The organism is Streptomyces sp. DSM 42067 (assembly GCF_055792885.1).
In genome coordinates, this window is the sequence record NZ_CM147706.1 from 7703134 (window position 1) to 7760804 (window position 57671).

At 70.1% G+C, this 57671-nt stretch carries 33 protein-coding genes and 1 tRNA gene (2 of these 34 only partly in view); 13 read left to right on the forward strand and 21 right to left on the reverse strand.

Features of this window, described 5'->3' with window-relative positions; all coding sequences use genetic code 11:
- The 3 genes in view from ACSMXV_RS34625 to ACSMXV_RS34635 are tightly spaced (at most 11 nt apart) and all read right to left on the reverse strand, a layout consistent with a single transcriptional unit that may run on beyond the window.
- Window positions 1–1842: the 5' portion of an acetate--CoA ligase family protein gene (locus tag ACSMXV_RS34625; RefSeq protein WP_473175052.1), read on the reverse strand. 291 nt of this gene lie to the left of the window's left edge; 1842 of the gene's 2133 nt are visible here — the first part of the coding sequence; the start codon lies at window positions 1840–1842; its stop codon lies off the left edge, out of view.
- 3 nt (window positions 1843–1845) lie between these two features.
- On the reverse strand, window positions 1846–3108 hold the full coding sequence (gene frc / locus ACSMXV_RS34630) for a formyl-CoA transferase (protein WP_473175053.1): 1263 nt from the start codon (window positions 3106–3108) through the stop codon (window positions 1846–1848).
- A gap of 11 nt (window positions 3109–3119) precedes the next feature.
- On the reverse strand, window positions 3120–4805 hold the full coding sequence (locus ACSMXV_RS34635; RefSeq protein WP_473175054.1) for a thiamine pyrophosphate-binding protein: 1686 nt from the start codon (window positions 4803–4805) through the stop codon (window positions 3120–3122).
- 223 nt (window positions 4806–5028) lie between these two features.
- On the opposite strand from ACSMXV_RS34635, the gene sucC reads away from it, so the two are divergent.
- From sucC to ACSMXV_RS34660, 5 genes are all read left to right on the forward strand, one after another.
- On the forward strand, window positions 5029–6189 hold the full coding sequence (gene sucC, locus ACSMXV_RS34640) for an ADP-forming succinate--CoA ligase subunit beta (RefSeq protein WP_473175055.1): 1161 nt from the start codon (window positions 5029–5031) through the stop codon (window positions 6187–6189).
- A 12-nt stretch (window positions 6190–6201) separates the two neighbouring features.
- Window positions 6202–7086, forward strand: a complete 885-nt coding sequence (gene sucD / locus ACSMXV_RS34645; RefSeq protein WP_473175056.1) for a succinate--CoA ligase subunit alpha — start codon at window positions 6202–6204, stop codon at window positions 7084–7086.
- Window positions 7087–7363: 277 nt separating this feature from the next.
- Window positions 7364–8905, forward strand: coding sequence for an aldehyde dehydrogenase family protein (locus ACSMXV_RS34650; protein WP_473175057.1), 1542 nt, complete (start codon window positions 7364–7366; stop codon window positions 8903–8905).
- A gap of 303 nt (window positions 8906–9208) precedes the next feature.
- Window positions 9209–9293, forward strand: a tRNA-Leu gene (locus ACSMXV_RS34655).
- Window positions 9294–10031: 738 nt separating this feature from the next.
- Window positions 10032–11597: a pectate lyase family protein gene (locus ACSMXV_RS34660; RefSeq protein WP_473175058.1), complete on the forward strand. Its 1566-nt coding sequence runs from the start codon at window positions 10032–10034 to the stop codon at window positions 11595–11597.
- 277 nt (window positions 11598–11874) lie between these two features.
- Here the strand turns inward: ACSMXV_RS34660 and ACSMXV_RS34665 are convergent, their stop codons facing one another.
- From ACSMXV_RS34665 to ACSMXV_RS34710, 10 genes are all read right to left on the reverse strand, one after another.
- Entirely contained in the window at window positions 11875–12822 is a 948-nt protein-coding gene (locus tag ACSMXV_RS34665; protein ID WP_473175059.1) for a sugar phosphate isomerase/epimerase family protein, read from the reverse strand.
- Window positions 12819–13427, reverse strand: a complete 609-nt coding sequence (locus ACSMXV_RS34670; protein WP_473175060.1) for a nucleoside deaminase — start codon at window positions 13425–13427, stop codon at window positions 12819–12821. Before ACSMXV_RS34670 ends, ACSMXV_RS34665 begins: the two co-directional genes overlap by 4 nt.
- Before the next feature lie 14 nt (window positions 13428–13441).
- A complete protein-coding gene (locus ACSMXV_RS34675) occupies window positions 13442–14968 on the reverse strand; it encodes a GMC oxidoreductase (protein ID WP_473175061.1) in 1527 nt (508 codons plus the stop codon).
- Between the two features lie 61 nt (window positions 14969–15029).
- Complete coding sequence (locus tag ACSMXV_RS34680) at window positions 15030–16160, reverse strand: ROK family transcriptional regulator (protein ID WP_473179160.1); 1131 nt, start codon at window positions 16158–16160, stop codon at window positions 15030–15032.
- Window positions 16161–16168: 8 nt separating this feature from the next.
- On the reverse strand, window positions 16169–17659 hold the full coding sequence (locus ACSMXV_RS34685) for a carboxylesterase family protein (RefSeq protein ID WP_473175062.1): 1491 nt from the start codon (window positions 17657–17659) through the stop codon (window positions 16169–16171).
- Between the two features lie 5 nt (window positions 17660–17664).
- Complete coding sequence (locus ACSMXV_RS34690; RefSeq protein WP_473175063.1) at window positions 17665–18546, reverse strand: carbohydrate ABC transporter permease; 882 nt, start codon at window positions 18544–18546, stop codon at window positions 17665–17667.
- Window positions 18543–19499, reverse strand: coding sequence for a carbohydrate ABC transporter permease (locus ACSMXV_RS34695; RefSeq protein WP_473175064.1), 957 nt, complete (start codon window positions 19497–19499; stop codon window positions 18543–18545). The genes ACSMXV_RS34690 and ACSMXV_RS34695 overlap by 4 nt, the downstream gene beginning before the upstream one ends.
- Before the next feature lie 7 nt (window positions 19500–19506).
- Window positions 19507–20805, reverse strand: a complete 1299-nt coding sequence (locus tag ACSMXV_RS34700; protein WP_473175065.1) for an extracellular solute-binding protein — start codon at window positions 20803–20805, stop codon at window positions 19507–19509.
- A 375-nt stretch (window positions 20806–21180) separates the two neighbouring features.
- Complete coding sequence (locus ACSMXV_RS34705; protein ID WP_473175066.1) at window positions 21181–22023, reverse strand: glycoside hydrolase family 16 protein; 843 nt, start codon at window positions 22021–22023, stop codon at window positions 21181–21183.
- On the reverse strand, window positions 22020–25181 hold the full coding sequence (locus ACSMXV_RS34710) for a chondroitinase family polysaccharide lyase (RefSeq protein ID WP_473175067.1): 3162 nt from the start codon (window positions 25179–25181) through the stop codon (window positions 22020–22022). Before ACSMXV_RS34710 ends, ACSMXV_RS34705 begins: the two co-directional genes overlap by 4 nt.
- A 164-nt stretch (window positions 25182–25345) precedes the next feature.
- Here ACSMXV_RS34710 and ACSMXV_RS34715 point away from each other — a divergent pair, with 164 nt between their 5' ends.
- A complete protein-coding gene (locus ACSMXV_RS34715; protein WP_473175068.1) occupies window positions 25346–26431 on the forward strand; it encodes a LacI family DNA-binding transcriptional regulator in 1086 nt (361 codons plus the stop codon).
- Window positions 26432–26562: 131 nt separating this feature from the next.
- Here the strand turns inward: ACSMXV_RS34715 and ACSMXV_RS34720 are convergent, their stop codons facing one another.
- From ACSMXV_RS34720 to ACSMXV_RS34735, 4 genes are all read right to left on the reverse strand, one after another.
- A complete protein-coding gene (locus tag ACSMXV_RS34720) occupies window positions 26563–27534 on the reverse strand; it encodes a hydroxyacid dehydrogenase (RefSeq protein ID WP_473175069.1) in 972 nt (323 codons plus the stop codon).
- Window positions 27535–27769: 235 nt separating this feature from the next.
- The gene (locus ACSMXV_RS34725) at window positions 27770–28627 is read right to left on the reverse strand and encodes a carbohydrate ABC transporter permease (RefSeq protein WP_473175070.1); all 858 of its coding nucleotides are present in this window, start codon (window positions 28625–28627) and stop codon (window positions 27770–27772) included.
- A 16-nt stretch (window positions 28628–28643) separates the two neighbouring features.
- On the reverse strand, window positions 28644–29609 hold the full coding sequence (locus tag ACSMXV_RS34730; RefSeq protein ID WP_473175071.1) for a carbohydrate ABC transporter permease: 966 nt from the start codon (window positions 29607–29609) through the stop codon (window positions 28644–28646).
- Window positions 29609–30922 carry an ABC transporter substrate-binding protein gene (locus ACSMXV_RS34735; RefSeq protein ID WP_473175072.1) on the reverse strand — a complete coding sequence of 438 codons (1314 nt, stop codon included), beginning with the start codon at window positions 30920–30922 and terminating at the stop codon, window positions 29609–29611. Before ACSMXV_RS34735 ends, ACSMXV_RS34730 begins: the two co-directional genes overlap by 1 nt.
- Before the next feature lie 191 nt (window positions 30923–31113).
- Between ACSMXV_RS34735 and ACSMXV_RS34740 the strand changes: the two genes are divergently transcribed.
- Together ACSMXV_RS34740 and ACSMXV_RS34745 are read left to right on the forward strand one after the other, a co-directional pair.
- Window positions 31114–32013 carry an SIS domain-containing protein gene (locus ACSMXV_RS34740; protein WP_473175073.1) on the forward strand — a complete coding sequence of 300 codons (900 nt, stop codon included), beginning with the start codon at window positions 31114–31116 and terminating at the stop codon, window positions 32011–32013.
- Window positions 32010–32846, forward strand: a complete 837-nt coding sequence (locus ACSMXV_RS34745; RefSeq protein WP_473175074.1) for a class II fructose-bisphosphate aldolase — start codon at window positions 32010–32012, stop codon at window positions 32844–32846. Before ACSMXV_RS34740 ends, ACSMXV_RS34745 begins: the two co-directional genes overlap by 4 nt.
- Window positions 32847–33288: 442 nt before the next feature.
- On the opposite strand, the gene ACSMXV_RS34750 is transcribed toward ACSMXV_RS34745, so the two are convergent.
- The 4 genes from ACSMXV_RS34750 to ACSMXV_RS34765 all read right to left on the reverse strand — a co-directional run bounded on the left by ACSMXV_RS34750 (window position 33289) and on the right by ACSMXV_RS34765 (window position 47771).
- On the reverse strand, window positions 33289–33450 hold the full coding sequence (locus ACSMXV_RS34750; protein WP_473175075.1) for a hypothetical protein: 162 nt from the start codon (window positions 33448–33450) through the stop codon (window positions 33289–33291).
- Window positions 33451–33665: 215 nt separating this feature from the next.
- A complete protein-coding gene (locus ACSMXV_RS34755) occupies window positions 33666–34526 on the reverse strand; it encodes a hypothetical protein (protein WP_473175076.1) in 861 nt (286 codons plus the stop codon).
- Between the two features lie 106 nt (window positions 34527–34632).
- Window positions 34633–37311 carry a right-handed parallel beta-helix repeat-containing protein gene (locus tag ACSMXV_RS34760; protein WP_473175077.1) on the reverse strand — a complete coding sequence of 893 codons (2679 nt, stop codon included), beginning with the start codon at window positions 37309–37311 and terminating at the stop codon, window positions 34633–34635.
- Window positions 37308–47771, reverse strand: coding sequence for a scabin-related ADP-ribosyltransferase (locus ACSMXV_RS34765; RefSeq protein WP_473175078.1), 10464 nt, complete (start codon window positions 47769–47771; stop codon window positions 37308–37310). Before ACSMXV_RS34765 ends, ACSMXV_RS34760 begins: the two co-directional genes overlap by 4 nt.
- Before the next feature lie 144 nt (window positions 47772–47915).
- On the opposite strand from ACSMXV_RS34765, the gene ACSMXV_RS34770 reads away from it, so the two are divergent.
- From ACSMXV_RS34770 to ACSMXV_RS34790, 5 genes are all read left to right on the forward strand, one after another.
- Window positions 47916–50168: a hypothetical protein gene (locus ACSMXV_RS34770; protein WP_473175079.1), complete on the forward strand. Its 2253-nt coding sequence runs from the start codon at window positions 47916–47918 to the stop codon at window positions 50166–50168.
- Window positions 50169–50289: 121 nt separating this feature from the next.
- Window positions 50290–50589: a hypothetical protein gene (locus ACSMXV_RS34775; RefSeq protein WP_473175080.1), complete on the forward strand. Its 300-nt coding sequence runs from the start codon at window positions 50290–50292 to the stop codon at window positions 50587–50589.
- A gap of 401 nt (window positions 50590–50990) precedes the next feature.
- Window positions 50991–51590 carry a sigma-70 family RNA polymerase sigma factor gene (locus ACSMXV_RS34780; protein ID WP_473175081.1) on the forward strand — a complete coding sequence of 200 codons (600 nt, stop codon included), beginning with the start codon at window positions 50991–50993 and terminating at the stop codon, window positions 51588–51590.
- On the forward strand, window positions 51587–52978 hold the full coding sequence (locus tag ACSMXV_RS34785) for a hypothetical protein (protein WP_473175082.1): 1392 nt from the start codon (window positions 51587–51589) through the stop codon (window positions 52976–52978). Before ACSMXV_RS34780 ends, ACSMXV_RS34785 begins: the two co-directional genes overlap by 4 nt.
- A 92-nt stretch (window positions 52979–53070) precedes the next feature.
- Window positions 53071–57671: the 5' portion of an FtsK/SpoIIIE domain-containing protein gene (locus tag ACSMXV_RS34790; protein WP_473175083.1), read on the forward strand. 31 nt of this gene lie beyond the right edge of the window; 4601 of the gene's 4632 nt are visible here — the first part of the coding sequence; it begins with the start codon at window positions 53071–53073; its stop codon lies beyond the right edge, outside the window.

Consider the following 57671-nt stretch of genomic DNA (forward strand, 5'->3'; position numbering starts at 1 on the left):
GATCGTCGCCTCGTACGTCGACGGGGGCTCGCCGCCCGTGATGTCCACCGGGTTGCCGGCGGCGCCGAAGGGCGGGATGAACTTCCGGAAGGCCGCGTCCAGGTCGGACGGGATCTCCATCAGCTTCAGCCCGTTGTCGGTCACCGCGTCGGACAGCAGTACGCCCGAGCCGCCCGCACCCGTGATGATCACGACGTTGTCGCCCTTGGGCGTCGGCAGCACCGGCAGCGCACGCGCGTACTCGAGCATCTCGTTGAGGCCCGGGGCCCTGATCACACCGGCCTGCCTGAGGATGTCGTCGTACACGGCGTCGTCGCCCGCCAGCGCGCCCGTGTGGGAGCCTGCGGCCTTGGCCCCCGCCGCGGTGCGGCCCGCCTTGAGTACCACGACGGGCTTCTTCGGCACGGTCGCGCGTGCGGCCTCGACGAAGGCGCGGCCGTCCTTGAGGTCCTCCAGGTGCATCGCGATGCACTTGGTATTGGGGTCCTCGCCGAACCAGGTGAGCAGGTCGTCCTCGTCGAGGTCGGACTTGTTGCCGAGCCCCACGATCGCCGACACGCCCGTCTTGGTGGCCCGTGCGAAGCCGAGGATGGCCATCCCGATGCCGCCCGACTGCGAGGTCAGCGCAACCCCGCCCTTGACGTCGTACGGCGTGCAGAACGTGGCGCACAGGTCCTGCCACGTCGAGTAGTAGCCGTAGATGTTCGGTCCAAGGAGGCGCACGCCGTAGCGCTCGCCGACCGCCACGATCTCCGCCTGCAGTTCGTGTTCGCCGGTCTCCGCGAAACCGGAGGGGATCAGCACCGCGTTGGGAATCCCCTTGCGCCCCACCTCCTCCAAGGCCGCGGCCACGAACTTGGCGGGGATCGCGAAGACCGCCACATCCACCTCACCCGGGACGTCAGTGACACTCTTGTACGCCTTGCGGCCCAAGATGTCATCGGCCTTGGGGTTCACAGGATGGATCTCTCCGGAGAAACCGCCGTCGATGAGATTGCGCATCACCGAATTGCCGATTTTCCCCTGCTCGTTGGAAGCGCCGATCACGGCGACCGAACGCGGTTGCATCAGCCGGCGCATCGAAGTGAGCATCTCCGCGCGCGTGTAGGTGCGCCGCTGCTTCACCTCTCCCTCGGAGAGGATGACGCGGATGTCCGCGGCGACCGCGCCCTCCGGCGTGGCGATCACCGGGTTGAGGTCCACCTCGGCGATCTCCGGGAAGTCGGTGACCAGCTGGGATACGCGGCGGATCTGCTCGGCGATCGCCCACCGGTCGACCGGCTGCGCGCCGCGCACACCGCGCAGGATCTCCGCGGCCCGGATCGAGTCGAGCATGGACACGGCCTCGTCGGCGTCGACCGGCGCCAGCCGGAACGTCACGTCCTTCAGGACCTCGACGAGTACGCCGCCGAGTCCGAAGGCGACGACCTTCCCGAACGTCGGATCGGTCACCGCACCGACGATGACCTCCTGGCCCTTCGGCAGCAGCTCCTGCACCTGCACGCCCTCGATACGGGCCTCTGGCGCGTACGCGCGCGCGTTCTCGATGATTTTGCAGAACGCGGCCCGTACGTCGGCCGCGCCCTGCACACCGACGATCACGCCGCCGGCGTCGGTCTTGTGCAGGATGTCCGGCGAGACGATCTTCAGGACGACCGGGCCTTCGAAGCGTGCGGCGAACGCCACGGCCTCGTCGACGTCCGTCGCCAGTTCCTCACCCGGAACGGCGATCCCGTACGCGTCCGCGATCACCTTGCCCTCGGGCGCGGTCAGCGCGGTACGGCCCTCGGCCCGCACGGCGTCGAGGAGCGTTCGCACCCTCAGCACGCGGTCTTCGGCCATCAATCAGATCACTCCGTTCGACTTGAGCAGGCGCAGCTCCTCGTCGCCGAGGCCGAGCTCGCCGACGTAGACCTCTTCGTTGTGCTCGCCGAGCAGCGGCGAACTGACGACCTCGACGGGCGAGTCGGAGAGCTTGAGTGGGGAGCCGACGGTGGTGAAGCTGCCGCGCTCCGGGTGGCTGACCTCGACGACCATCTCGTTCGCGGCCAGCGACGCGTCCTCGATGATCTCCTTGGTGGACAGGATCGGGCCGCACGGGATGTTGTGGGCGTTGAGCTTCTCCAGCACCTCCCACTTGGGGAGCGTCGAGGACCACTCCTCGATGAGCTGGAACATCTTGTTGAGCTTGGGCAGCCGGGACTCCGGCGTCGCCCACTCGGGGTCGTCGGCAAGTTCGGGACGCCCGATCAGCTCGGTGATCGGCTGCCAGCCGACGGGCTGCACGATGACGTACACGTAGTCGTTCGGCCCGCCCGGTGCGCACTTGACCGCCCAGCCCGGCTGACCGCCGCCAGAAGCGTTGCCCGAGCGGGGAACTTCGTCGCCGAAGTCCTCGTTGGGATATTCAGCCAGCGGCCCATGCGCCAGGCGCTGCTGGTCCCGCAGCTTCACCCGGCACAGATTCAGCACCGCATGCTGCATGGCCACGTTCACGCGCTGCCCGCGCCCCGTGCTCACCCGCTGGTACAGGGCGGCGAGGATCGCGGCCACCGCGTGGATGCCGGTGCCCGAGTCGCCGATCTGCGCGCCCGTCGCGAGCGGCGGCCCGTCCTCGAAGCCCGTGGTCGACATGGAGCCGCCCATGGCCTGAGCGACGACCTCGTACGCCTTGAAGTTGGTGTACGGGCCCTCACCGAAACCCTTGATGGAGGCATAGACGATACGCGGATTGATCTCCTGGATGCGGTCCCAGGTGAACCCCATGCGGTCCACGGCACCCGGGCCGAAGTTCTCGACCATGACGTCCGAGCGCCGGATCAGCTCGGTGAGGATCTCCTTGCCGCGCTCGGTCTTGGTGTTGAGGGTGATGCTCCGCTTGTTGCAGTTGAGCATCGTGAAGTAGAGCGAGTCGACGTCCGGCAGGTCGCGCAGTTGCTTGCGCGTGATGTCGCCGGTCGGCGCCTCCAGCTTGATGACGTCCGCGCCGAGCCAGGCAAGCAGCTGCGTGGCCGAGGGCCCGGACTGGACGTGCGTCATGTCGAGCACGCGAATGCCCGCGAGCGCCTTGGTCGCCGTGTTCGCCTTCTCTGTCATGGCTTGTGTCATGGCAGGGCCCCTCACTTGTACATGGTCTGGTTCATGGTTCCGGGGGCGTACGCGTCCGGGTCGACCCACACGTTGATCAGCGAGGGCTTGCCGGACTCGCGGGCCCGCTGCAGCGCAGGACCGATGTCGGCGGGGTCGCGGACCTCCTCGCCGTAACCGCCGAGCATCTGGGCGAACTTGTCGTAGTGGACGTCGCCGAGGGTGTTGCCGACGCGCTCGCGCTCCTCGCCGTACTTGGCCTTCTGGCCGTAACGGATCTGGTTCATCGAGGAGTTGTTGCCGACGATCCCGACGAAGGGGAGGTTGTAGCGGACGAGGGTCTCGAAATCCCAGCCGGTGAGCGAGAAGGCGCCGTCGCCGAAGAGGGCCACGACCTCCTTGTCGGGCCGTGCCTGCTTGGCGGCGAGGACGAACGGGACGCCGACGCCGAGGGTGCCGAGCGGACCCGGGTCCATCCAGTGGCCCGGCGACTTGGGCTGCACGACCTGCCCGGAGAAGGTGACGATGTCGCCGCCGTCGCCGATGTAGATCGAGTCCTCGGTGAGGAAGTCGTTGATCTCGCTGACCAGGCGGTACGGGTGGATGGGGGATGCGTCCGACTTCAGGCTCGGCAGGCGCTTCTCGATCGCGGTCTGCTCGGCGGCCCGCAGCTCGTCCATCCACTCCTTGCGCTTGGACGCGCCCCCGTTGAGGCGCCCGGACGCGGCCTCGGTCACGGACTTGAGGATCAGCCCGGCGTCTCCCACGATCCCCAGGTCGATGTCCCGGTTCTTGCCGACGGTGCGGTAGTCGAGGTCGATCTGGACGACGGTCGCGCTCGGTGAGAGGCGCTTGCCGTATCCCATCCGGAAGTCGAACGGAGTGCCGACGATGACGATGACATCGGCGTTGGTGAAGGCGTACCGGCGCGAGAGCTGGAAGTGGTGCGGGTCGCCGGGCGGCAGGGTGCCGCGGCCCGCGCCGTTCATGTACGCGGGGATGTTGAGGGTCCGTACGAGCTCGATGGCCGCCTCGGTGCCTCGCGTCGTCCACACCTGGCTGCCGAGCAGGATCGCCGGCTTCTCGGCGTGCACCAGCAGATCGGCGAGCTTCTCGACGGCCTCGGGGTCGCCGGCCGAGCGGGTCGAGGCCCGGTAGCGCCCGGCCTGGGGGATCCGGGCCTTCTCCCGCGGCACCTTCGCGTCGAGCACATCGCGCGGGATCTCCAGGAAGGACGGGCCCGGAGCGCCGTGGTAGCACTCGCGGAAGGCCATGGACACCATGTCGGCCGCCCGCGCGGTGTCCGGCACGGTCGCGGAGAACTTGGTGATGGGCGTCATCATGTCGACGTGCGGGAGGTCCTGCAGCGACCCCATCTTGTGCTGGGTGTGGGCCCCCTGGCCGCCGATGAGCAGCATGGGGGACTCCGCGCGGAAGGCGTTGGCGACACCGGTGACGGCGTCCGTCGTGCCGGGCCCGGCGGTGACGACGGCGCAGCCGGGCTTTCCGGTGATGCGCGCGTAACCGTCGGCGGCGTGGGCGGCCACCTGTTCGTGACGTACGTCGACGACCTCTATGCCTTCGTCGACGCAGCCGTCGTAGATGTCGATGATGTGGCCGCCGCAGAGCGTGTAGATGACCTCCACTCCCTCTGCCTTGAGTGCCTTGGCGACCAGATGCCCACCGGAGATGAGGTCCTGGCTGTTGTCGTCGGGCATGGCGAAGTCCTGTCCCTTCGTAGGGGAGTTGGGAGCACGGATGTGCTGCTCCCGGCTGCCGTCGCGGTAGATTGCATACAGTCGACGAATACTGTATGAAGCTTGTTATCCCGCATCCGGTGGGTGGTGTCCAGGGGGCGTGCGGCACTTTTCGAGGACCAGTCGAGGGCCATACGGGCAGCAGGCGTTGCTCCCCGAATAGCCACGGCAGTCAGGAGCCGAGATGGACCTGTACGAGCACCAGGCAAGGGAACTCTTCGAGGAATACGGCATCTTGGTGCCGAAAGCCGAGGTCACGAACTCGCCCAAAGGGGCACGCGAGAGCGCACGCCGCCTCGGCGGCCGCGTCGTCGTCAAGGCCCAGGTGAAGACGGGCGGTCGCGGCAAGGCGGGCGGCGTGAAGCTCGCGGCCGACCCGGCCGCCGCCGAACTGACGGCGCGCCAGATACTCGGCATGGACATCAAGGGCCACACCGTGCACAAGGTGATGCTGGCCCAACCAGTCGACATCGACAGCGAGTTCTACGTCTCGTACGTACTCGACCGCGCGGCTGGAGGCTTCCTCGCGATCGCCTCCGCCGAGGGCGGCATGGACATTGAGGAGGTCGCCGCAACCCGGCCCGAGGCCGTGGCGCGCATCCCGGTCGATCCGGCCGAGGGCGTCACCACGGCGAAGGCCGCACAGATCGCCGAGGCCGCAGGTCTGCCCCCGCAGACGGTGGACGTCCTGGTCAGGCTGTGGCAGGTGCTGACCCGCGAGGACGCACTCCTCGTCGAGGTCAATCCCCTAGTCCGGACCGCGCAAGGGCAGATCCTGGCCCTGGACGGCAAGGTCACCCTCGACGACAACGCCCGCTTCCGCCAGTCGCGATGGGGCTCCCAGGAAGTGGAGCACGACGACGCCCTGGAGGCAGCAGCCGCCGCCAAGGGCCTCAACTACGTCAAACTCGACGGGGAGGTCGGCATCATCGGCAACGGCGCGGGCCTGGTCATGTCGACCCTCGACGTCGTGGCCGGCTGCGGTGCGCGCCCCGCGAACTTCCTCGACATCGGCGGCGGAGCATCGGCGCAGGTCATGGCCGACGGGCTCTCCGTGATCCTGTCCGACCCGGCCGTGAAGTCGGTGTTCGTCAACGTCTTCGGCGGCATCACCGCCTGCGACGCGGTCGCCGACGGCATCGTCCAGGCCCTGGACAGCGTGCACCTGACGAAGCCTCTGGTCGTACGCCTCGACGGCAACAACGCCGTCCGCGGGCGCGCCATCCTCGACGGCCGCGCCCACCCCCTCGTCCAGCAGGCCACCACGATGGACGGCGCCGCGCGTCGCGCCGCCGCCCTCGCCCATGCCGACACCACGGCAACCGCAACCATCTCGGGCAGCTGAAGGAGACGAGACATGGCCATCTACCTGACCAAGGAGAGCAAGGTCCTCGTCCAGGGCATGACGGGCGCCGAGGGCATGAAGCACACCCGCCGGATGCTCGCGGCCGGCACGGACGTCGTCGGCGGCGTCAACCCGCGCAAGGCAGGCCGCAGCATCGACTTCGACGACCGGGCCGTCCCCGTCTTCGGATCGGTACGCGAAGGGATCGAGGCGACCGGCGCCGACGTCTCCGTCGTCTTCGTCCCGCCCGCGTTCGCCAAGGCGGCCGTCATCGAGGCCGCCGACGCGGGGATCGGGCTCGCCGTCGTCATCACTGAGGGCATCCCCGTCCACGACGCCGTGGCGTTCCACGCATACGCACGCGCGCGTGGGACCCGCATCATCGGTCCCAACTGCCCGGGCCTCATCACTCCCGGGCAGTCCAACGCCGGCATCATCCCCGCCGACATCACCAAGCCCGGCCGGATCGGACTGGTGTCCAAGTCCGGCACGCTCACCTACCAGCTGATGTACGAACTCCGCGACATCGGGTTCTCGACATGCGTCGGTATCGGCGGAGACCCCGTCATCGGCACCACGCACATCGACTGCCTGGCCGCGTTCCAGGACGACCCCGACACGGACCTCATCGTGCTGATCGGCGAGATCGGCGGCGACGCGGAAGAGCGGGCGGCCGCCTATGTACGCGACCACGTCACCAAGCCCGTCGTCGCGTACATCGCGGGCTTCACCGCACCCGAAGGCAAGACGATGGGACACGCGGGAGCGATCGTCTCGGGTTCCTCAGGCACCGCGCAGGCGAAGAAGGAGGCACTGGAGGCGGCCGGAGTCGGGGTCGGCAGCACGCCGACCGAGACGGCACAGCTGGTGCTTGCGCGGCTCGAACAGGGAAGGTAAGCCGGAGAGGAACGTGACGCGTGAGGACGTCACACGCGAACGTGACACGCCCAGCTGCCCAGCCTGATGTCACCCACAGTGCAACGTGACGTCACTCATAGTTGAGGACGGGGCGCTGTCACCCACAACGGCGCCTCACTACCTTCCGCTTCTGTACGCACGTACGTAAGCGAGAACAAACGCGGAGACGAGCGCGAACACCCACGCGGATCCGCGACGGAACCCGTACGAGCCATGCCCCCGCCCCCGACTGTGCACCGTGAGCGGAGAAAACCGAATGGCATCCACCCTCACCCTCAAGTCCGGAACGTCCTGGGACGACGCCTGGCACCGCTGCCTCGCCGTCGCCCCCGAGGCCTTCCGGGACGACCGTGTCCTCAACCTCTGGGGCTCCGCCTGGCAGGCGGACGGCCGGGCGCTGCCCGCCACCAGCCCCGTCGACGGGAGCCCTATTGCGGGCCCACCGCGCCTCGACGCGGTGACGGCCGGGCAGGCCGTGCGGGCCTCGCTCGACCAGCACCGCGCCTGGCGGCACATCGCCCCCGACGAACGGCGCGCCCGTGTCGCCGCCACCCTCGACGCCCTCACCGAGCATCGCGAACTGCTCGCGCTGCTCCTCGTCTGGGAGATCGGCAAGCCGTGGCGGCTCGCGCAGGCCGACGTCGACCGTGCGATCGACGGGGTCCGCTGGTACGTCGACGGCATCGAACCGATGCTCGAAGGCCGGGCTCCGCTGGACGGCCCGGTTTCCAACATCGCGAGCTGGAACTACCCGATGTCCGTGCTCGTTCACGCAATGCTGGTACAGGCACTGGCGGGCAACGCGGTCATCGCCAAGGCCCCGACCGACGGCGGCGTCTCCTGCCTCACCCTGGCCAGCGCGCTCGCCGCCCGCGAAGGGATTCCCGTCACCCTCGTGAGCGGCAGCGGAGGCGAGCTCTCCGAGGCGCTGGTGCGCGCCCCGGAGATCGGCTGCGTCTCCTTCGTCGGCGGCCGCGACACCGGCGCCGCGGTGGCCACCGCCGTCGCCGACCTCGGCAAACGTCACATCCTCGAACAGGAGGGACTCAACACCTGGGGCATCTGGAACTACAGCGACTGGGACAAGCTGTCGGCGGTCATCCGGAAGCTCTTCGACTACGGCAAGCAGCGCTGTACGGCGTATCCGCGTTTCGTCGTGCAGCGGAGCCTGTTCGACGAGTTCCTCGCCGCGTACCTGCCGGCCGTCCGCACCATCCGCATCGGGCACCCGCTCGCGGTGGAGCAGCCTGACGACCCGTTCCCCGAGCTGGACTTCGGGCCGCTGATCAACGCCGCGAAGGCGAAGGAGCTGACCGACCAGGTCACGGAAGCCATCGACCGGGGAGCCGTGCCACTCCACCGCGGCTCGCTCGCCGACGGGCGCTTCCTCCCCGGCCAGGACACCTCCGCGTACGTCCCGCCGGTGACCCTGCTGGGCCCGCCCCCGTCCTCGCCGCTGCACCACGCGGAGCCGTTCGGCCCGGTCGACACCATCGTCCTGGTCGACACCGAGGCCGAGCTGCTGGCGGCGATGAACGCGTCGAACGGCGCGCTGGTCGCCACCCTGTCGACCGACGACCCGGCGACGTACGAGCGACTGGCTCCGCAGATCCGCGCCTTCAAGGTCGGGCAGGGCAAGCCGCGATCGCGCGGTGACCGCGAGGAGCTGTTCGGCGGGTTCGGCGCGTCATGGCGGGGCGCCTTCGTCGGCGGCGAGCTGCTGGTGCGCGCCGTGACGCAGGGGCCGGGAGAGGAGCGGCTGCCGGGGAACTTCCCCGAGTACCACCTGATGCCGTAGCGGCATCCCTGCACCCGACACGGCAGAACGAGTCGGCGGCGCCCCGGGACGGGGCGCCGACTGCTTCTGCGGGCAGTATGCGGGCAGTAACGGTCGGCGCCGCCCTTTTCCGCCCCCGTCTCGTAACGAGTCGGGCACCCAGGGTGAAACCTGCCCAGTGAGGTCCCTTTAGTCGCTGAGTGAGGTGCGAGAGGGGTCGGGATGGGGGCGGGCGGCCCGGATACGCAGGTGAAAGGCACTCCGAAACCTTGGTATTGTTGTCCATGTCGCCGCGGGGAACACCACGCGAACGACAGACACCTAGTCCGGGTGGCGGAATGGCAGACGCGCTAGCTTGAGGTGCTAGTGCCCTTTATCGGGCGTGGGGGTTCAAGTCCCCCCTCGGACACAACGGATTTTCCAACGGAGTGCTGGTCGGGAGCGATCTCGACCAGCATTTTGTGTTGCCCGGGCGGTGGCGTCGGGCATTGTCTCTGCGCCCCCCTGCGCCCGACCGCCCCCGCGACGCCGCGCACGCGGAACGCGGTGCCCCGGCCGGTCACTGCCGGGCCCAGCCCGGCGGATCGGCGCGGGCCGCCCGCACTGCCTTGGCGGTCGGTCTGCCGCAGTTCCCCGGCGCCTGTTCCAGCGGCACGCCGAGCTGCTCGGCCCAGGTCCTGCGCCAGCCCGCCCGCCGGTTCGCGCGCGCCTGCCGGGCTCGTTCGGACCGTGCCGCGCAGCGCGACTTCGGCGCGGGCGGCCTCCTCGCTGCGCAGCCAGGGTGGTGGTGCGGCGAGGAGGTTGCTCACGTGCTGGGGGGCCGCGAGTTCGATCTCCCACACCGCGAGCCCGAGCGCCGCGCGTACCCGCTCCCGACCCCAGCGCGCCGCGCCGCGGCTCCCGCGGTGCGAACCGTCGTCGTCTGCCGTCCGTCCCCGCCCCTGGTTCATGACGCAAACGCTACGGGGCGCCACTGACAGTGAGCGGCGGGTCGGGGCGGGAGGGGTCCTTGGGCAGAGTCTCCGGCGCTGCTCGGAGCAGACCGGCGAAATTGCCTGCGACAGGTCTGCAACCTCGGCGTCACCCGCGGCGACTACGGCCTGAAGCATCAACACCCGGAATTCAACGATGAATTGGGGAGACAGGGATGAGACGACCAGTCGCAGTGAAGCTCTATGCGGCGCTGGCCGCGATGGGCCTGGCGGCCGTGACCGGTGCGGTTCTGACGATGCCCGAGGCTTCGGCGGCCACCGGCAGCGCCACCGGCTACGCGACCCAGAACGGCGGGACCACCGGCGGTGCCGGCGGGGAAACCGTGCGGGCCACCACGGGAACGGAGATCCACGCGGCGCTGTGCGGCCGGGCCGACAGCAGCACTCCGATCACCATCGAGGTCGAGGGGACCATCAACCACGGCAACACCAGCAAGGTCTCGGGCGACAGCTGCAACACGGCCGACGGCGTGATCGAGCTCAAGCAGATCAGCAACGTCACGCTCGTCGGGGTCGGCAGCGGCGCCGTCTTCGACCAGCTGGGCATCCACATCCGCGAGGCAAGCAACATCATCATCCAGAACGTGACCGTCCGGAACGTCAAGAAGTCGGGCTCGCCCACGTCCAACGGCGGTGACGCCATCGGCATGGAAAGCGACGTCCGCAACGTCTGGGTCGATCACACGACCCTGGAGGCGTCGGGCGGGGAGTCGGAGGGGTACGACGGCCTCTTCGACATGAAGGACAACACCCAGTACGTGACCCTGTCCTACAGCACCCTGCGCAACTCCGGCCGCGGTGGCCTCGTCGGGTCCAGCGAGAGCGACCTGACGAACAGCTTCATCACGTACCACCACAACCTGTACGAGAACATCGACTCCCGCACGCCCCTGCTGCGTGGTGGCATCGCCCACATCTACAACAACCACTACGTGAGCCTCAACGAGTCCGGCATCAACTCCCGAGCCGGAGCCCGCGCCAAGGTGGACAACAACTACTTCGAGGACTCCAAGGACGTCCTGGGCACCTTCTACACCGACGCGGCCGGCTACTGGCAGGTCAGCGGCAACATCTTCGACAACGTGACCTGGTCCAGCGCCAGTAGCGACTACAACCCGGCCGGCCCCGACCCGGAGTCCAACACCTCGGTCAGCATCCCCTACTCCTACAGCCTCGACGACGCCGGTTGCGTGCCCGACATCGTGAGCCGGACGGCAGGCGCCGGCACGGGGCTGCAAGTGTCGGACGGCAACTGCACGCCGCAGACGCCGACGCCCACCGCGACGCCGACCGCCACCTCGACACCCACCGCCACCTCGACGCCGACCGCCACCGCGACATCGACCCAGCCCAGCGGGACCAACCTCAGCATCGGAGCCGGCTCCGACGGCTCCAGCAAGGCCGACGGGACGAGCTACGGCAATGTGCGGGACGGTGACATGAACACCTACTGGTCGCCGGCCGGCTCGACCGGTTCCATCTCGGTCAAGTGGGGCTCCGCCACCACCGTGTCGAGGATCAACATCCGGGAGGCGTCGGGCTCCGCAGGCACCATCGGATCCTGGCGGGTCGTCAACGCCGACACGGGCGCCGTCCTGACCTCCGGCAGCGGGGCAGGCGTCATCACCTTCCCCCAGACCTCACTGAACAAGATCACCTTCGAGATCACCGGCTCGACCGGCACACCACGGGTCGCCGAGTTCGAGACCTACGCGCAATAGCAGCACGCCCCGCTGCCGGTCCGGGCAGCGGCAGCGGGGTGACCGGCCCCCCAACCAGCCGCACCAGCCAGATGAGAGCGGGCGAGGGCTGCGGGTTTCCGGGGGCCGGTGACCATCGAGGTCCGTCTGGAGCTGCAGTCGGCTCGTACTCGCCGTGGTACAAGCGGTTCGGGTCGATCAACTGCGTTCCGGGGTCGTTTTCGGCGAGGTGGCGTGTCGGCGGGGATCACCGGGACCGTGCGGACCGACATCGAGAGTTCGGCGGCGGCGAAGGCGATCATGCCTGAGCCTTCTTCGCAACGGCCGTTCCCGCCCGGAGCGCGGCAACGGGATCAGCCGCCTCATCCAGCTCGATGAGCACGATGCCCGCGCCGGGAGTGAGTGACATCGCGTCGGCCCATCCCCGCCAGTCCACGATGCCCTTGCCCAGTTCGGTCATGTAGGGCTGCTGCTGGGCAAAGACCGCTTCGTCGATGGTGAGTTCGACGTCGATCGGTTTGACCGCGTCCTTCCAGTGCGCCAGAGCGATGCGCTGGGAGTGGCGACGTGCGACAGCGACGGGGTCGCCTCCCCCGAGTGCGATGTGGCACGAGTCGGGGCACAGCCACACGTAGCGCGGATCGGTCAGGGCCATGAACAGGTCGATGTCCCTCTCGTACCAGAGCGTGCTGTTGGACTCCGTGTGGAAGGCGAGCTTCACACCGTGCTGGGCGACGGCCTCGCCGACCACGTGGGCGATGTCGGCCATCCGGGTCATGTACGCGGCGTCGACGAAGAAGGGCGGGCGTGTCCCGAACGTCGTGCGCATGGGCAGTCCGGCGACGAGGAATTCCGCCCCCACGTCGGCGAGGAAGGCCGCGCGTCGTTCGGCGTCGGCGACGATCAAGGGCAGGTTCTCGCTGCGCCTCCAGTCGGGGCATTCGCTCGCGGCGATGAAGGCGCTCACGACGGACAGGCCTCGGGACTCCAGTTCGCGGCGGAACGACCGTGCGTCGCCGAAGGCTCGCAGGACCGAGTCGATGTCGCCGGGCGCGAAGGTCAGCTCGATGCCGGTGACACCGGCCTCGGCCAGCGCGTCCATCACCCGCTGCCAGAAACTCCCAGGGTTGTCGAGGGCCCAGTCGCGCACGGCGTCCGCGGATTGGAGGCCCCAGAAGTCCGGGTGGTAGAAGGTGACGACGTCGGTCGCGAAACGAGGTTCGGTGGTGTCCTCCACCCGTGTCATTCGGCACCCCCGCGGGCGTTGTAGACGACCACACCGTCGCCGTCGACGGCCTCCCGGTAGCCGCGGAACACGGCGAGCGCCTCGTCCCGGAGCACGTCCCGCACGACCTTGATGCCGCGTGCCTCGAACTGCTCGGCCCAGTCCGCGCCGAGCGGTCCCTCGTCGAACGTGGTGATCTCCTCGAGTTCCGGGCCCTCACCGGCGACCACGAGGCCGCGTACCCCGGACCACATGGCCGCGCCGTAGCACTGGATGCACGGACGCCAGTTCACGACCAGTTCGTGCGCCGGCATCCCGTCGCCGCCGAGGTCCCAGCCGCCGGTCGCCGTCTGGGCCAGTCCGAGCGCGACGACCTCGGCGTGCGCACTGGAGACGCCGGAGGCGAGCACGACGTTCACGCCGACCGAGACGATCCGGCCGGTGTCCTGCTCGGCGACGAGTGCCGCGAACGGGCCGCCGTTGCCCTCGCGCCAGTTGCGGTCGGCCAGGCGGTGCACGAGGCGCATCCGGTCGTCGCGGTCGGGGATGACGGCGGGCACGGCGGCCAGTTCGTCGTCGATCCACGCCGGCAGCGCCACGCGGTATTCCTTCGCGATGTCGATCATGATCGAGGTTCCTCTCAGTGTGCGGCGAGTGCGGCGTTGCGTGCGGCGACGGCACGGGCGGCCCGTACGGCGGTCACCGCGCCGGTCAGGGTGACATTGGCGGCCATCGCGGTGGGGATCACGCCGTTGCCGGCGAGATACAGGTTGTCCAAGCCCCACACCCGGCCGTCCGGGTCGCACACGCTGGTGCCGTCGTCGGCGACGCCGGCCCGGACGGTGCCGGTCAGGTGCAGTGACGAGCCGGGCGGGAGCAGGGCCCGTTCGGTCGCGGGATCGAACGAGCCGAATTCCTCGGCCATCGACTGGACTTCGGCCAGTGCCTGCCGGATCAGCGCGCGATCGGCGTCGGAATAACCGAACTCGACGCCGATCCGCGGCATCCCGGCGAGATCGGTCTCGGTCTCGGAGAACACGAGTCGGTTCTCGGGGCGTGACTCGACGGGGACGTACAGCGAGAGCCCCACGGAGTGTGCAAGGGGGCTGCCGTCCTCATCCACGTACGTGCGGTTCATGATCTGACCGTGGAACGGCTGCGCCGCTCCGTTCTGCGGCAGCCAGATCGAATCCGTGCTGAACTCGCCCGCACGCGGCAGGGGCAGGGCGCCGAGGCCGATGCCGAACCGGTCGAGGTCGAGCAGCACCCGGGCGGTGATGAATGCGTGTTCGTTGAGGTAGCGACCCAGCGCCTGGGGCCGGATGCCCGAAGCGAACAGCAGCTGCGGGGTGCGTAGCGCATCCGCGCACACCACCACGGCATCCGCGAGGAGTTCCGTCTCGGCGCCGTCGGTGATGCGGCGCAGCCGGGCGCCGGCGATCCGGCCGTCCGAGACGATGAGGGCCGTCGCGAGCGCTCCGGTCACCAGGGTGAAGGCCGGGTCCCCGCCCTGCGCGATCGCGGGGAAGATCGTCCCCGGAGCCGTGCGTGGCATGGGGCCCGATGCCGTCGGGGTGACGGCCATGGGCATCGGCTGCGGTCGCCTGTCGTCCGGTCCGACGCCGTGGAAGCGCCGGCGTAGTACGTCGAGCACCGTCCGGCCGACCTCGGTCGGGCCGATCGAGGACGGCGTGACCGCGAGCACCCGGTACGCGGTGTCCAGATCCGCCGCCCAGCGGGCCGGGTCGCCAAAATCGAACACCTCGTGTCCGGCGGGCCAGGGGGTCGCGGCGGTCCAGTGCACGCCCATGCCGCCCGCGTTCCAGGCGAGCGCTGTCGCGGGCATCGCCTCGGACTCCTCGCCGAAGGCGAGTGCGTGGAACATGCCGGGTGTCAGGTCGGTGAGGCTGTCCGCGACCTCGCGCACCACCTCGGCACCCGTGTACATGCCCTGGATGCCGGTGACAACCTGCTCGTTGTAGCGCGACCAGAGGACTGGGTCGTCGACGTCGTGCAGGTGCAGGCCAGGGGCCTCGCCTATCGCACTGCCGCCGTCGACCATGGTGATGTCCAGCGCCGGATCGCTGTCGCGCAGCAGTCGGGCCACGACGGATCCCATGATGCCGCTGCCCACGATGAGGACGTCGGTGCGAGGGGTGTCGGTCACAGTGAGACTCCATGTCTTGTGCCACGGATGCCGATGGGGGGTGCGGGCGCTCGGTGCGCGATCACACGCTCGGGACGAGCGGGCCGAACAGCTCGGTGTCCATGCGGTCGAGTGCCAACTTCACGGCGCCGATGAGCGCGGCGTCGCGGCCCAGGCCGGTGGCGCGCAGCTCGATCGCGGGGGTGCGGGCATTGCGCATCGCATCACGCACTCGGGGCAGCAGCACATCGGCCGCGTCTTCCAGACCACCGCCGAGCACGATGAGCGACGGCGCGACCGTCCACGACAAGGTCGTGAGGATCGACGCGATGTTCTCCACGAACTCGTCGACCTCCGCGAGCGCGGCCGCATCGCCGGCCCGGGCCGCGTCGAACCGGCCGAGCGCAACCCTGCGTTGGGCCGGTTCCGGTGAGGTGAGCCACGCCACGGGGCGGTCCTCGACCGAGCCGGTCGGGATCGACACCGCCTCGACGATCTCGCCCGCGGCGCCGTCGAGACCGCGGTGCACGACACCTCGTATGAGGATGCCGAGGCCGGTTCGGTTCCCGAGCATCGCCCACACAACGTTGTCGTGGTCACCGGCCACGCCCCGCCAACGCTCCGCGAGCGCACCGAGGTTGGTGTCGTTGTCCGCGAACCAGGGCATCCGGATGCGTTGCGTGAGTTCCTCGGGCAGGTTCACGCCTTCCCACCGCGTCGTGTGCACCAGGCGCCGCACGACTCCGTCGTCGTCGATGGCACCGCCGCCTGCGACCGCACCGGCTCGAAGGCGGTCCGCCGATCCGCCCGCGTCATCGAGTGCCTCCAGCACCAGCGCCGCCGCGTCGTCAAGCGTGACCTGCGGATCCTGGTAGGCGCGCAGCGGCCGGTGCGCCCGGCCGAGGATGCGGCCGCGCACATCGGCGACGACCGCGGACGCGTCCGAGGTGGTGATGCCCACGGCCGCCAGTAGCGCGTGTTCGGCCCGCAGCTCGTATCGGCGGGCGGGGCGCCCGGCGCAGCCGCTGGTCGGCACGCGGTCCAGTTCGGTCACCCAGCCCGCTTCGACGAGCGAGTCCAGGATGAGCTCGATGGTGCGGCGGGAGAGGCGGGCCTGCTCGGCGAGCGCGGTCAATGTCGTCGGCCCGGCCGACACCGCCAGCGCGCGGAGGATGACCGAGGTGTTGACTCGTCGGACCGCGCTCTGGTTCATCCCGGACATCAGCACGCCTCCGCCACCTCGGACACCGTCCGTACCACGGGATCGAACGCGCCCGTGGTGTCTGCCACGAGCGCCGCGCCGGGCCGACCGTATTCGCGAGCCGGATCTCCGAGCGTCCCGGTCGCCCTCGCCCAGGTCGGCTCCCGGCCGCGGACGAACCCGACCAGATCGGCGTGCATCAACATGGCGAGTTCCGCAGGTGGGTTCGGTCCGAGCGCCTCGGCGACGCCTGGGGCGTCCAGTACGTCGAAGAAGAACGGGATGTCGATGCAGTGCACGGAGCCGCCGAGCACGGGGGAAGGCCATTCGAAGGAGTACAGCCAGGTACCGGCGGTGGCGTCGCGACGGGAGACGGCTACGCGCGGGCAGGCGGCGCGGAACAGGGTGTCCGTCACGCGGGTACCTGCCGCGCGGGCCGCGGCGAGTTCGGCCGCGGCTTGTTCAGCGCCGAAGAGGCAGCTCTGGTGAGGGTTCTCCGGTGTGGCACCGCCGTCGAACTCGTCGCCTGTCGCACCGAGCAGCACAGGTACGCCGTGTCCGTGCACGGTGAGTCCGTCGCTGATGGACACCGGCAGGATGTCGTCGCCGACGAACGGGCCGAGCACGAGCGTGTCGTCGCCCCGCTCGCTCCGCAGGTCGATGAGGGCCTGCTGGATGTGCTCCACGGTGCGGCTGCCGAATCCGGCTCGCGTCGGCGGCACGCCGAGCCTGTTCCCGAGCTGTTCGAGGAAGTCGCGTGCCACGTCCGCACCCACGGCGAAGGTGCCACCGGACAGGCTGACCGCGCGGTGGACGCGGCCGCTGCCGACGGGCGACGACAGCAGCGCGAGCACCGCCGCGCCCCCAGCCGACTGGCCGGCCGCGGTGACCCGGTCCGGATCACCGCCGAAAGCGGCGATGTTCTCCTGCACCCAGTCCAGGGCGAGCAGCAGGTCACGCAGCCCGAGGTTCGTGGGTACGCCGTCCAGCGGGGCGAATCCGTCGACGCCCAGCCGGTAGCCGACGGTGACGCAGACGACACCGTCGCGGGCGAAAGCGCTGCCGTCGTACCACGGACTGGCCGGGCTCCCCGCGAGGAAAGCGCCCCCGTGGATCCACACCACGACCGGGAAGGGCCCACGGTCGTCGTCCGCGGCGGGAGCGACGATGGCGAGGTTCAGCACGTCGTCGCCCGGCACCGACGGCTCCGGCACGGTGGTCGTGGCGAACAGCGGCACGCCCTGGGAGGTGGCACCGTGCCGGGAGGCGTCGAAGGGTTCCGTGAACCGGCCGCGGGGGACCGGCGCGGCGAACCGCCGCGCACCGGTGGGTGCTTCGGCGAACGGGATGCCGAGGAAGCGCCGCACCCGGCCGCTGCGACGGCCGATGATCGTGCCCGCGGGAGCATGCACGGTGTCCGTCCCCCAGTCCTCGGCCGGGGGGACCCCCCTCTCGCTTCGCTCGCCGGGCGCGTCGAGCGGGTCCATCCGGTCGTACGTCAGGTCGTCCATCGGGGTCACCGCATTCCGGTTCCGGCGATGCCCTGCACGAAGTAGCGCTGCAGGAGCAGGAAGAGCACGAGCACCGGCAGCATCACGACGATCGCACCGGCGAGCATCAGGCCGTAGTCGGTGACGTGCGCCGCCGCCTGACTGGTGGCGGCGAGGCCCACCGGCAGCGTGTAACTGGACATGCTCTGGGCGACGATGAGCGGCCAGATGAAGTTGTTCCACGAGGTGAGGAACGACATGATCGTGATCGTCGCGACAGCCGGGCCGGCCAGTGGGAGGAAGACCCTGAAGAAGATCCGGAACTCGCTCGCGCCGTCGATCCGGGCCGACTCGAGCAGTTCGTCGGGGATCGACATCGCGTACTGCCGCATGATGAAGACCGACATCGGCATCGCCATGCCGGGCAGGGCGATACCGGCGAGGGTGTCCGCCAGACCCATGTCGACAGTGATCACGAACTGCGTGACGAACACCGTGGCGAACGGCACCATCATCGCCGCCATGACCGCGCCGAACGCGATCCGCTTGCCCGCGAAGTCGAACTTCGCGAGCGCGTAGCCCGCGGCCGATGCCGCCACGATGTTGCCGACCACCACGATGGTCGCGACCACGATGCTGTTGACCATGAACTGGCCGAAACCTTCGGTTCTGAACAGCCGTACGAAGTTGTCGAAGGTGACGTCATGCGGGAGCCAGGCACCGGGGTCGGAGCGGATCTCGTCGAGACCGCGCAGCGAGCCGCTGATCACCCAGATGAACGGAAGCATCGTGAGCAGTGCGCACAGCACGAGCGCGCCGTACAGCAGCGGCCGGGAGACGGACCGGCGCCGCAAGACGATCCGGTCGGTGGTCATGTGAGCGTCGTCCAACGCGGCGACGGCGGTCATGCGCGGGGCCTCAGCAGCCGGAACTGGACGACACTCACCAGGGCCACGAGCACGAGCATCACGAAGGACGCGGCCGAGGACACCCCGAACTCGCCGGATCCGAACTGGCGGTAGGTGTACAGCGCCACTGACTCGGTGGAGCCCAGCGGGCCGCCGTTCGTGAGCAGGTACGGCTCGTCGAACACCTGGAGGTAGAAGACGGTCAGCAGTACCGACACCATGAGCGTGGTGGGCAGCAGTAGCGGCAGCGTGATGTGTCTCAACTGCCGCCACCGGCCGGCCCCGTCGAGGGAGGCCGCCTCGTACACGTCCTCCGGAATCGCCTGCAGGCCGGCGAGAAACAGCACCATCGCGGTGCCGAAGTTGCGCCAGACGCCGAGCAGGATGACCACGGGCATCGCCAGGTTCGGGTCGTCCAGCCAGTTCGGTCCGGAGAAGCCGACGGCGCCGAGCACCTTGTTGACGGTGCCGCTCTCGTTGAAGGCGTACTGCCAGATCAGTGCGACCGCCACGACGTTGGTGACGACCGGTGCGAAGAAGACCGTGCGGAATCCGCCGCGCAGGCGCTGGATGCCGGAGTTCAGCGCGACGGCCAGCGCGAATCCGATCCCCATGGTCATCGGCACACCGACGGCCACGAAGAGGGCGGTGTTCAGGATGTCCCGCAGGAAGCTCTGATCCCGGAACAGGCGGAGATAGTTCTCGAGTCCGGTGAAGTCGACCGCGAGTGGATGACGCAGATCCGTGCCCCGCAGATCGGTGAGGCTGAATCCGAGCGCGGCGATGGTGGGGATCGCCGTGTAGAGCAGGAACACGAGGCTGAACGGTGCGAGGAACAGCCAGGCGACAGCCGTTCGACGGGTGCCCCGGGAGCGACGGGCCCGGTGCGGCGTCCCCGGAGTCCGCCGCGTCCCCTGGGCTTCCCGGGTGCCAGGGACGAGGGTGGTGGTCATCCGTGGCTCACTTCGCGCCCGTGCCGACGCTCTCGGCGTACGCCTGGACGTTCGAGGCGGCCTTTGCGGCGGTCTCCGTGCCCTTGGCCACGGCCTCCATCTCCCTGCCCAGCCGGGTCGCGACCTGCTGCCAGGTGCTCACCTGAGGGAATGCCCGGGTGTTCTTCAGCTGTGTGAGGAAGGCGTCAAGGAGCGGCTGGTCGGCGATGGCGGGGTCGTCCCAGGCGGAGATGACGGCCGGCAAGGAGCTGTACGCCTTGTATTGCGCTACCTGCGTGTTCGGCTTCGCGAGGTACCGGACGAGCTTCCACGACGCGTCGGAGTTGCCGCTGTCGGCGAGTACGCCCCAGCTGCCTCCGGCGGAGAAGGAGACGCTGCCCGACGCCCCGGCCGGCAGCGGTGCGGTGGCGACGTGGGACGCCGTCCAGCCGTCCTTCTTCGCGGCGGTGTCGAGCTGACCGACGACCCAAGGGCCCGTGATCATCGTGGCGGTCTTGCCAGCGACGAAGTACGGCTGCGCGTCGAGGAACGTGGGCGTGCTGGTGTCGGCGGCGCCCGAGGTGAAGAACGACGCGTTGTACTTGATCGCGTCGACCATCGCGGGCGTGTCGAGTGTCCATTCACCCGCGGAGGAGAGCAGCGAGCCGCCGGCCTGCCAGGCGTACATCGCTACGTCCTGGCCGTTGAAGATGTCCCAGCCGTTGTCGGCCCCGAGGCCGTGCCCGGCGCCGGCGCCCTGAAGCGCCTTGAAGAACGGCACCATCTCGTCCCACGTGGTCGGCACCTTGACGCCCGCCTTCTTGGCCAGGTCGGAGCGGTAGACGAGCGCGTAGGTGTAGGCGTACCAGGGCACCGTGTAGGCGACGTCCTTGACCACACCGGCGTCCCAGAGACTCTTGAAGAAGCTGTCCGGATCGACGAGTCCGTCCGGAACGGCCTGCAGGATCGACGGATCGAGGAACTGCGCCTGCGACTCGGGGAAGAACTGGGCGACATCGGGTCCCTTGCCCGCCGCGATCGCCGACTGGAGCTTGGTGTAGTACTCGGCGTTCGGGATCAGCGTGAACTTCACATCGAGGTCGGGGTTGGCGGCCTTGAAGGGCTTGATGACCTTGTCGAGCACATCGGCATCGCCCTGGGCAGCCCAGACGTTGAGGGTGCCGGTGGCTGGGGAGGTGTCGACGGGCTCGGCGGTGGCTGTCGCGGCAGTGTCACCACTGCGGCCACAGCCCGCCAGGGCAAAGGTACCGATGAGAGCTATGCCACCGGTCAGCCGTAGGGCGCCGCGTCTGGAGAGGTTGGACACTCGAGGCTCCTGTCTCATGAAGGCACTGAGGACAGCAAGGTGAATTCGGGGAAAGCAGCATTTTTGGTCCGATGCACTTCATGGGTGTGATGGTGTCGATGCGACCGATAGCGACGGTAGGAATGATGTGTTGCGGCGGCATGGCGGACCCATCACGAATAATTTCGGAACTTGTAGCGAAATCGATTCGTCCGCTCTGTCGGGAAAATCGCCTGCTCGCCTGTCCGGTTGTGGGGGTTACGCCCATGTGGCGTGATTGATGATGAACACCTGGGTGGTCTGCCCCAGCACCAGCGGAGTGGCGGCAAGCCGCGGCAGGCTCACGCCGTCACCGTGCTCGTCGCCACCGCGCTGGGGCTCGGGCCGCTCTCTGCCCTATTGCCAGACCCGCACGTAGTCGACGTACATCGTGGAGTTGTAGTCGAGGGGCGCGGTGGTGACATCGCCCTCCGCCCAGTCCAGGACTTCGTGGGAGAGGATCGGGTACTCCTTCACCTGGCTGATCAGTTTCGGATCGGTGACAGTGCGTACCACCGTGCCGTCGTAGGTGAACTCCATCTTTGTGGCCGTCCAGTTGAGGCCGACCGTGTGGTAGTGCGTGGTGTGCAGGGACGGGGCCGCGACGACCTGGGCCGATTGCTTGTGGTCGGCGCCGTAGCCGTCGTAGTGGATGGTGGCGGCGTACTTGTCGGCCTTGTACGCGCTCTCGATCAGGTCGATCTCCGCGCCGTCCTCCGCACTGCCGAGGACGCTCCCCCAGGCGTGGGTCTGCAGCCAGACCGCGCCCAGATGGCCCTCGGTGGGCGGAACATGGAGACGGACCTCGATCGTGCCGTGGGTGTAGTCGAAGATGCCGTCCGTGTCGACGCGGCCACCGGAGTACTGGGCGGTGCCGAGCTGCTTGAGGTCGATGGCGAGGTTGCCGCCGTTGTCCGCGATGACGCGCACGTTGGCGGGCTTGTACCACCAGCGGATGCCGTCCGTGCGGTCCGACTCCGTCCGTTCCTGGTCACGGACGTTCCATTTCGCCGTGTTCAGGGCCGTGCCGGTGAACTCGTCGCTGAAGACGAGGGTGCCGTCGGGTCCCGCGGTGGGCTGGACGGCCGCCGGGGTCGCCGAGTCCACCAGAGACGAATCGGCCGAAGCCTGCGCGGCGCCGGTGAGTAGCGGTGCCGTCAACAAGGTGGCGAACAAGGCGCGGTGGATCTTCTGCATCATGACTCCTTTGTCAGACGGGCCTGGACGGGGCGGCCGTCCACAGTGCGGAAGCCGGCGACAGTGCGGTCGCCGTCGACGACGGTCGTGCAGGGCGCGCCGGGCTGCGCGCGCCAGCGGCCCTCCAGCGTGACCCGCACCGTGTGCGGGGCGCTCGGGCTGGTGAGCCAGGGGCGGGAGTACGGGCTCCAGTGACCGGTGTATTCGCCCTTCTCGTACTGGGCCGCATCCCTGCCCTCGTACAGCCGCAGGTCCGGGTCGCAGACCGACAGCACCAGGGCGTCGCCGTCGGCCCGGGTCAGGAGCAGTACCGGGGTGTCTACGGCCCGTACGACACCGCCGGACAGGGAACCGGTCTCCTCGAAGACCGCGTAGCCGGTGATGCCGGTGGCGCGGTCGGTGACGATGTGCGCGGTGTCGTCGGCGCGCAGCACCCGGTACGGGGCCCGGCCGGGGTCGGCCATGTCCGCGGTGAACGCTGTCATCGTCTCGGGGGTGGCGCCGACGACCAGCGCGTACTCGTACGAGGCGTCGCGCGGGGCGGTGCCGTGGGACAGCCAGGCGGTCGCGAAGTCGCCGCGGGTCTCGGCATCGGTGCCGTGGTGGCGGGAGACCTGGGTGCTGCGGCGGACCGCGAGCTCGTGGCCCGCGGGGACGTAGTAGCCCAGGCCCGTGCCGTCGAGAAGCCAGCAGGCGTCGCTCCGGGAGCTCCTGCTCTCGTACGGGAAGGCGGTGACCGGGCCGGGGGAGCCGTCCCAGACGGGTGCGGAAGTGGTGGCCAGACGGGCCTGGAAGAGGGTCGTCTCGGTCTCGTTGGCGGTGTCGGCGTTGGAGATGCCGGTGCCGAGGGCGACGACGCGGTTATCGAAGAGGAAGACGGACTTGCGGGCCCGGTGCGTGCCGTCGTACTTGGGGTGTTCGCGCAGCCGCATCGCGAACATGCCGTTGCGGTCGTCGATGGTGTGCGCCCCTGCGAACGCCTCCTCGGTCAGCAGCATCTCCTCGATGGTGCCGGTGAGGTCGGCCTTCAGCTCGGTCCACGGCTTGTGGAGGGTGGTGGTCCCGGGGCGGCGGTTCCAGTCGTAGCCGTCGTGGCTGTAGCCGCTGCCGAGGTTGGTGACGGGGGTGCCGCGGTGCAGCACCTGGATCTGGCCGTAGGTGTTGTAGCGGCCGTACCAGTTGGAGCCGTCGTAGATCTCGGTGGACCACAGATAGCGGTTGTGGCCGCGGACGGTGACCTGCCAGTCGTCGCGCCGCTGCACCGCGAGGGCCGCGTAGTTGTACGCCCATGCGCCGGACGGGGCGCGCTCCGCGGTGATACCGGCGGCCGCGAGCAGTGCCGCGATCTTCTTCTGGGCGGTGGTGGGTGCGGCCGGCAGCAGGCGCAGGAAGGTCGCGCCGAGTTCGGGGTCGAGGTCCTGGCTGCCGTCGGGAGTGCCGGCGATGGCCAGCCATTGGAAGGGCGTGATGGTCAGGCCCGTCGTCCCGGCCGGGTTGCGGCCGCTGAGGGCGATCGGCCACTGGGTGGTGTTGGCCACGACGCGCAGGGTGAGCACGGCCCGCTTGAGGGTGTCGTGGGCCTCGGGGGATATGCGGAAGAGCCCGCCGCTCATCACGTAGACGACGGGCGCGAGTCCGGTGAAGCCGTCACGCGCGTAGTCGGGGAAGAAACCGACGTGGTGGAAGGTGGTGCCGTCGGTCTTCAAGCCGTCCTGGATGCCGTCGGTGGGCAGCAGGTAGGCGCTGAGCCAGTCGCGCAGCGCCTTCAGATACGCGATCTGCCGTGCCTCGCCGCCCTGGAGGAGGGCGACGGCGAGCATGCCGCGGACGGTGGTGTTGAGGATGTCCGCAGTCGACCCGTGGGCGTTGCGGTGGTCGAAGCCGCGGAAGATCCTGCCGAAGCCGGTGAGCCAAGTCAGATCAGCGCGCACCGCCTCGAGGAGCCCGGCCTCGCGCAGCACGTCCCGCATCAGGAACACGGAGTCGTAATAGCCGCGGATGTCGTACCCGACGTGGTGGATCGTGCCCTGGCAGCTGCCGTACGTCCAGCCCAGCTCGCGCAGCCGCCGAACGAACCGGACATAGAGCGCGCCGAGCGCCGGCCGGTGGGCCGCACTCGCCACGTCGTACGCCTGGGCGACCTTCTGCATCAGGTCGGTGACAGCACGCAGGGTGGCGGCGTTGACAAAGGTCTTGAGGTCGGTGCTTATCGCGGGGGGATAGATCTGGGACTGGTACGAGAAGACGGGGCGGCCGGTGAGCAGCGTGTCGGCCTGGCCGGTCAGGGAGGTGACGTACGCGTCGTCGACCTTCGGCGCGGCAGCGAGGTAGTCGTCGTGATAGCGAGTCAACAGGCCCTGGAGAGCGTTGAGTTCGGCCGTGGACGGGTCTGGCGTCTCGATCTGTGTACGGGTGAGGACGCGGTCGAAGAGGTAGAGCGCCTGCCAGTGCGACTGGTCCCAGTCGTCTCCCTCGACGCAGACCCCGGGGACTTGCGCGTCGCGGGTCGGGGTGTCCGGGCGCAACGCGACATTGAGCAGCAGCTGGTCGATCCAGAGTGTGCCGGGACGGCGCGGGGCGGTGATGCGGACGGTGTCCATGCCCGCGCGCGGGCGGCCGTGCATGTCGTACGCGTACCGCACCCAGGCGGTGCGCCAGCCCGTGAAGTCCAGCCGGAACTCGAACCAGCAGTCCGTATGCGAGCCGCGCCCGAACTCGAAGCGGACGACATCGTCCACGGCGGTCTCGTTGTGGATCCACACCGAGAACGTGTCGACCGTGCCCTGCCAGGCCTGGTCGGCGAGCGGCTTCGGATCGTACGGGTCGGGGGCCCAGGCCAGATCCGAGGCGACGGTGATCACCGAGCCCGCGCCGTGATCCCACCGCATCGCGTGCTGTCCGCAGACCGAGTGGGCGTCGCTGATGGAGAGCGAACCACCCGCATCGGAGGTGATCAGGGGCGGGACGGCGGACTCCAACAGGAACGCGGGCGGCTGGAGGGCGAGCGCACGCTCCTCCAGCTCCGTGAGAGCGGGTGACTCGGCGGCCTGGGCGGCTGGGGTGACGGCCGGGAGGAAGGGGAGTGACACGGCTCCGGTGGCGGCGGCGCCGTACGCGAGAAGTCTGCGGCGGGACAGGGGCGAGGCAGGGCGTGCGTCCATGGCGGTCCCTCGATGGCCTGGGAGGAGTGCGGCGGAATTGCGCACGGACGCTAGGGAGCTTCGAAGAGAGGATTCAATGAGCAATACGCCATCGGCTGCGTATTGCTTGTTCAATGCGTCTGTGCCGACTCGGAATGATGGCGACGCGACATAGAGGGGGGACCGTGCCGGCCCGGGAACTGAAATTCCGCAAGCTCACCGCCGATCTGCGCCGCGGCATCCAGGACGGCACCTGGCCGCCGGGGAGCAAGCTGCCCACCGAGCGGGCGCTCGCCGCCGAGTCAGGCCTGTCCGTGACAACGGTCCGCCGGGCGTACGAGGAACTGGTCGTCCAGGGCCTGGTCGAGCGCCGTCAGGGCGCGGGCACCTTCGCGCAGGGCAGGACTCCCCGGGCGCCGAACCATCGCTGGGTCGTCGGTGTTCTCGTCCCCGACACCACGCTGTACTACCCCCGTGTCCTCCAGGGCATCGAAGAGGTCCTGGCCGAGGCAGGCGCCCGACTGGTGCTCGCCTGCTCGCACTACGACCCGCAGGCCGAGGACACGGCGATCGCCGAACTGCTGGCGGCCGGGGTGCACGGCCTGCTGCTCGTACCGGGCCTGTACGCGGAAGGCGATCCCGGCCAGCGCGCGCAGGAGCTGCTGGCACTGCCGGTGCCCGCGGTGCTCGTCGAGCGGCGGCTGACGGCAGCGGGCCCCGGCGACCCGACCGAGCATGTGCGCACCGATCACGAGGGCGGTGCGTACGACGCGGTACGGCACCTGCGTGCCCTGGGCCATGAGCGGCTGGCACTGGTGCTGCGCTCGGACGGCCCGACGGCCGACCCGATCAGGACCGGATTCACCCGTGCCGTCGCGGACTTCGGGCTTCCCGACGCCGTGTACGACGATGAGCTGATGGACACCTGGGGGCCCGAGCGGGCCGACGCCACCGTGGCGCGGCTGATGTCCGGAAGCGTCACGGGTGTGCTGTGCTTCGGTGACCGTGAGGCCGCGATGGTGCAGTCCGCCGCGCGGCGGGCCGGGCTGCGGGTCCCGCAGGATCTCGCGATGGTCAGCTACGACAACGAGTTCGCGGATGTAGCGGAGATCCCGCTGACCGCAGTGTCCCCACCCAAGTTCCAGGTGGGCCGACTGGCCGCGCAGGTCCTGCTGCGGCGGCTCAAGGAGGGCGAGGCCTCCCCGCTGCATCAGGTGCAGCTGCGGCCGAACCTGGTGGTGCGCGCCTCCTGCGGCGGCCGTCGCCACTGAGCCGCCGCGGACAGCTGGAAGCCGCCGCGGACAGCTGGACGCCGCGCCTTCGTGGAGACGAGGGCGCGGCGTCGCCGTCGGGCGTGTGGGCCCGTGGTACAGGCGGGGCGCGGATCAGGCGGAGGCGTGGATCAGGCGATCCGGGGCAGGTCCTCAGCCCGGACCTCGCCGAGCAGCGGCTGTCCGGCGGCGAAGCGTTCCGCCTCGTCGACCGCGAACTCGCCGAGCAGCCGCACCTCCGACCCCATCGCGCCGGCGATGTGCGGCGTGACCAGCACATTGGGCAGCGCGAGCAGGGGGTGGCCGGGCGGCAGCGGTTCCGGGTCCGTCACATCGAGTACGGCATCGATGCGGCCTTCCGCGCAGTGGGCCAGCAGTGCGTCGGTGTCGACCAGCCCGCCGCGTGCGGTGTTGACGAGGACCGCGCCGTCCCGCAGCAGACCGAGCGCCCGTTCGTCCAGCAGATGGCGGGTCTCCGGAAGCAGCGGGGCGTGCAGCGAGACGATGTCCGAACCGGTCAGCAGCCGGTCCAGGGACACCGATTGCGCCCCGAGTTCCGTGGCCTCGTCCGGTCCCAGATAGGGGTCGTGCACCAGGAGCCGTACGCCCGTACCCGCGAGCCGTTCCAGCACCAGCCGCCCGATCTTCGAGGCGCCGACGATGCCGACGGTGCGGTCCAGCATCCCGGTGCGCGAGCTGAGCGTCAGGTCCTGGTGGTACCCCCCGCGGTAGTCGGCCGCCAGGCGGAGGGCCCGCTTGGCGGCGAGGCGGATCGCAGCGACGGTGTAGTCGGCCACCGGCCCGGCGTTGGCGAGTGCCGCCGAGGAGACGGTGATGCCTCGCTCCCACACCGCGGGGGCCAGTACGGGCTTGACCGAGCCTGCCGCATGCAGCACGGCTGACAGCCGCGGGGCATCGGCGAGCAGGCCCGCGTCGACGGCCGGACAGCCCCAGCCGGAGATCAGAACCTCTGTATGGGCCAGGGCCTTGCGCACCTCGGGGCGGGTGAAGTCGTCGGCCACCAGATCGGGCACATCACAGACCATGCGCAGTCTCGTTCGCAGGTCGTCCGGCAGGGCCAGCGCTGCCACGGTCGGAGGCATGGCGATGAGGGCCCTCGGGCGAGGTGACACAGGGAGTGTTTCCTTTCACATGAATGCGGTGGTCACGTGCCGGATTCGAGCGGCACTTGTCCGGGTCGATCGGCACCTGTCCCCTGTCCGATCGGCACGTGTCCGGTCGGGGCGTCAATTGCCGGCCGAGCATCACTCTCGTCCCGACGTCCCGACGTCCCGACGTCCCGACGTCCCGACGCCCCGACGTCCCGACGTCCCGCCGTCACTTTCCGGATCCCAGCGTCATGCCTTCGATGATGCGGCGGCCCAGCCAGACGTAGAGAGCCACCAGCGGCAGCACGACGATCGCGATTCCGGCGAACATCCCGCCCCAGTCGGCGCCGCTGTACTGCATCTGCTGCAGGAAGCCGAGCAGTGCGAGGGGCAGCGTCTGGAGCTTCTGGTCCTGGATGAAGACGAGCGCGAAGAAGGTCTCGCCCCAGTGCTGGATGACATTGAGCAGCAGCAGGGTGATCAGCCCGGAACGGGCGAGCGGCAGCATGATCCGCCAGTACGTGTAGAAGGGCGTCGCCCCGTCCAGAGCGGCAGCCTCCTCCAGTTCGGCGGGCAGCGAGCGGAAGAACCCGGTCAGGAAGAAGACCGCGAACGGCATCGAAGTGGCGGTGTAGAGCAGCCACAGCCCCCACAGGCTGTTGACCAGCCCGAGCGGGGCCATCGCCTGGTACAGCGGCAGGAAGACGGCGTGCGAGGGGATGCCGAGGCCGATCGCGAAGAGCGAGGTGCCGGCGCCTGCGGAACACGCGCCGAGCCGGCTGAGCGCGTACGCGGCCGGGGCCGCGACCAGCACGGTCGCCAGGGCAGTGGCCCCCACCAGGACAAGGGAGTTGAGGGTGGAGGCGCCGAAGTTCCCAGCATCCCAGGCGCGCGCGAAGTTTCCCCACTGCAGCGAGTCCGGGAGCGACCAGGGCGAGGCGATGATCTCCCGGGTCGGCTTGACGGCGGAGGCCAGGATCCACAGCAGGACAAGGACATTGAAGGCGACGAAGAGCCACACGGGAGGGGAGCCGAGCAACCGCTGGGCCCGCCCCGCGCGCATCGTCGAGGGGATGGAAGAAGCCATCGTGGTACCGGACCCTTCAGAACTCGAGCGCGTCACGGCGCATCACTCGGCGGATCAGTACGACCAGGACGGCGACCATGACGAGCGTGACGACCGCGGAGGCCGAGGCGATGCCGTACTGCGGCACTCCCGACGGCATGAAGGCCGAGGCGTATGCGTAGAGGGATGCCGTCCATGTGCTGGTGGCGGGCAGGGCGCTGGAGGAGCCGGCCATCGCGATGATGAACTCGAAGGTCTTCATCGCGTTGATGGTCCACAGGACCGCGCAGATGCCGATGACGTCCCAGGACAGCGGGAGCGTGACGTGGCGGAATCGCTGCCACGCGTTCGCTCCGGCCAGGGCGCAGTCCTCGTACAGATAGGGCGGGATACGGTCCACCGCGGCCATGATGATCGTGGTGTAGTAGCCGGTGCTCATCCAGATGATGCCGAGCAGGATGACCTTGAACTGGTTCTCCTCGGCCAGCCAGGCCGGCGGGTGGGCGATGCCGATGGCCCGGAGCGCCGCGTTGACGAGGCCGTCGGCCTGGAAGAGGAAGCCCCACAGGATCGAGACCACCAGGGGCGGAACGATATTGGGGAAGAAGATCACAGAGCGGGCGGCTGAGCGTCCTGTCATGTCGCGCAGCAGCATGGTGAGACCGAAGCTGAGTGCGAAGGTGACGGCGCCGCCGCCGAGGAGCAGCAGCAGCGTGTTGGAGAAGGACTGGCGGAAGACCGGGTCCTGGAGCATCCGCTCGTAGTTGCTGACTCCCGCCCACTCCATAGGCCCGGCGCCCGCCCACGTGTGGAGACTGATCCAGACGGTCGCTGCGACGGGGGCCAGCAGGAACGCCGCGTAGAGCAGCAGTGCCGGGACGACGAAGGGAACGTACAGGCGCTTGCGGTGGCGGGCGAAGGCGCCGGCCGGGGCCACCCGGCCGGCCGCGGTGGCGCGGCCGACCCTCACCCTTCGGGTGCCTTCGCCGATGGCGGTCGTCATCAGCCCGCCCGCTTCCAGAAGTCGGCGCTCTGGGAGGCGAGCTGGTCGGTGAACGCGGTGGCGGAGAGCTTGCCGGTGACCAGCTTGGTGTTGAGCGGCTGGAAGACCTTGGTCCACCACTCCGCGTAGTCCTGGTTGGCACCGTCGAACGTCTGGTACGTGCCGTTGTCCTTCATCGCCGCGGCGGCGTCCGCCATCGCGTCGGCGACCTTCACGTCCTCGCGGGCGACGATGCCCTGTGTCGCGTCGGCGTACGCCTGCATCCGCTGCTTGCCGTACAGGAAGGCGATGAGCTTCTGCGCGGCCTCGCTGTGCCGGGCCTTGGACGGGACGACCCAGCCGTACGTGCTGGCCTCGACCGGGGACGCGGACGCACCGTCGGAGGGGAAGGGCAGCGAGCGGTAGGTGAAGCCCTTCTTGGCGTACGTCTTGGTCTCGCCCGCGATCCAGGAGCCCATGAGGATGAAGTCGGCCTTGCCGGCGGCCCACTTCTGCTGGATCGCCGGGAACTTGCTGGCGTCGTAGCCGTCGGCGAAGTACCCGTCCTTGGCGAGGTGGTTCACGCGCTCGGCCGCCCTGACGTAGCCGTCCTCCTTCCAGAGCTTGCCGCTCTTGTCGCCCGCGGCCTTGTGGAAGGAGCCGGCGCCGAGGCGGCTGACGACGAAGTTCGTGTACCAGTAGCCCGCGTAGTCCGGGATGTCGGCGTCGAGGGCCAGCGGTGTCTTGCCGGCCTTCTTCCGCTCGTTGAGGAGCTGCTGGAAGTCGTCCCAGGTCTTCGGGGCGTCCGAGCCGAGCTCGGGCTGGGCACTCCCGTCGTACCAGAGGCCGTTGGTGACGACGCTGTACGGCATCACGACCTGCTTGCCGTCGGCCTGGCCCAATTGCAGATATGTGTCCGGAACGACATCGCCGACGGTCTTGCCCTGCTCACCCGGGATCTTCGCGTCCAGCACCCCGCTCAGGTCACTCGCGGTCCCCGTGGAAACCATCAGCGACTTGACCTCGGGGAGATTGCGGTCGATCAGATCGGCCGCCGGGACCGTGTTCAGGGTCGGCTGAAGCTTCTTCAGCACGTCACGGCCCTGCCACTGCACGGTGACCTTGATGCCCGTCTCAGCCGTGAATTCCTTGATCAGGGCGGCCAGGGCCTTCTGGTTGGGTTCGCCCTCCTTCCACATCGACCAGTACGTCAGCTCCTTGCCAGCGCCGCTGTTCACGGAGCTGCCGTCTGTCCCGCCGCAGCCGGACATCCCCAGCGCCAGTGCGCCGACCGCGGCCGTGACCACCGTCCGGCGGGTCCACCGTCTGTTCATCGCCCTGCTCCTCCACGCCGTAGTTGTCTGTTGAGCGGCAGGTGTACAGAGCCGCGAGATACGCAATCAATGCGCAATCCGCGAAGTGATATCGAACTCGTTCTTCATTGCTCTTCTTTTGCTCATTGTGGTGCCGCCCGGATGCGTCTACACATCACGTCCACAGCCCATCGAACGTTGGAGGGACGGCGATGATCGCCCCCGCACATGTCACGGCAGAGATAGCAAGTCAGCCTCAATGCTGGTCCAGAGCAGTTGAGTTGGCGTCGTCGTCGACCTCGGCACTGCCGCATCCGGGTGAGCGGACCGCCGTGGTCGGCTGCGGTACCTCGTACTACATGGCGCGCGCCTATGCCTCTTTGCGCGAGTCCGAGGGACTGGGCGAGACCGATGCCTTCCCCGCCTCGGAGGCCGTCCTGACCCGTCCCTACGACCGGATCGTGGCCATCACCCGCTCCGGCACGACGACCGAGGTGCTGTCCCTGCTCGCCGCCGTGTCCGGGCGCGTCCCCACCGTGGCGCTCACCGCGGTCACCGAGGGCCCCGTTGCGCGGCACGCCGACACAGTCCTCGACCTCGGCTTCGCCGACGAGAAGTCCGTCGTGCAGACGCGGTTCGCCACCACCGCACTGCAGCTGCTGCGCGCCGGCCTCGGCATCGACCTGACGGACTCCGTAGCGGACGGCGAGCTGGCGGTCGTCGAACCGTTGCCGCACGGATGGTCCGCTCGGCGCCAGTTCACCTTCCTCGGCCGCGGCTGGACAGTCGGCCTCGCCGACGAGGCGGCGCTCAAGCTCCGCGAGGCCGCCCGTGCCTGGACCGAGTCGTACGCGGCCATGGAGTACCGGCACGGCCCGATCAGCATCAGCGACGAGACGAGCCTGGTGTGGTGCTTCGGCGAGGCACCCGGCGGTCTGGAGGACGAAGTCGCCGCCACCGGGGCCTGGTTCACCGCCGATGCCCTCGATCCGGTCGCCTCGCTCGTACGGGCCCAGAGGCTGGCTGTCGAAGTCGCCTGCCGGCGCGGCCTCGACCCCGACCGGCCGCGCCATCTCTCCCGCTCGGTGATTCTCCCCGGAGCCCTCGCATGACGCTCGTGACCACCGGCGAACTGGTCGCCGAGGCCCGCGCCGCCGGTCGCGGCCTGGGCGCCTTCAACGTCGTCCAACTCGAACACGCCACCGCGATCGTCGCTGGTGCCGAGCAGGCCCGGACGCCCGTCGTCCTGCAGATCAGCGAGAACACCGCCCGCTACCACGGCGGCCTGGAACCCGTAGGCCTCGCGGCGCTCGCCACTGCCCGCCGGGCCGCCGTGCCGGTCGCCGTCCACCTGGACCACGCGACGGACCCGCACATGGTCGCTGAGGCCTGCGAGCTGGGCTTCGGCTCGGTGATGTACGACGCCTCGGCGCTCCCGTACGAGGAGAACCTGCGTGCCACCGCCGAGATCACCGCCCGCTGTCATGACGACGGGGTGTGGGTCGAGGCGGAGCTCGGCGAGGTGGGCGGCAAGGACGGGGTACATGCCCCCGGGGTGCGCACCGACCCGGCCGAGGCGGCCGCGTTCACGGCCGCGACCGGGGTCGACGCGCTGGCCGTCGCGGTCGGCACCTCGCACGCCATGACTGACAAGACCGCGACCCTGGACTTCGCGCTCATCGCGCGTATCCGCGAAGCCGTGGCGGTTCCCCTGGTGTTGCACGGTTCGTCGGGCGTCGCCGGGCGGGATCTCGCCAGGGCCGTCCATTCCGGGATGACGAAGATCAACGTCTCGACACACCTGAACGCCGCCTTCACCCGTGCTGTCCGGGACCGGCTGACCACCGACCCTCGGACCGTCGATCCCCGCCGTTACCTGGGCCCCGCCCGGGACGCGGTCACGGAGGAGGTCGCGAGCTATCTGCAGGTACTGAAGCTCCAGTGACCTGAGGCCCAAGGGGTGTTGACGCCACAGGGCGAAGTCCGCAGTCAGCTGCCGGTCGGCGGCCGCCGTCCCCACGTCGCCCGCCCGCGGGACCCGCCCGGACCCGCCCTCCAGCACGGACGGTGCTCCGCGCGGCCTATCACCGACATCGGCCGTTTCAGCGAACGACGGTTGTCAACGGCCAGGTTGGCGAGGGCGGCTGCGTACGTGGTGACGTCGTCGCCGGCACCGCCTGAAGTGTGACCGGCGGGGGCGGGCAGCAGCACACGTTCGCGGTGGCCTCGCGGCCGGCACCGATACCAACGCTCTCGAAGATGCAGGCTGCAACGGAACCATCATCCCCATCCCCATCCGCATCGAGCTGAGCCATCCGCATCGAGAGCCGTCCGCTTCCGGGCAGGCCGGCGCGAATGCGCCGGCGGCAGGCAACCGAGTTCGAGACCTACGCCGAGTAGCAGCACGACCCCGCTGCCCGTACGGGCAGCAGCAACGCGCGCGGCATCGGCGACTTCACCGCCACTGCCGCCGATCGCCCGAACCGGGGGCCGTCAGCGGCGACGGCCTCCGGGTCCCGCACGGTCAGAACCCCGGGGAACGCTTCCACGCCCCCGGGGATGGGACCACGCCAGGAGTGGCGTACCGACCCCGCGACACCGAAGTCAGCAACAACGAATGGTGGCCGCTCCCGACCGGTTTCCGGGCTGGTGGGCGTCGTCCTCCAGGTCGCGGTGGTCGTACAGCGGCCCGCGGCTCCCGACGAACAGGTGGCCGCGACGTTGGACCCGTTTCCGACGGCCGGGGCTCCTGCGGGGCCGGCCGTCAGAAGCCGCCCGTGCGGGTCTCGGTGACGGAGCCGGCGGACGTGGCGGTGACGTTGTAGCGGTCGCGGCCGGCTTCGCGCCTGCCCTGGTCGTGGTTGTACTGGAACTGGAAGACATAGGTGCCAGGGTCGAGCGTGATGCCCGGCTTCAGCGTCACGACGTACGCCAGCTGCTCGCTGTCGGCGGCCTGGGACACGTTCACCTTGTCACCCAGGGAACTCCACGCGCCGGTGTGCGACACGCCGCCGGTCTGGATGATGCGTACGACGACCTTGAGCTCGGTGAGCGGTGTCGTGGACTTGACGGTGACGGAGCTCTGGTCCCAGTACTCGTTGGAGTCGGGGTCCACGTTTCCGTCGGCCCACAGATAGCCGGTCACCGACTGCGTGTCCTGGGCCGTTGACGAGGAGCGCTGCTCCTCCTGGCTGCCGGTGGTGCCGGCCGAGTCGGACTTCGGGGCGGACTCCTGCGTGGGCGGGGCCGCTCCTGCTCCGGCCCCGCCCGAAACGGGAAGATAGACGACCTCGGGGTCCCCCTTGTCTCGGTCCTCCTCCTTCGGGGACGGGTCGGCCGGCGGCTCCTCGGCGTCACCGGAAGGGGACTTCTCACGCGTGGCCTTCTCGTCGGCCGCGGTGGTCACCTTGTCGGCGCTGCCGCCCCAGTCGATGCTGGAGAGGGCTGTGGCGGACCCGGCGATCACCACGACCGCGGCGGCAGAGCCGCCGATCGCGTTCCAGACCCGGCGGCCGGGCAGGAAACCACGGAGCGGAGTGCGTGTCTTCCGGGCGAACAGGTCGGCGAACTCGCCTTCCCGGTGGTCGGCCTCCCGGTGGTCCGGGTGAGCGGGCGTGTGCGGCATGGAGTCGGTCCTTGGAGTCGTCCCTCGCGGGAGGTCTACGGGATCTGCGGGCTGGGCGTCCGCGGGGAGCCACGGGCTGCGACGCGGTCTGAGCCGCGGACGCGGTCTAAAGGGTCTGCGGGATGTCCTCGGGCTTGAGCGTCATGACATCGGACTCCGAGGCGTCCGGCAGCTCGGCGACGCGGTACGCCTGGCGTTCCGTCATGGCCTGGAACAGCTGGCGCGCCGTACGGCCGTTGCCGAACCCGCGCTCCCGGGGCATCGCGTCGAAGCGGGTGGTCAGCGCCTCGCGGGCGTCCGGGGCGAGTTCGTACTGGTGCTGTGCGGCCTGGTGCTCCACGATGCTGACGAGTTCGGCGCTGCCGTAGTCCTCGAAGAGCAGGGTGCGGTTGAAGCGTGAGGCCAGACCGGGGTTGGAGCGGACGAACACCTCCATCTCCTTGAGGTATCCGGCGACGATCACCACCACGTCGTCACGGTGGTCCTCCATCAGCTTCAGCAGGGTGGCGATCGCCTCCTGGCCGAAGTCGTTGGACCCGGCGTACTGGGTGAGGGAGTATGCCTCGTCGATGAACAGCACTCCGCCCCGGGCCTGCTGGAACACCCGCGTGGTCTTCGGGCCGGTGTGGCCGACGTACTCGCCGACCAGGGCGGAGCGGTCGGCCTCGACCAGATGGCCGCGCTCCAGCAGACCGACGGCGGCCAGGATACGCCCGTAGAGCCGGGCCACGGTGGTCTTGCCGGTGCCCGGGTTCCCGGTGAAGACGAGGTGGCGGCTGAGCGGGGGAGGGGCCAGGCCCATCTCCTCGCGGCGGCGCACCATCCGCATCAGCTTCACCAGCGACGAGACGTCCTGCTTGACGCGTTCGAGACCGGCCAGCCCGTCGAGTTCGGCGAGCAGGTCCTCGATGGTGTCCTCGGGGGGTGCCTCGGTCTCTCGCGCGGTGGTCCCGGAGCCCGCCGTGTCCGCGCCCGAGGCGGCCGCGAGTGACTGCTCGGCGCCGGTGGGCAGGGACGGGTTCTTCACGTCCCGCGACAGGCAGTCGTCGAACACCGGCCGGGCGCCCTTCTCCAGCGCCACGTCCTCCTCGGTGTCCCGGACCAGACAGCCGCGCAGTACGGGTGCGCCGCCGGCCGACACGTGCAGCGCCGGGAAGGCCGCGCTGTCGCCGCCGGCCCCGGCGAAGACGCAGTCCTCGAAGGTGCCTCGGGCCCTCTCGCCGACGAACAGGCTGTTCTTGCCGGTCCGGGCCACCGTGACGGACCTGACCCGGGGTTCGGCCTGCGGGCCCACCACCAGTCCGGAGCCGGCGGCGTCCCGTACCGTGCAGCCCTCGACGCTGGGCGTGGCGCGTTCGCCGATCACCAGGCCGGCCGTGCCGGTGCCGCTGATCCGGCAGTCCCGCAGCACCGGGGTCGTCCCGGTGCCGCAGGAGATCCCGGCCCGCTCGGCGTCCGCGACGTCGCACTCCTCCAGGACCACCGTCCCGGTCGACTCTGTGATGATCCCGGCCCGGCCGCGTACCACGGAAAGGCCGCGCATCCGCACCTCGGCCGCGCTGTCGATCTGCACACCGGACAGTCCGCAGTCCGTGATCCGGCCGCCCTCGACGGTGAGACCGGCACGGTCGGTGACCCTGATCCCGTGCTCCGCCGTCGATCCGATACGGCACGAGGTGAGCGTCACCCGGGAGTCGTCGCAGGCGTGGACCGCGCTGAACGAACACGCCGTCATGTCGCTCGTGGCCATGCGCACCTCGGAACGGTCGCCCGCCAGCAGACCGTTCGCCCGGCTGCCGGTCACCGACGTGCCCTCGGCGGCCAGCCGGGCGGTGCCCCGGGCCACCAGACCCGAACCGTGCGCCCGGTCCACCTGGCAGTCCACCAGCTCCGCCCGGCTGTCGCCCTCCACGCTCACCCCGGGCCCCGAGCCGTCCCGTAGCCGGCAGTTCAGCAGCAGTACGTCCCCGGTGCCGGAGACGGCGACCCCGTCCGTGCCGGTGCGCAGCACCTCGCAGCGGGCGAGCAGGACCCCGCCGGCCGTACTCTCCCTGTCCTCGGGGCGCGGTGAACTGCCGAGTACGCGTATGCCCTCACCGGCCGTCTCCTCCACCCGGCAGTCCAGCGCGGTGAGGGCCGCCTCGTCCTCCACCAGCAGCCCGCTGCGGCCCGGCCCGGAGATCCGGCAGTCGCGCAGCACCGCCCGGGCGCCGCCCCGTACGCGGACACCGGAGCCGGTGACCCGCCGTACCGTCAGCTCCGTGGCCTCGGCGTCCGCCCGGGAGCCGATGACCACGCCGGTTCCCTGGACGTCCTCGACCACTACCCGTGTCAGCCGTGCCGAGCCGGTGCTGTTGACGTGCACGGCGGCCAGCCCCGCCCCCGACACCCGGCAGTCCGTCAGGGAGAGCGACGAGTCGCCGCCCGCCTCGACGCGGCCACCGGATATCTCGCAGGCGCCCAGCTCCAGGTCCCCGGTGCCGACCAGCACGGCGGGCAGACGGGGGTCCTGTCCGGTCAGGGCGATGCCCTCGACCCGTACGCCCGGAGCAGCGACCTCCAGTACGGGCCGCCCGGGGGACGCGGCCAGCAGCCGCACGGCGTGTTCCGGCCCGTCCTCCGGCAGCAGGCGCACCGTGCGGTCGAGGAGCAACTGCTCGACGTACTCGCCAGGGGCGATCAGGATCTCGTCGCCGTCGCGGGCGGCGCGCACGGCGGAGGCGATGCTGCGGTGTGTGCCGCGGCCCTTGGGGGCGACCCGGTGCACGGTGGCGGTGGGGGTCACGGAAGCTCCAATCCCTCGATGGGCGAGACGGCCGGTTGCTGGGTCGCCTGCGACGGCGTCGTGGGTGTGGTGGTGGACGGCGTCGTGGGTCTGGTGGTCGACGGCGGGAACGGACGGGTCGAGTCGATGTGGGCGCCCCTGGTGTTGATCCAGTAGTTGAGGATGCCCGTGGCCAGCGACTCGGCGCTCTGCCAGATCAGCTCGCCGGGGCCGCCACGATGGAAGATCCGCGAGCCCGCGGTGGTGTGGATGGCGTACCTGCCCATCCCGCTGGTGACGCCGGTGAAGAGCGAGCCCGCCGCGCCCCAGGCGCCCGCTTCGAGGGCTTCGAGGCCGGTGTGTTTCTGGCCGCCCACTCCCCATATGGCCGAGTTGAGGGCGTTGTTGACGAAACCGGTGAGCGCGCTGACCGTCAGGCCGTCGAAGTAGGCGTAGGTGCCGGACCGCCAGCGGGAGGGGTTCTCGAACGACGACCACTCGGTGGCCCAGTCGTCGATGGAGGCCAGGGGGTGGCGGTTCCAGTCCTGGCCCTGGTCGAGGTTGGTCAGGCCGTACTTGATCTTGCCGAGTGCGGTCACGTCCTGGGCCACGTTGAAGCCGGCCCGGATCCCGCCGCCGATGGCGCCGTTGAGCAGAGCCCGCTCGAAGGCCACCATCGGGTCGAAGCGGGTGTTGGCGAACTCGGAGACGATGGCCGACACCGCGAAGCTGGTGCCGAACTCGATCAGGAAGCCCGTGGCGAACTCGGTGGTCGCCCTGCGCACCTCATGGCGCCACAGCGGCATGGCGTTCGAGGAGCCGTCCTGGACACCGGTCCAGATCTCGTGGAAGGGGTCGCGGAACTCGCGGTTCAGGCCACGGAACTCATTGGTGTAGCCGCGGAAGTCGACCTCACGGCCGATGAGCCGCCAGGCGCGATGCCCGTCCAGGCCCACCTGACCGCCGACGGACGGCAGGCTGCTGATCTCCGGCATCTTGGCGATGTCGAAGGCCGACCAGCGGCCGAAGGCGTCGGTGGCCCAGACCCGTCCGGTGATGGTGCGCTGGGCGACCAGCCGGCTGTCCTGATACTCCCGCCACTGCCCCCACAGCGACTCCGACTCCCGGTACCGGCCGGGGACGCCCTCCACCGCGTCACGGCGGTGGACCACCTTGCCCATGTCGAACTCCCGCCAGACCTCCCGGTTGACGGTGACCGTCGTGGTCGGCTCGAAGTGGCGTGCGGACCGGGACAGCAGATCCGCCAAGGTGGTCGGGCCGGTTTCCGGCGGGACGAGGGCCGACGGGGTGAGGGCCGGAGGGGCTGTCTCCTCCACCGTGTACGCGTACTCGCGGACCCGGCCGCCTGCGCGCTGCCTCACCACGTCGTCGCCGATGCGGTCGGTCCAGCGGCCCTTCCCAAAGTCCTGGTACTCGCGGACGCCCTGAGAGTGGACCGTGCCGTCGGCGTTGGTCTTCTGCCAGGTCCAGGTGTTGTCGGGCTGCCGGGTGGAGTCGATCCAGACGGTGCCGTCGTCGGTGGCGTTGCGTTCCCGGAGCGCTTGTCCCGGCCGGCCGTTCTCCAGCCGCTCGAAGTCGATGAACGAGTCGTCCCAGGTGCGGGAGTACAACGAGCCGCGGTTCTGCATGCGGATGCCCTCGGTGACCGTCCCGTCCGGGCCGGTGGCCTTCCACTCCCAGGTGCGGTGGCGGGGATCACCGTGCGACTCGATGCGGAGATCACCCCACGCGTCGCGCCGCCCCGTGATCTGCAGCTGGGTGTTCTTGTCCACCCACGACCCGGAGACGTCGTCGCGGCCGATGCCGCGCGCCGGGTTCTCGCCGAGGTACTCGCGCACGCCGACGCCCTGCGAGCGCATCGACAGGAGCTCGTCGCCGGCGGCGTTGGTGAACACGTCCTCGAAGCTGCCGTCGCCGGAGACATGGCGGGTGCCGGAGACCCCGCTCTTCGTGTCCAGCCAGGGCAGCTCGTACGAGTCGGCGGAACCGTTCCACTTCGGGGCCGGGGCCCACTGCGTGGCATCGTCGAGACTGCGGCCGACCTCGACGACGTTGCCGTTCTCCAGCTTGCGGGTCTCCCGGACGATCCGGCCGAACTGGTCGATGTCGCGCCAGCTGTGACCGGCGTGCGAGACGAGTCGGACACCTTTCAGCCGGGTGCCGTCGGCGGCGGTCTCGGTCCACTTGGACACCGTGAACATGGAGTCCCCGGTGACGAAGTTCCCGTAGAGCCCGTCGAACCGGCCGGCGCCCGTACGCGTCTGCCAGAGGGCCGCGGGCATGCGCTGGTCGGAGAGGCGTACGACGTGCAGGGTGCCGCCGTCCGCGAGGTGCTCGATGACGTCGATCGGCTTGTTGGCCGGGCCGACGGCGGAGTGCAGCTCGGGGTTCACCCGCATGCCCGCGGGGCTCTCACCGGGCAGGACGGGGTGCTCCAGGTACTGGCGGGAGCCGTGGTAGCCGTCCAGCGGCCATATGTTGCCGCGCTGGTGGGCGACGGTCCGCTGCCCGGTGACCGGGTCGATGTAGGTGTCCTTGAAACCGATGTGGTTCCAGGACCACTCGCGGGTCCCCGACAGCACCTCGGTGCCGCCGGAGTCGAAGCGCGTCCACTTCCAGTCGCCCGCCGCGCCCTTCTCCGCCCGGATCAGACCGCCGTCGATGGCCTTGGTATATGTCCGTACGTCGAGGACGTCCACCGGGGCCCAGCGGTAGGAGAGCGTGTCGTGGATGGTTCTGCGGTCGCTGTCCCAGATCCGCTCGCCGGCCCGCACCTTGGTCCCTGCCGGGTCGAACTCGGTCCAGCGGGCCCGGCCGACCCGGTCCAGGTCGATGTGGAGGACGTTGCCGTTGCCGAGTACCTCGCGTTCGAAGAGGGTCGCGTTGCCCTCGCCGGTCAGTTTGAACCGGCCGGTTCCCGACATCTCCATCTTGGCTGTGGAGAAGCGCCCGGTGAGCGGGGTGCCTGACGCGTCGACTCGTACGGCGGTGCTCGTGGCGTGGTCGATCTTCCAGTACTCGCCGTTGGCCCTTCCGCCCTTGATCCGTACGGCGATCGTCTCCTCCAGCAGCGTGCCGGTGCGGTTGAAGACGGCCCGCTCCATCGGTTGGGCCGCCTTGCCGGTGGGGACCAGGGCGATCCCGCCGTCGTCCAGGAGCTCGGGGCGCACCCCGGGGAGCGGTCGGTCGGCCGAGTCCAGCACCTGCGGTACGCCGCCGGGAGCGTCGGCGTCGAATCGGAGGACACCTCGGTCGCCGGGCAACCGTACGTCCCGCAGGGTGTGCACGCCTTCGGGGCCGTAGTGCCAGCTCGTGGTGGACGCGGCATCGGTGACGGTGAAACCGCCGCGCGGGTTCGGCGCTGTCGTGAAGAGTCCGTCGGCCGGGCGTGCGCCCACGAAGTCGAGCGAACTCGGGGTCCACGGTCCTCCGTCCGCCGAGCGGCCGGTGATCCCGAGCTTCAGCCCGTCCAGGTCGCCCGGGCCGCCCCGCAGGAACATCTCCTGGTAGACCAGCCAGCGATTCGCGTCGAAGCCCAGCGTCACGTCCAAGGGGTTGTGATGCACGAGGTAGCGGCTGCCGCCGGGCCCGCCGTGCGGTGTCGGCGTGACGGTGAAGTCGCCGAGGACGCGGCCTGCCGGGGGCACGGCCTGAAGGTCGTCGAGGCGGGTCGCGAGCGGCAGGTTCAGATAGTCGCCGAGGGTGGTGACGGCCTGCTGCCGCAGCGCCTGACGGGCCTGTGCGGTCATCTCCCGCAGTTGGCCGCCCAGCAACTCCGGGCGCAGACCGAACCGGTCGAGCGACACGGCCGCGTCGTCGGCCAGCCGCTGGATCCCGGGCAGGTCCAGCCCCTGGAAGGCGTGCGAGTCGGGCGCGGCGTGCAGGAAGTCCATGGCTCCGGCGATGTCGGCCATGTTCGCCGGGGCGCCCTCCGGCGCCGTACGCAGGGCCGAGGCCTCATCGAGCGTACGGTCGAACATGTTTGCGAGGTCGACGGTGTCCAGGGCGTCGTCCATGACGTCGTTCTCGGGGATGGAGTCGAGCGGGAAGCGTTCGCCCAGGTCGCCGCCGAAGTCGCCGAGTTCGTCGAGCCGGACGGGCGGGGTGTCGGGCCCTGCGCCCTCGGTGAAGCGGAGGAAGCCGGAGCCGTCCGGGTCGGGCAGGTCGCGGAAGGCGAGGCGGCCGGTGTGGTCGAAGTGGAAGCGTGAGCCGGTGATGGTGTCGGTGAGGGTGAAGCCGCTGGGCAGGCGTTCGGCGAGCGTGCCAGTCGTCGAGGTGAACCGGACGGAGCCGGCGGCACCGGAGGGGACCAGCAGATCGACCGCGATCCGCCCTGTGCCGTCCGCTCCGGGAACGACCTTCACATTGAGCCGTATGCCCTCGGGCAGTCCGTCGACGCTGAGAACGGTCTCCCGCCCGAGGAAGCGGCCGTCCGGCCCGAGCGTGAACCGGGTGGTGCCGGTCGGGTCGATGACGGCGAATATGCCGCTGTCGTCGAGCAGTTCGACCCTGAAGTCCGATGCGCGCACCGGTCCGGTCCCGCCGGGCGTGCGGTCGATAAGTTCGAGCCGGTACGAGCCCTGCGGTGCCTCGTCGGTCGCCGGGAGGCGTGTCACCCGCAGGTCGAGGTCCGCCAGTTCGTCCACGCCGGACAGCGGCACGTGGAACGGTTCGTCCGCACCCAGGGGCCCGCTGTCCATCCGCCTGAGGTTGTCGAGGCGCGCCTGGAGGGCAGCCTCCAGTTCGGGGTCCGACACGTCGCCGATTTCCGAGAGTGCGTCGGTGCGCGGTGATTCGGGACCCCAGACGCGGTTCAGTTCGTCGGGGGTCAAGGTTCGTACGTCCTGGACCAAGCTGTTCCAGAGGTCGTCGACGAGCTCGTGTTCCCCCGGGGCGAAATCGTCCAGTCCCGGGAGCGCGTCGGTGCGCGGTGTGTCCGGACCCGTCAGGCGGCCGAGGTCGTCAAGGGGGCCTCGCACGCCGCCCGCCTCGTCGAGCGTACGGTCGAAGATCCGTGCCACATCGCCCAGGTCGCCGGCGAAGTCGCCGAGTTCGTCGAGCCGGACCGGTGGGGTTCCGGGTGCCGCGTCCTCGGTGAAGCGGAGGAAGCCGGAGCCGTCGCGGGCGGGTACGTCCCGTATCGCGAGGCGGCCGTCGGCGTCGAAGTGGAAGCCGGCGCCGGTGACGGTGTCGGTGACCGTGAAGCCGTTCGGCAGCCGTCCGGCGAGTGAGCCGTCCAGCGGGCCCAGCCGGAAGGAACCGGTGAGGTTCGACGGCCCGGTCAGTTCGAGGACCCTGGTCGTGGTGCCGCCTGTTCCCGGGGTGATCGTCACCCTGACGCCCAGGCCCGAGGGGCCGTCGAGACCCGGGAGCGTGAGCGGTAGCTCCTGTTGCCGCAGAGCCCCGCCGGGCTCGAACCGCCACATCGCCGTGAGCCCTCCCGTGTCCGGCATGGGCACCCGCACGGTCAGCTCGCTCAGGGTGCCGGTCGCGTCCCGGACCGGCGTGAGCGTCGCACCCTGGACGGGCACCCCGTCCGGGCCGAACACCCTCGGCATCGGGTTCAGGGCGTCGTCGGTGAAGCGCAGCGCCAGGTCGGTGCCGGTCAGCGGCAGTTCTCGGTACTCCAGCTGCCCCAGCGCGTCGAGCTGCCAGCGCATACCGCCCTGCGGACCCGAGATGCTCAGCCCGCCGCCCTCGCGGAGGGTCACCGTCACGTTCTCCAGCCGCGCCGGACCGCCGGGGGCGCCGAAGTCCACCACGTCGATCCGGAAGGACGCCGGCGCGAGATCGGTCGCCGGGAACTCCGTGACCCGCAGCCGCAGATTCGTCAACTCGTCCGCTCCGGACAGGGCCATGCCGTCGAACCGGGACGGATTCACCGGCGTCGGCGCGCCGTCGGTCACGCTTGCCCCGAACCGGGCGTCGAGACCGGAGGGCTCCGGCATCAGGTTCGTACGCGGCAGATCCGGCAGCGCGAGGCGGTTCACCGTGCCCAGTTCACCGAGGTCGCCGAGTTCACTGAGTCTGGCGAGGTCACCGACTTCGCCGAGGTTGTCCAGCGTCGTCAGCGGGCCCGCGCTCGTGTCCGGCACCGTCGACCCGGACACGTCCAGCCGTATCGGCGTCGTCCCCTCCGCCGGAAGGTCCACGATCCGTCCGCCCCGGTCGAGGACGAACCGCCCCCCGGTCGCCGTCTCGGTCACCGAGTACCCGCCGGGCAGCCGCTGGGCCAGATCCCCGTCCAGTCGTACGACACTGAAGGCGCCGTCACTGAAGGCGCCGTCGCCCAGCCCCGGTACGGTCAGCCGGTACGCCGCCGACTGCGCGCCGCCCGGCAGTTGTGTGAACGTCGTGGTCAGCCGGGACCCGGTCAGTGGCCCGCCGACGGGGCCGGACAGGGTCAGCTGCTCGGACAGCCGCGTACCGTCCAGGTCGAACCGGCCGATCCAGGCGCCGTCGAGGGACTGCACCCGCACACCGGTGACCACGCCCAGCGCGCCCCTGACCGGCTCGATCGTCGCACCGCCGGGCAGCGGCACTCCGTCCTGCCCGACGATCCGGGGCAGGGACCCCGGCCCCGCGTCTGCGTCGAAGCGGACGAAGCCGTCGCCGATCGGGAGCCGCACATCAGTGAACTGGAGGACGTCGTCGGCGGTGAACACGAGCCGGATGTCCCCGGCCTGGCCGGTGAACATGAACCCGCCGTCGTCCAGCGGTGTGCGCTGCCACTCCATCCGGGAGCCGGTCACCCCGGCGAACTCCTGCGGGTCCACCAGCACGGTCTCGGTGCGGGGCGCGGGCGCGTCGAAGCGGTCGAAGTGGAAGTCGTCCGACAGATAGCCGAGATCGTCCAGCTGGCTTCCGACCTCGTCCAGGGGGTCGGCCCCGTTCAGGGAGCCGATGTCGTCGAACGGCCTGGCCTCGCCCAGATCGAGCTGGTCCAGCAGCCGCAGCTGGTCGTCGAGGGACAGCCCCTGGAAGTCCAGGGCGCTGAGACCCGAGGTGCCCTCCCCGGCGCCCTTCAGATCCACCGCCAGCTCGGGCAGGGGGTTGTTGCCCCCGAAGTTGGGGTTCGGGATCCATTCCAGGAGGTTGTGCTGGGCGTCCATCCGGTACGCGCCACGGATGAACTCCGGGGCGATACCGCCGGGGAAGGCGATCTCGTTCTCCGAAGCCCAGCCCGATGCCCGCCAGGCGTCCGTGCCCATGGAGCGTTCGAAGGTCTTGCCGACGTCGATGCCGCCGGAGGCTTCGATCTCGAACTTGAAGATGCCGTCCCAGATGAGGTTCTTGTCGGTGGTGGTGCTGACGAACGCGGACGGCTGGCCGGTCCTGACCATGACGTCCAGGCTCGTCTCCAGGGGGTCGCGGACGGTGAACCCCTCGCTGAAGATCTGGTCGAGGGGGCGTTTGCCGCCGATGCGCCACAGCGTTTCGTCGGTCTCGCGCCACGCCGGCGCCGGAGTGATGGTCTGGATGTCGACGGAGCGGTCGGCGGCGAAGGCCAGCCGGTCCGGTTGGCGCGGCGCGGGCAGGACCACCTCGTCCATGCCCGTCCCCGGCAGCCGGGGGAGCGTGACCGATCCGGGATCGCCGAGGACCGTCGGACGGCCGTCGGCCCCGAATCGGGTGACGACACCCTCGGGGGTGGTGACCGTGAACACGCCGTCGACCATCTGCACCTTGACGTCGGGGACGATCCCGGCGTCCGACTTGAGCACCCAGGTGACGGTCGGCCCGGGCTCCATAGTGATCCACTGACCGGTGGGCCGCCCGAGGTCGTCCAGCAAGGGCAGTTCACCGGTGGGCAGTGTGGCCCCCGCGCCGTCGATGCGGGTCATCATCACGGTGATGTCCCGGCGGACCGTGTCCAGGTTCATCCCCAGCCGGTCGAACGCGATCCGGGACTGGTCGAAGTCGAGTCGCGCGGCGCTCAGATCCAGCTGGGCCTTGGCGCGGCTCAGCGGCGGTACGTCGGTCAGCTCGTCGAGTTCGCCGAGTCTGCGTCCGGCGGTGTCCAGCCGGAGTTGGGTGGACTGGGTGCGCACCCAGGTCTGGAAGCGTTCCGTGGCGAGCTTGCCGGTGGCTCCGCCGGTGACGATGTCCCGCAGGGTCAGCGGGGTGAAGGCGGGGCTCTTGGTGACCGGGGTGGTGAGGTCCGTCCGGACCGGTCCCAGGCCGAGCAGATCACGTGCGGCGCGGGAGCCGTCGGTGGTGTCGGGGATCAGCCTGGTGAGGTCGTCGAGCTTGATCCCGAGCTCGTCCAGACGGTCGGCGCCGGTCGTCGAGTTCCAGGTCGGGACGCGGGGGTCGGACGGTCCGAGGACGTCGACCTTCACCCCGTCCTTCAACTGCACCCGGACGTCCACCGGATCGGTCTTGCCGATACGCAGGACGACCCCGTCCGGAGTGACGTTCACCAGGTCGATCTCGCCGTCCAGGATCTGGCGGACCTGGAACTCGGTCAGACCGCCGAGCCTGCCGTCGAGGCTCAGGTCGGCCAGATCCGACAGCTCGTCGAGGGGCTTGAGCAGCCCGGTCCCGGTGCGCTCCACGCCCGTCAGTTCGTCGAGGTCCCGCAGCTGGTCGACCGCGTTGCGCGGCGGCAGCAGGGTGGTGGGGGAGCCGGGGGTGAGAGGGCCGCCGAACTCGTCCATTTGGTCGAACATGGTGAGCGTGGTACGCGGTCGAGGGGGCATCAGCTCGTCGCCCACCCGGACGGTCACGGGGTTCAGCACGCCGAGCCGCTGTCCGCCGGGGACCGTGCCGACCGGCAGCCCCACCGTGTCGAGGGTGTTGAGCCGGCCGCCCATGTCGTCGAGGCGGCCCGGCATACGGGGGGTGCCCGAGCCGGTCAGGGAGCTGAATCCGGGGGTACGGGGAGTCGTCACCGGCGTCACCGAGATCTCGGCCAGCTCGTCGAGGGTGTCGTTGAACTCCGGGGTCCCGGGCACGGCGAGCCTGTCGGTGTTCGTGCCGGTCACCGGGCGCAGACTTCCGCCCCGGTCGAGGTTGCGGCCCGTCAGGTTCGTGAGGTCCCCGGCCAGGGAGCCCGTCCTGCCGAGCGTACCGACGGTCCGCGGGGTGAGGTGCAGGCCGCGATCGATGAACCCCATGCGGAAGGCGCCCCGGTAGCCGAACCGGGCGATCTCGGAGTACCTCATGGGCAGGAGCGCCGTCATCGTGAGCCGGCCCAGGCTCATGACCGTGAAGACGCCGAGCCGTCCGGCCGTGTTGCCTCCGACGAACGCGGTCGACTCAACGAAGTCGCGGGTCAGCGCGGACCAGCCCTGCCGGAAGGTGCTCCGGGCGAATCCGCCCATGAACCGCAGGGCCGACCCCACCATCGCGGGCGTCTTGGACAGGACTCGGGGCAGCGCCATGAACCCGCTCGCGGTCCGGCTGCCGAGCCCGCTGCCGAACCGGACGAGGCCCTGTCCGGCCAGCGACAGGAGTCGGCCGGGGGAGGAGAACAGCATCCTGCCGCCCCGGAACAGCATGCGTCCGCTCGCGGAGAGGGCACCGCTGAGGGCCTTGGCGCCCGACGAGCCCAGCCGGAGCAGCCCACCGAGGGTGGTGAGACCCTTCGTCGACGGGAACAGGATGCCGAGGAAGGCGAGGCCCAGGCTGAGGGCGTTGCCGTTGCCCGTGGCGTAGTCGACGAGGGCCTTGGCGAAGAGCACCGCGCCCAGCGCGAAGGCCACCAGGCCCAGCGGGCCGCCGATGATGGCCGCGATGAGGGTGATGACCAGCGCGACGATCTCCAGGACCTTGAAGAACGTCGACACGAACCGCTTCCAGAAGCTCTTCTTCGGCTTCTTCACGGGCCTCGACACCAGCCGGGCCGCCTCGTGCAGCGCGTCCTCCAGGATCTTCGCCTCGGCCTGGATGGCGTCGATCTCGGCGTCGACCTCGTTGCGGGCGCGGGTCATCTCCGGATCGTTCTCGGGCAGCGGCTGACCGCCGACCCGCTCCAGCGCGGCGACGGTGTCCGCGGCGTTCTCGGCCCGGTCCTGAGAGTCCCCGAGGGCGCGCGCATAGCGGGCCGTGGCATTGGCCGCCATGTCGAAGGAGCGGTTGATGTTCGCCATGAACGTCTTGAGTTCGTCCTTGACGTAGGTGCGCAGGGCGTCGGCGGTCCGCCCCTCGAAGCCCCCGTCCTCGGCCTTGGTCAGCAGGGCGTCGAGGCCGCCGCTGACCCGCCCGGCCAGATCGCCGAGGTCGCGCAGTTCCTTGGTGATGTTCTCGACGACGCCAGGATTTCCCGTCACCGGATTGCCGGTGAATCCGACTCTGCTCCACTCGTCGGAGGTGGCCAACGATTCCTCCACGGTGTCCAGGACTTGGGGTCGGGCCGAGGCCGACAGCTCGCCCCGGCCGACCCGGCGCGCGAGGGTGCGCCGCGTACGGAAGGCAGACGTTCCCGGGTGGGCCGAGAGTTCAAGAAAGTGGCGCACGCCACAGTTCTGGCCGGTCGGAGCACTGTGGATGAAATCTCTTTGAACCATCCGGACCCGTGTCCTCGTCTACAGGGCGACTCGACGCCGACCTTGACGGTCAGCTCACGAAGACACGACTGCTTCGAAGAAAGGACGGGATGCATGGTCCGCGTTTCCTACGACTACGACCTGATGACCGTCCTCGCGCGCCACCTGTGGCACCTCCGCGACGAACTGGACGTCACCTCGCAGACGGACAAGACGTTCGCCGCAGGGGACATCGGCCCCCGCCGGGAGACGGCCGAGGCGCTGGAGGACTTCTACGGCGCCTGGAAGAAGTCGTTCGGTGAGGGCTGGCAGGTCATGACCGACCTCGGGAACCTCCTCGACAAGGCGGGCAAGGCCTTCTACGACCAGGACGCCTCCCACGCCGCCGGCGCGGCCCAGCAGGTCACCGCCCAGGTCCGCGACGAGGCCACCCGGCACAACGAGATACGCAAGCAGAAGCTGGACGGCAAGCTCCGCGCGGACCAGGCCAGAAGACTGGAGGCCGGCTACAAGACCCAGCAGGCGCGCCTGAAGAAGGAACAGGACGCCCTGGTCGAGAAGCGGCGGGAGATCGACGAACAGACCGCGGCCCAGCAGAAGCGACAGGAAGAGCTCAACAAGGAGCAGGACGAGCTCGCCAGGAAGCGGGAACCCCTGCTGAAGCAGCAGGACGAACTCCAGGCCAGACAGCAGCGGCTCTGGCAGGAGGAGAAGGAACTCCTCAAGCAGCGCGACGAGAAGCTCCAGGCCAAGCGGGACGAACTGCAGAAGGAGTATGAGGCACTCCGCAAGGACCAGGAGCCTCTGCTGAAGCAGCAGGAGGAACTCCAGCGCAAGCAGCAGCAACTCTGGGCGGACGAGAAGGCCCTCCGCGCGGAGCAGGACGCGGCCATGGAGAAGAAGGCCACCGCGCTCGAGCAGGAGCAGAAGGCCTACGACGGCAAGCAGGACGCCCTCCAGGAGAAGCAGGAAGCTCTCTGGAAGGAACGGGAAACGCTGCTGGGCAAGGGCGATGTCACCCAGGCCGAGCTCGACGCCTGGCAGCGGAAGCAGGACGCTCTGGACAAGGAGCGGGACGCCCTGTGGGAGTCCGAGGGCAAGGGGCTCGCCGAGCGTTGGGACGCGCTGGAGCAGGAACAGCGCGACCAGGAGAAGGCGTTCGACCCGCTCAATGAGCGGCAGAAGGAACTCGATGACGAGCGTGACGCGCTGAGCCGCGCTCAGGAGCCCCTCTCCGAGCGGCAGGACGGACTCCAGACCAAGCAGAAGGACCTCTGGGCCCTGGAGAAGTCCACCCAGGAGGAGGTCGAGGACGCCGTGGAGGAGAAGCAGGACGGCCTGGACGCCGAACGCGCCGACCTCCAGACGCGGCTGGACCCCCTGGACCAGGAGTCGAAGGACCTGCAGGACCGCCAGAAGGAGTTGTGGGACGACCAGTCGGACACCGACAAGGCGCAGACCGCGCTGACCGAGGAGGAGAAGCCCGTCCAGCAACGGCAGCAGGACCTCCAGGACAGCTTCGCCGAGGAGCACGACAAGCTGCGCGAATGGGATCCGGATCGCGACGACGACGTCGGCCGGCTCAGGGGAATGCGCGGTCAGCTGGACGATCTGCCCGACGAGGCGTTCGTGCCCAACGGCTACACCATCGAGGACGCCAACAGCACCACCACGGTGTCGTACCAGCTCGACGAGAACGGTGAGATCAAGGTCGACAAGAACGGCGACCCCGTCGAGACGACGACCACCGTCACCAACAAGAACACGGGGCTGAGCTACTCCGAGACGTACCACCCGCTGACGCGGGACGGCGACTCCGTGACGACGATCCGCAGCTCCGACGGTTCCGTCACCAAGATCTACATGGATTCCTCGCCCGAGGGATCGCCCGACGGGTGGATGAAGCGCTACGTCACCGACGAGACCGGCCAGGACACGCTCCAGATCTGGACCAAGCGGCCGGACGGCGACTGGGAGCTGACCATGGACAAGGAGACCTACCTCAACTCCGAGGCCGGCCAGGAGGATGCCCAACAGCGGCTGGACAGGCCCCCCGCGTATCTCACGGTGGAGAACCCGCTCGTCGACGGGGATGGTCGCCCGTCCGGCTCCTCCGCCCCGGGACAGACGACCACGGTGCAGGAGGGCGTCACCCGGACCGACTACACGGGCTCCGACGGTTCCCTCACCAAGGTCGTTACCAACGAGAACACGGGAACCCGCTTCGTGGCCGACGCGAGCAACGAGATCCAGGAGATCTGGCAGCGCGCCGAGGACGGGACCTGGTACCTGAGGGAGTCCATCACACAGCACGAACGCACCAGCGCCGAACCGCCCCTCGGAACACTCGGCGAGAACTGGCGCTGACCCCCACCGTGGGGCGACGCCCCACCCCCGAAGCTCCCTGCGCGCGCTTTCCCGGCGCCGCCGGGCCCCTCGCGCACCGAACGACCGGTGCGCGCCCACGCAACAGAAAACGAGGTGCACCATGCCCAAGAACGTCATCGACGACGAGGAAATCGAAAGCACCGCCAAGAAGCTCGACTCCGCCGTCAGCGACACCCTGGTTCCCCAGCTGTCCTCGCTGCAGGCCGACGTCGAGAACCTCCTCCAGGGCGGCCTGCTGCTGACGGCGACCAGCCCGAAGATGCAGACCTCCTACGCCAACTTCAACAAGTCCTTGACCGAGGCCGTGAACAACATCACCCAGTTCTCCAAGCAGTTCCGGGACGTCTGCAACGCCGTCAACAACCTCGACACGCAGATCGCCGGCGGCATCCCCACCTGAGCCCGGTCCACCCGAGCCGGATGCCGACCCAGACCCCCCTCTGGTCGGCATCCATCCCGCAGGGGCGCCGGTTCCTCCCCCGGACCGGCGCCCCTGCCTGTGTGTTCTTCCGAATGCCGACGCGGGCGGGGATGCGGGAGCTGTCGATCAGCTGTCGGATCTGTCCGTCATCCAACGGCAAGATGTAGTTCTCATCGGTAACCTCAGGTTCTTCTCAGGAAGTCTTGAATCTTCCAGAACCACTCATAGACTCCGAGCGGAACCTCACCTTCCACCCATGAATCGTGAGGCCAACCGGGTACCCGTGCTCAGCCCTGCCCAGCCAACGCCGCAGCCGCGGCGCCCGACCGGACCGGCACAGAAGATCCATGCCGGCCCTGGGGGAATCTATGAGAACGCCCATGCCCAGTGCTGCCGCGCCCAGGAGCGCTCCTGACGCCGGCGAAGAGACGCCTTCCGGCGATGCGAGACCTTCCGGCGACGCGAGCCCCTCCGCCGACGGATCCATCCGCAGGCTCTACGAAGAACACCACGGTCCGCTGCTGCGCTACGTTTCGAGCCTGATACGCGGCGACCGACAGCGCGCCGAGGACTTCGTCCAGGAAACCCTGGTGCGCGCCTGGTTGAGCACGGCCAACCAGCCGCCGGACTGGTCGCCGTCCCGGGCCTGGCTCATGAGGGTGGCGCACAATCTGGTGATCGACTGGTCCCGGCGCGAGCGGGCACACCCCGAGTTCCAGCACGAACACACCCTGGAGAAGCACGTCGAACCCGTGGACCCGATGAGCCAGGCCGTCCAGCGCCGCTTCATGGTCCACGCCCTCTCCCGGCTCTCGCATCCCCACCGCGAAGTGCTCTTCTACGTCTACGTCCTCGGCTGCAGCGGTCCAGACGCCGCCGACGCCCTGGGCATTCCGCCGGGAACGGTGAAGTCCCGGACCCATCACGCGATACGGGAGCTGCGCCGCCGGCACCCGGAGCACGCGCTGGCGGCGGCATGACCGGGGCGGCCGCGACGAGCCCCGACCTGACCACCGCCGTCCCGGCCACTTCCGTCGTTCCCGGCGTGCTCACCCCCGACCCGACGCACGGCTCCGTCATCGCGCTGGGGAAGCCCAACGACTCCCTGCTCACGGTCATCATCGTGGCCGTGGTCGTCCTGCTGCTGCTCTTTCTGCTGCTGCGGCACGTGATCCGCAAGCGGGGCGGCTGGCGGCGCTTCCGGCGTTGCGTCGGCCGTGAACTGACCCTGACCCGGCGGGCGTTCGGTGAACCGCTGCGCGCCTACCGGCGCCACCGTCGCGGCGTACGAGCCCTGGCCCGTCAACTGTCCGACCCCCGAGGCGGCCTGCTCGTACGACGGCTGCTGGACGCGGCAGCGGCGGCCCTGGCCGACGCGCCGGGAGCCGTTCCCCATGCCGTGCGGACGGAACCCGGACTCGCCGCCGTGCAGATCGCCGCCCGCCCACTGCCCGAACCGCCCGTCCCCTGGGAGACATCCGACGAGGCCGGCCCCCAGTGCTGGGAGCTTCCCCTGGCGGAGGCGGACGGGCTGTCGCAGGGCCGGCCCCGCACCGGTGCGCACCTCCGTCCGCTACCGGTCGCCATTGGCATGGCGGACGACGCCTGCGTCCACCTCGATCTGGCCGCCGGACCACGGCTGATCACCGTCGAGGGCGACGCCGCCGCCCGGGGCCGGCTGCTCCAGGCGCTGGCCGCACAGCTGGACCGGCCCGGCAGCGGGGCCTCGGTCACCGTCACTGACGGGGTTCATCCGCAGTACCGGGGGCAGCGGCTCGACGCCCTGCTGCGCGACCTGGAAGAGGCGGCCGAGGAGCACCGGGACACCGAAGGCGCCGGTGAGTTCGACGAGTCCGGTCGCGCCGCCACGACCGTGGTCGTCTGCGCCGCCCCCGGCCCGGAACAGGCGCGGCGGCTGAGCGCCCTCGCCGCCTCGGGCGTCGTCGTCTGCCTGATCGACGGCCGGGTGGCGGGGCACAGCTGGGCCCTGCGGGTCGACGGACGCGGCCGGGTGACCGCGCCCGAGCTGGAGCTGGACGCGGACTCGGCTCCGCTGGGCGGAGCCGTCGCCGCCGCCGTCCGGGCGGACCGCCGTCGGCTGCGCCGCGAGTCGGCCCCGCGCCGGGGCGCACCCACTCAGCAGCGGCCCCGCACCCGGGAACGTCAGCCGCGGGAACTCGAGGAAATCCGGCAACTCGAGGAAACCCAGGCGCTCGAGGAAGCCGAGGTTCTCCAGGAGGAGCCACCGAGGTCCCCCCTCCAGGCCACGGCCCCCGCCCGGACCACCACCGGATCCGACCTGCTCGCGGAACCGGCCGCCGCCCGGGACCGCACCACCGCTGCGTCCTCCGGCACACGAGAGGACTGACGCCTGTCGGGGGCCCCGAGCCCCGCGACCGGCCCCGGCCCGCCACGCCGCACCCGAACCGCCCACCCCCGAGCCACCCTCAAGGAGGAGAAGTGAAACTCCTCATCACCACGGTCGCCGTCGGCGACGCCACCGGCCGCCAGGACGTGCTGTTGAGCGCGTCCGGAAACACCCCCGTCGAGGACGTCGCCGCACATCTGGCCCAGCTGCGCGCCGGTGACACCGACGAGACCGGAACCCCGCCCGCCGCACCGGGACCGGTGCCGGCCTGCTACCTGGGCGAGGAACCCCTCGCCCCGGGCACCCCGCTGGGCGCCACCCGCCTGATGGACGGCAGCGTCGTCGCCCTCGGCGCGCCGCAGCCGCCCCCCGCCACCGCCTACGGCCCCGAACGCGACGCCATGCCGCAACCGCACCGGGCGGACCACGCACCGGTGGTCGAACTCCAGGTGGTGGGTGGCCCGGACGCCGGACGGGTCCACCCGCTCGGCCTCGGCACCCACGGCATCGGCCCGCTGGCGGACGCGGCCGTCCCGCTCGACGGCCGGGGCATGCCGGGCGAGGGCATCCGGGTGACCGTACGCCCGGACGGTTCGGCCATCGTGGAGCTGCCCGAGGGCGGCCCGGCGCGGCTGTCCGTGCCGGAGCCGCCGGAACACCGGGGCAGGCCCAACACCCCGTTGCTGCCGCTCGCGGAGCAGGACGAGGAGGACGAGCCGGAGGAGGCCCCCGACTCGACCGCGGAGCTCCCCGACGGCTGGGTGCTCTGGCCCGTCGACGCGGAACTGTCCGTCGGCGAGTACCTGCTGCGGCTGACCGAACCGACGTCCAGGGACGCCGCCGTGGTGCCGTCCGAGGGCGGAGGCGGCCTGGACTACAACCGGCCGCCGCGCATGCTGCCGCATCTGGCGCCCGAGCGGTTCCGGCTGCCCGGACCGCCCGATCCCCCCGGACGCAGGCCGATTCCGCTGCTCGTGGCCCTCGCCCCGATGGTCTTCGGCGTCAGCATGATGTTCTTCCTGAACTCGTACTTCTATCTGATCTTCATGTTCCTGTCGCCGGTGCTGATAGCCGCGAACTACGTCAGCGGACGGCGGCAGGCCCGCAAGGACTACGAGGAGAAGTCGAGAATCTACCGGCAGCGCCGCGCCTCGCTGGAGGAGGACGTCCGGCAGAAGGTCGCCACCGAACGGCGGTTGCGTACCGAGAGCGCGCCCGACCCGGCGGTGGCCGGACTGTGGGCGGTCGGCCCCGGCCGTCGGCTGTGGGAACGGCGCCGCGGCGACCCGGACCACCTGGCCCTGCGCATCGGCACCGCCCCGCAGCCGTCCCTGCTCGGCATCGACGACACCGCCCGCGAGGACAACCACACCGCCGTCCACTGGACGATCCCGGACGCCCCGGTCGGCGTCGACCTGGTCGAGAGCGGTGTGGTGGGTCTGGCCGGCGCGACCGGCCCGGTCCAGGCCCTGGCCCGGTGGATGACGGCCCAGGCCGCCGTCCTGCACACCCCGCGCGACCTGCGGATCGTCGTCCTCACCGACAAGGCCTCGCAGGACTCCTGGCACTGGGCGCGCTGGCTGCCGCACTCCCGTGACGGTCTGCCCGGCACCCGCGGCGGCGCCGTCACCCTGATCGGCAACGACCCGGAGACGGTGGCCAACCGGGTGGCCGAACTCGTCTCCACCCTGCGCACCCGCCAGCGGGCGGCCGAGTCCACCATGAGCAAGGCACTGCTGAGCGAACCGGACGTCCTGGTGGTGATGGACGGCGCCCGGCGCCTGCGTGACGTACCCGGTGTGGTCTCGATCCTCAAGGAAGGCCCGGCCGTCCGGATCTTCCCGCTCTGCCTGGACCAGGAGGAACGGCTCCTGCCGGAGGAGTGCACCGCCGTGGTCCGCCACGAGAGCCACCGGCTGACCCTGTGCCGCACCGGACAGCCCGACGTCCCCGACATCCGGCCGGACCTGGTCGAGCCGGACTGGTGCGAGCGCGTGGCCCGGGGCATCGCCCCGATCCGCGACGTCACCCCGGACGCCTCCGAGGGCCTGCCCGCCAAGGTGGGGCTGCTGGAACTCCTCGGCCTGCCGCAGCCGAGCGCCGAGCAGGTCGCCGCCCGCTGGGCACAGCGGCCGGCGTCCACCGGCGTCCTGCTGGGCGCCGGCTACGACGGACCGGTCGCCTTCGACCTGGTGAAGGACGGCCCGCACGGCCTGGTCGCGGGGACCACCGGATCCGGCAAGTCCGAACTGCTGCAGACCTTCGTGGCCGCGCTCGCCGCGGTCAACCGCCCGGACGAGCTGACCTTCGTCCTGGTCGACTACAAGGGCGGCAGTGCCTTCAAGGACTGCGTGGACCTGCCGCACACCCTCGGCATGGTCACCGACCTCGACAGCCATCTGGTGCAGCGCGCGCTGACCTCGCTGCAGGCCGAACTGACCCGCCGCGAGCACATCCTGGCCGATGCCGGGGCCAAGGACCTGCCCGAGTACCAGGGCATGCGCCGCCGGAACCCCGAGCTGGTGCCCGTGCCCCGGCTGGTGATCATCATCGACGAGTTCGCCACCCTCTACCGGGAGATCCCGGACTTCATCCCCGGCCTGGTGAGCATCGCCCAGCGCGGCCGTTCCCTGGGCATCCATCTGATCCTGGCCACCCAGCGCCCGGCCGGCGTGGTCAACTCCGACATCCGGGCCAACACGAATCTGCGGATCGCGCTGCGGGTCACGGACCCCTCGGAGAGCCAGGACGTCATCGACACCAAGGACGCCGTCAGCATCTCCGCGGCCACCCCCGGCCGCGCCCTCGCCCGCCTCGGCCACGGCACCGTCGTACCCTTCCAGACCGCCTACGCCGGCACCCCCCTGCCCGGCGTGAAGCCCTCCCTGGAGTCCAGGGAGCAGCAGCCCGTGGAGGAGTCCCGCATATGGGGCACCGAACTCCACTGGCAGCGCCTCGGCCGCGCCGTAGGCCTGCCCGGCACGGCCGAGTCGGAGCCCGGTGGGGAGACCGCGGCGGACATGGCGGTCGACGACGTCCCCACCGACCTCAACGCGCTGGTGGAGGCGCTGTCCGAGGCGGCGGAGCTCGCTGGGTGCGCCCCCCAGCCCAGCCCCTGGCTGCCGGCCCTCGGCACGGACGTCCTGATCGACGACCTGCCGCAGCCCGAGGAGTCCGGCCGCGCCCGCCTCGCCCCGGTGTCGTGGGGCCTGTCGGACCTGCCCGAAGCACAGGCACAGCTGCCTGTCCGCCTGGACTTCGCCGAGTTCGGACATCTGTACGTCATCGGAATCCCGCGCTCCGGCCGCTCCCAGGTGCTGCGCACCATGGCCGGAGCCCTGGCCCAAGGCCATTCCAGCGCCGACGTCCACCTCTACGGCATCGACTTCGCCGGTGGCGCGCTGACGGCGTTGGGCGTGCTCCCGCACTGCGGCGCCGTGGTGCCCCGTGGTGACATCGAGCGGCTGGAACGGCTGTTCGCCAGACTCGACGCGGAACTGGAACGGCGACAGGAACGCCTCACCGAGCACCACGCGAGCAACCTCACCGAGCTGCGCGAGATCGTCGGTGCCGGTGCCCGCCCGCCGCACATCATGCTGTTCATCGACGGCTGGGACGCGCTGATCGAGGCCGTCGCCGACCACAACGGCGGCCGCCTGGTGGAGCTGCTCAACCGGCTGCTGAGAGAAGGCGCCGCTGCGGGCCTGCATGTCGTCGCCACCTCCGAACGCGCCCTGCTGTCCGGACGGGCCACCGCGCTCAACGACAACAAGCTGCTGCTGCGCCTGAACGACCGGACCGACTACCACGCCGTCGGCAAGCGCTCGCGCGACATCCCCGACGTCATCCAGCCCGGCCGGGGCTGGACCTCCGACGGAGGCACCGAGATCCAGGTGGCGCTGCTCGCACCCGGCGTCGGCGGGCAGGAGCAGGCCGAGGCGCTGCGCCGGATCGGCGCCGAGGCGACCCGGCGCGACGCCGGACTCCCCACGGACCGCAGGCCCGCCCGCATCGGCACGCTGCCGGTGAAGGTGACCTTCACGGACGCGTACGAGAAGGTGGGGGAGGAGTTCCGCCGGCCGATGTGGGGCCTGCTGGGCCTCGGGGGCGACGCGGTGTCACCCGTGGGGGTGGACCTCGCGGACACCTCACCGGCCTTCGCCGTCGTCGGCCCTCCCGGCTCCGGACGAAGCACCACCCTGGCCTCACTGGCCGTCTCGCTGCTCGCCTCCGGCACCCGGCTGGTGATCCTCGCTCCCCGTGAATCGCCGCTGCGTGCCCTCGGAAACCATCCGGGAGTACGGCTGATCACCGCGACGGAGCCCACGGTCGAGGAGTTCACCGAGGCCCTGGAGGCCAGCAGCGGTCCGCGGGTGGTCGTCGTGGACGACGCCGACCTGTTCGTCCTGCCGGACATCGACAAGAACCTGCGCTCCCTGGCCCAGTCCGGCAGGGACCACGGCATCGGTGTCGTCATCGCCGCCACCGCGGAGACCATGACAGGAGCGATGGGCTGGCTCAGCGCCCTGAAGCGGCACCGCAAGGGCGTCCTCCTCGGCCCGCAGAGCGTGCTGGAGGGCGACTTCATCGGCGCCCGCCTGTCCCACGCCCACCTGCGCGGCCGCAAGCCCGGCCGGGCCCTCACCGTCGACCCGCGCTCCGGAGAACTGATCAACGTGCAGATCCCGGAGAC

Coding starts and splice junctions, on each gene's coding strand:
- frc (WP_473175053.1), bottom strand. CDS start 3,108: ATGACACAAGCCATGACAGAGAAGGCGAACACGGCGACCAAGGCGCTC.
- ACSMXV_RS34635 (WP_473175054.1), bottom strand. CDS start 4,805: ATGCCCGACGACAACAGCCAGGACCTCATCTCCGGTGGGCATCTGGTC.
- sucC (WP_473175055.1), top strand. CDS start 5,029: ATGGACCTGTACGAGCACCAGGCAAGGGAACTCTTCGAGGAATACGGC.
- sucD (WP_473175056.1), top strand. CDS start 6,202: ATGGCCATCTACCTGACCAAGGAGAGCAAGGTCCTCGTCCAGGGCATG.
- ACSMXV_RS34650 (WP_473175057.1), top strand. CDS start 7,364: ATGGCATCCACCCTCACCCTCAAGTCCGGAACGTCCTGGGACGACGCC.
- ACSMXV_RS34660 (WP_473175058.1), top strand. CDS start 10,032: ATGAGACGACCAGTCGCAGTGAAGCTCTATGCGGCGCTGGCCGCGATG.
- ACSMXV_RS34665 (WP_473175059.1), bottom strand. CDS start 12,822: ATGACACGGGTGGAGGACACCACCGAACCTCGTTTCGCGACCGACGTC.
- ACSMXV_RS34670 (WP_473175060.1), bottom strand. CDS start 13,427: ATGATCGACATCGCGAAGGAATACCGCGTGGCGCTGCCGGCGTGGATC.
- ACSMXV_RS34680 (WP_473179160.1), bottom strand. CDS start 16,160: ATGAACCAGAGCGCGGTCCGACGAGTCAACACCTCGGTCATCCTCCGC.
- ACSMXV_RS34685 (WP_473175062.1), bottom strand. CDS start 17,659: ATGGACGACCTGACGTACGACCGGATGGACCCGCTCGACGCGCCCGGC.
- ACSMXV_RS34690 (WP_473175063.1), bottom strand. CDS start 18,546: ATGACCGCCGTCGCCGCGTTGGACGACGCTCACATGACCACCGACCGG.
- ACSMXV_RS34695 (WP_473175064.1), bottom strand. CDS start 19,499: ATGACCACCACCCTCGTCCCTGGCACCCGGGAAGCCCAGGGGACGCGG.
- ACSMXV_RS34705 (WP_473175066.1), bottom strand. CDS start 22,023: ATGATGCAGAAGATCCACCGCGCCTTGTTCGCCACCTTGTTGACGGCA.
- ACSMXV_RS34710 (WP_473175067.1), bottom strand. CDS start 25,181: ATGGACGCACGCCCTGCCTCGCCCCTGTCCCGCCGCAGACTTCTCGCG.
- ACSMXV_RS34720 (WP_473175069.1), bottom strand. CDS start 27,534: ATGCCTCCGACCGTGGCAGCGCTGGCCCTGCCGGACGACCTGCGAACG.
- ACSMXV_RS34725 (WP_473175070.1), bottom strand. CDS start 28,627: ATGGCTTCTTCCATCCCCTCGACGATGCGCGCGGGGCGGGCCCAGCGG.
- ACSMXV_RS34730 (WP_473175071.1), bottom strand. CDS start 29,609: ATGACGACCGCCATCGGCGAAGGCACCCGAAGGGTGAGGGTCGGCCGC.
- ACSMXV_RS34735 (WP_473175072.1), bottom strand. CDS start 30,922: ATGAACAGACGGTGGACCCGCCGGACGGTGGTCACGGCCGCGGTCGGC.
- ACSMXV_RS34740 (WP_473175073.1), top strand. CDS start 31,114: ATGATCGCCCCCGCACATGTCACGGCAGAGATAGCAAGTCAGCCTCAA.
- ACSMXV_RS34745 (WP_473175074.1), top strand. CDS start 32,010: ATGACGCTCGTGACCACCGGCGAACTGGTCGCCGAGGCCCGCGCCGCC.
- ACSMXV_RS34755 (WP_473175076.1), bottom strand. CDS start 34,526: ATGCCGCACACGCCCGCTCACCCGGACCACCGGGAGGCCGACCACCGG.
- ACSMXV_RS34770 (WP_473175079.1), top strand. CDS start 47,916: ATGGTCCGCGTTTCCTACGACTACGACCTGATGACCGTCCTCGCGCGC.
- ACSMXV_RS34775 (WP_473175080.1), top strand. CDS start 50,290: ATGCCCAAGAACGTCATCGACGACGAGGAAATCGAAAGCACCGCCAAG.
- ACSMXV_RS34780 (WP_473175081.1), top strand. CDS start 50,991: ATGCCCAGTGCTGCCGCGCCCAGGAGCGCTCCTGACGCCGGCGAAGAG.
- ACSMXV_RS34785 (WP_473175082.1), top strand. CDS start 51,587: ATGACCGGGGCGGCCGCGACGAGCCCCGACCTGACCACCGCCGTCCCG.